At 38.4% G+C, this 56,555-nt stretch carries 60 protein-coding genes, 2 pseudogenes and 1 riboswitch (2 of these 63 cut by a window edge); of the genes and pseudogenes, 20 read left to right on the top strand and 42 right to left on the bottom strand.

The window, feature by feature from the left end; genetic code table 11:
- From hmpA to COJ96_RS19285, 3 genes are all read right to left on the bottom strand, one after another.
- Positions 1-1,264, bottom strand: partial view of an NO-inducible flavohemoprotein gene (gene hmpA, locus COJ96_RS19295; RefSeq protein ID WP_098575511.1) — the 5' portion only. 8 nt of this gene lie to the left of the window's left edge; the window shows 1,264 of its 1,272 coding nt (coding positions 1-1,264); the start codon lies at positions 1,262-1,264; its stop codon lies beyond the left edge, outside the window.
- A 200-nt stretch (positions 1,265-1,464) separates the two neighbouring features.
- Positions 1,465-3,345 (bottom strand): molecular chaperone HtpG, encoded by a 1,881-nt coding sequence (htpG, locus tag COJ96_RS19290; RefSeq protein ID WP_098575420.1) that lies wholly within the window; start codon positions 3,343-3,345, stop codon positions 1,465-1,467.
- Between the two features lie 239 nt (positions 3,346-3,584).
- Positions 3,585-4,592: a DUF3231 family protein gene (locus COJ96_RS19285; protein ID WP_098575419.1), complete on the bottom strand. Its 1,008-nt coding sequence runs from the start codon at positions 4,590-4,592 to the stop codon at positions 3,585-3,587.
- 182 nt (positions 4,593-4,774) lie between these two features.
- Here COJ96_RS19285 and COJ96_RS19280 point away from each other — a divergent pair, with 182 nt between their 5' ends.
- From COJ96_RS19280 to COJ96_RS19265, 4 genes are all read left to right on the top strand, one after another.
- Positions 4,775-4,960 carry a hypothetical protein gene (locus tag COJ96_RS19280; protein WP_098575418.1) on the top strand — a complete coding sequence of 62 codons (186 nt, stop codon included), beginning with the start codon at positions 4,775-4,777 and terminating at the stop codon, positions 4,958-4,960.
- 231 nt (positions 4,961-5,191) lie between these two features.
- Positions 5,192-6,103: an MBL fold metallo-hydrolase gene (locus tag COJ96_RS19275; protein WP_098575417.1), complete on the top strand. Its 912-nt coding sequence runs from the start codon at positions 5,192-5,194 to the stop codon at positions 6,101-6,103.
- Positions 6,104-6,201: 98 nt separating this feature from the next.
- The gene (locus tag COJ96_RS19270; RefSeq protein WP_098575416.1) at positions 6,202-6,867 is read left to right on the top strand and encodes a YhcN/YlaJ family sporulation lipoprotein; all 666 of its coding nucleotides are present in this window, start codon (positions 6,202-6,204) and stop codon (positions 6,865-6,867) included.
- Between the two features lie 151 nt (positions 6,868-7,018).
- Positions 7,019-7,837, top strand: coding sequence for an SGNH/GDSL hydrolase family protein (locus tag COJ96_RS19265; RefSeq protein ID WP_098575415.1), 819 nt, complete (start codon positions 7,019-7,021; stop codon positions 7,835-7,837).
- A gap of 46 nt (positions 7,838-7,883) precedes the next feature.
- Here COJ96_RS19265 and COJ96_RS19260 read toward each other — a convergent pair.
- From COJ96_RS19260 to COJ96_RS19245, 4 genes and pseudogenes are all read right to left on the bottom strand, one after another.
- Positions 7,884-8,864, bottom strand: a pseudogene (locus tag COJ96_RS19260) (glycerophosphodiester phosphodiesterase family protein).
- A gap of 158 nt (positions 8,865-9,022) precedes the next feature.
- Complete coding sequence (locus tag COJ96_RS19255; protein ID WP_257148564.1) at positions 9,023-9,844, bottom strand: histidinol-phosphatase; 822 nt, start codon at positions 9,842-9,844, stop codon at positions 9,023-9,025.
- 102 nt (positions 9,845-9,946) lie between these two features.
- Entirely contained in the window at positions 9,947-10,507 is a 561-nt protein-coding gene (locus COJ96_RS19250; protein ID WP_098575413.1) for a DUF2062 domain-containing protein, read from the bottom strand.
- 129 nt (positions 10,508-10,636) lie between these two features.
- A complete protein-coding gene (locus tag COJ96_RS19245) occupies positions 10,637-11,437 on the bottom strand; it encodes an HAD family hydrolase (protein ID WP_098575412.1) in 801 nt (266 codons plus the stop codon).
- Between the two features lie 236 nt (positions 11,438-11,673).
- Here COJ96_RS19245 and COJ96_RS19240 point away from each other — a divergent pair, with 236 nt between their 5' ends.
- On the top strand, positions 11,674-12,939 hold the full coding sequence (locus COJ96_RS19240) for an MFS transporter (protein WP_098575411.1): 1,266 nt from the start codon (positions 11,674-11,676) through the stop codon (positions 12,937-12,939).
- A 49-nt stretch (positions 12,940-12,988) separates the two neighbouring features.
- Here the strand turns inward: COJ96_RS19240 and COJ96_RS19235 are convergent, their stop codons facing one another.
- Entirely contained in the window at positions 12,989-13,504 is a 516-nt protein-coding gene (locus COJ96_RS19235) for a hypothetical protein (protein WP_098575410.1), read from the bottom strand.
- Positions 13,505-13,664: 160 nt separating this feature from the next.
- On the opposite strand from COJ96_RS19235, the gene COJ96_RS19230 reads away from it, so the two are divergent.
- The 3 genes from COJ96_RS19230 to COJ96_RS19220 all read left to right on the top strand — a co-directional run bounded on the left by COJ96_RS19230 (position 13,665) and on the right by COJ96_RS19220 (position 16,070).
- The gene (locus COJ96_RS19230; protein WP_098575409.1) at positions 13,665-14,759 is read left to right on the top strand and encodes an AbrB family transcriptional regulator; all 1,095 of its coding nucleotides are present in this window, start codon (positions 13,665-13,667) and stop codon (positions 14,757-14,759) included.
- Between the two features lie 72 nt (positions 14,760-14,831).
- Positions 14,832-15,569, top strand: coding sequence for a metallophosphoesterase family protein (locus tag COJ96_RS19225; RefSeq protein WP_098575408.1), 738 nt, complete (start codon positions 14,832-14,834; stop codon positions 15,567-15,569).
- Between the two features lie 183 nt (positions 15,570-15,752).
- Positions 15,753-16,070, top strand: a complete 318-nt coding sequence (locus COJ96_RS19220) for a hypothetical protein (protein WP_098575407.1) — start codon at positions 15,753-15,755, stop codon at positions 16,068-16,070.
- A gap of 331 nt (positions 16,071-16,401) precedes the next feature.
- Here COJ96_RS19220 and COJ96_RS19210 read toward each other — a convergent pair whose 3' ends face one another.
- Complete coding sequence (locus COJ96_RS19210; RefSeq protein WP_098575405.1) at positions 16,402-16,728, bottom strand: antibiotic biosynthesis monooxygenase family protein; 327 nt, start codon at positions 16,726-16,728, stop codon at positions 16,402-16,404.
- A 208-nt stretch (positions 16,729-16,936) separates the two neighbouring features.
- Here COJ96_RS19210 and COJ96_RS19205 point away from each other — a divergent pair, with 208 nt between their 5' ends.
- Positions 16,937-17,155, top strand: a complete 219-nt coding sequence (locus COJ96_RS19205) for a hypothetical protein (protein ID WP_098575404.1) — start codon at positions 16,937-16,939, stop codon at positions 17,153-17,155.
- Positions 17,156-17,399: 244 nt separating this feature from the next.
- Here the strand turns inward: COJ96_RS19205 and COJ96_RS28805 are convergent, their stop codons facing one another.
- Positions 17,400-17,588 carry a hypothetical protein gene (locus tag COJ96_RS28805; protein ID WP_180230184.1) on the bottom strand — a complete coding sequence of 63 codons (189 nt, stop codon included), beginning with the start codon at positions 17,586-17,588 and terminating at the stop codon, positions 17,400-17,402.
- Positions 17,589-17,948: 360 nt separating this feature from the next.
- Here COJ96_RS28805 and COJ96_RS19195 point away from each other — a divergent pair, with 360 nt between their 5' ends.
- Positions 17,949-18,269, top strand: coding sequence for a BC1872 family protein (locus COJ96_RS19195; protein WP_098575402.1), 321 nt, complete (start codon positions 17,949-17,951; stop codon positions 18,267-18,269).
- 114 nt (positions 18,270-18,383) lie between these two features.
- Here the strand turns inward: COJ96_RS19195 and COJ96_RS19190 are convergent, their stop codons facing one another.
- The 3 genes from COJ96_RS19190 to COJ96_RS19180 form a co-directional block, all read right to left on the bottom strand.
- On the bottom strand, positions 18,384-18,839 hold the full coding sequence (locus COJ96_RS19190) for a GNAT family N-acetyltransferase (RefSeq protein ID WP_098575401.1): 456 nt from the start codon (positions 18,837-18,839) through the stop codon (positions 18,384-18,386).
- A 105-nt stretch (positions 18,840-18,944) separates the two neighbouring features.
- Positions 18,945-19,526, bottom strand: coding sequence for an ATP-dependent Clp endopeptidase proteolytic subunit ClpP (gene clpP / locus COJ96_RS19185; protein WP_098575400.1), 582 nt, complete (start codon positions 19,524-19,526; stop codon positions 18,945-18,947).
- A gap of 27 nt (positions 19,527-19,553) precedes the next feature.
- On the bottom strand, positions 19,554-20,273 hold the full coding sequence (locus COJ96_RS19180) for a sigma-70 family RNA polymerase sigma factor (RefSeq protein WP_098575399.1): 720 nt from the start codon (positions 20,271-20,273) through the stop codon (positions 19,554-19,556).
- A gap of 727 nt (positions 20,274-21,000) precedes the next feature.
- Between COJ96_RS19180 and COJ96_RS19175 the strand changes: the two genes are divergently transcribed.
- Complete coding sequence (locus COJ96_RS19175; RefSeq protein ID WP_098575398.1) at positions 21,001-21,198, top strand: hypothetical protein; 198 nt, start codon at positions 21,001-21,003, stop codon at positions 21,196-21,198.
- A gap of 119 nt (positions 21,199-21,317) precedes the next feature.
- Here the strand turns inward: COJ96_RS19175 and COJ96_RS19170 are convergent, their stop codons facing one another.
- The gene (locus COJ96_RS19170) at positions 21,318-22,688 is read right to left on the bottom strand and encodes an MATE family efflux transporter (RefSeq protein WP_098575397.1); all 1,371 of its coding nucleotides are present in this window, start codon (positions 22,686-22,688) and stop codon (positions 21,318-21,320) included.
- A gap of 197 nt (positions 22,689-22,885) precedes the next feature.
- On the opposite strand from COJ96_RS19170, the gene COJ96_RS28800 reads away from it, so the two are divergent.
- Complete coding sequence (locus tag COJ96_RS28800) at positions 22,886-23,044, top strand: hypothetical protein (RefSeq protein WP_180230183.1); 159 nt, start codon at positions 22,886-22,888, stop codon at positions 23,042-23,044.
- 840 nt (positions 23,045-23,884) lie between these two features.
- Here the strand turns inward: COJ96_RS28800 and COJ96_RS19165 are convergent.
- Both COJ96_RS19165 and COJ96_RS19160 read right to left on the bottom strand, forming a co-directional pair.
- Complete coding sequence (locus COJ96_RS19165) at positions 23,885-24,724, bottom strand: hypothetical protein (RefSeq protein WP_098575396.1); 840 nt, start codon at positions 24,722-24,724, stop codon at positions 23,885-23,887.
- Positions 24,725-24,979: 255 nt separating this feature from the next.
- The gene (locus tag COJ96_RS19160) at positions 24,980-25,180 is read right to left on the bottom strand and encodes a cold-shock protein (protein ID WP_026567057.1); all 201 of its coding nucleotides are present in this window, start codon (positions 25,178-25,180) and stop codon (positions 24,980-24,982) included.
- 441 nt (positions 25,181-25,621) lie between these two features.
- Here COJ96_RS19160 and COJ96_RS19155 point away from each other — a divergent pair, with 441 nt between their 5' ends.
- Complete coding sequence (locus COJ96_RS19155) at positions 25,622-26,356, top strand: protein-glutamine gamma-glutamyltransferase (RefSeq protein ID WP_098575395.1); 735 nt, start codon at positions 25,622-25,624, stop codon at positions 26,354-26,356.
- A 53-nt stretch (positions 26,357-26,409) separates the two neighbouring features.
- Here the strand turns inward: COJ96_RS19155 and COJ96_RS19150 are convergent, their stop codons facing one another.
- The 11 genes from COJ96_RS19150 to COJ96_RS19100 form a co-directional block, all read right to left on the bottom strand.
- Positions 26,410-27,405, bottom strand: coding sequence for an ABC transporter substrate-binding protein (locus tag COJ96_RS19150; protein ID WP_098575394.1), 996 nt, complete (start codon positions 27,403-27,405; stop codon positions 26,410-26,412).
- Between the two features lie 17 nt (positions 27,406-27,422).
- On the bottom strand, positions 27,423-28,196 hold the full coding sequence (locus tag COJ96_RS19145) for an ABC transporter permease (protein WP_098575393.1): 774 nt from the start codon (positions 28,194-28,196) through the stop codon (positions 27,423-27,425).
- Positions 28,186-28,920, bottom strand: a complete 735-nt coding sequence (locus COJ96_RS19140) for an ABC transporter ATP-binding protein (protein WP_098575392.1) — start codon at positions 28,918-28,920, stop codon at positions 28,186-28,188. The genes COJ96_RS19145 and COJ96_RS19140 overlap by 11 nt, the downstream gene beginning before the upstream one ends.
- 7 nt (positions 28,921-28,927) lie before the next feature.
- Positions 28,928-29,599: a thiaminase II gene (gene tenA / locus COJ96_RS19135; RefSeq protein ID WP_098575391.1), complete on the bottom strand. Its 672-nt coding sequence runs from the start codon at positions 29,597-29,599 to the stop codon at positions 28,928-28,930.
- Between the two features lie 4 nt (positions 29,600-29,603).
- Entirely contained in the window at positions 29,604-30,887 is a 1,284-nt protein-coding gene (locus tag COJ96_RS19130; RefSeq protein ID WP_098575390.1) for an acetylornithine deacetylase, read from the bottom strand.
- Positions 30,888-30,905: 18 nt separating this feature from the next.
- Positions 30,906-31,418 (bottom strand): energy coupling factor transporter S component ThiW, encoded by a 513-nt coding sequence (gene thiW, locus COJ96_RS19125; protein ID WP_098575389.1) that lies wholly within the window; start codon positions 31,416-31,418, stop codon positions 30,906-30,908.
- Positions 31,419-31,421: 3 nt separating this feature from the next.
- The gene (gene thiE, locus COJ96_RS19120; RefSeq protein WP_098575388.1) at positions 31,422-32,075 is read right to left on the bottom strand and encodes a thiamine phosphate synthase; all 654 of its coding nucleotides are present in this window, start codon (positions 32,073-32,075) and stop codon (positions 31,422-31,424) included.
- On the bottom strand, positions 32,072-32,890 hold the full coding sequence (gene thiD / locus COJ96_RS19115; RefSeq protein WP_098575387.1) for a bifunctional hydroxymethylpyrimidine kinase/phosphomethylpyrimidine kinase: 819 nt from the start codon (positions 32,888-32,890) through the stop codon (positions 32,072-32,074). The genes thiE and thiD overlap by 4 nt, the downstream gene beginning before the upstream one ends.
- Positions 32,891-32,904: 14 nt before the next feature.
- Positions 32,905-33,717 carry a hydroxyethylthiazole kinase gene (thiM, locus tag COJ96_RS19110; RefSeq protein ID WP_098575386.1) on the bottom strand — a complete coding sequence of 271 codons (813 nt, stop codon included), beginning with the start codon at positions 33,715-33,717 and terminating at the stop codon, positions 32,905-32,907.
- A gap of 153 nt (positions 33,718-33,870) precedes the next feature.
- Positions 33,871-33,979: riboswitch (TPP riboswitch) on the bottom strand.
- Positions 33,980-34,108: 129 nt separating this feature from the next.
- Entirely contained in the window at positions 34,109-35,722 is a 1,614-nt protein-coding gene (gene dcuS, locus COJ96_RS19105; protein ID WP_098575385.1) for a DcuS/MalK family sensor histidine kinase, read from the bottom strand.
- Positions 35,723-35,757: 35 nt separating this feature from the next.
- Complete coding sequence (locus COJ96_RS19100) at positions 35,758-36,435, bottom strand: response regulator (protein WP_098575384.1); 678 nt, start codon at positions 36,433-36,435, stop codon at positions 35,758-35,760.
- A 235-nt stretch (positions 36,436-36,670) separates the two neighbouring features.
- On the opposite strand from COJ96_RS19100, the gene COJ96_RS19095 reads away from it, so the two are divergent.
- Positions 36,671-37,936, top strand: coding sequence for a dicarboxylate/amino acid:cation symporter (locus tag COJ96_RS19095; protein WP_098575383.1), 1,266 nt, complete (start codon positions 36,671-36,673; stop codon positions 37,934-37,936).
- Positions 37,937-38,038: 102 nt separating this feature from the next.
- Here COJ96_RS19095 and COJ96_RS19090 read toward each other — a convergent pair whose 3' ends face one another.
- The 8 genes from COJ96_RS19090 to COJ96_RS19055 form a co-directional block, all read right to left on the bottom strand.
- On the bottom strand, positions 38,039-38,278 hold the full coding sequence (locus tag COJ96_RS19090; RefSeq protein ID WP_098575382.1) for a glutaredoxin family protein: 240 nt from the start codon (positions 38,276-38,278) through the stop codon (positions 38,039-38,041).
- A complete protein-coding gene (locus tag COJ96_RS19085; protein WP_098575381.1) occupies positions 38,275-38,805 on the bottom strand; it encodes a metallophosphoesterase family protein in 531 nt (176 codons plus the stop codon). Before COJ96_RS19085 ends, COJ96_RS19090 begins: the two co-directional genes overlap by 4 nt.
- Before the next feature lie 348 nt (positions 38,806-39,153).
- The gene (locus tag COJ96_RS19080) at positions 39,154-40,149 is read right to left on the bottom strand and encodes an agmatinase family protein (protein ID WP_098575380.1); all 996 of its coding nucleotides are present in this window, start codon (positions 40,147-40,149) and stop codon (positions 39,154-39,156) included.
- Positions 40,127-41,419 (bottom strand): imidazolonepropionase, encoded by a 1,293-nt coding sequence (hutI, locus tag COJ96_RS19075; protein ID WP_098575379.1) that lies wholly within the window; start codon positions 41,417-41,419, stop codon positions 40,127-40,129. Before hutI ends, COJ96_RS19080 begins: the two co-directional genes overlap by 23 nt.
- Before the next feature lie 21 nt (positions 41,420-41,440).
- Complete coding sequence (gene hutU, locus COJ96_RS19070) at positions 41,441-43,114, bottom strand: urocanate hydratase (protein ID WP_098575378.1); 1,674 nt, start codon at positions 43,112-43,114, stop codon at positions 41,441-41,443.
- A gap of 246 nt (positions 43,115-43,360) precedes the next feature.
- Positions 43,361-44,854, bottom strand: coding sequence for a helix-turn-helix domain-containing protein (locus COJ96_RS19065; protein WP_180230182.1), 1,494 nt, complete (start codon positions 44,852-44,854; stop codon positions 43,361-43,363).
- 80 nt (positions 44,855-44,934) lie between these two features.
- Positions 44,935-45,333, bottom strand: coding sequence for a hypothetical protein (locus COJ96_RS19060; RefSeq protein WP_098575376.1), 399 nt, complete (start codon positions 45,331-45,333; stop codon positions 44,935-44,937).
- A gap of 157 nt (positions 45,334-45,490) precedes the next feature.
- Complete coding sequence (locus COJ96_RS19055) at positions 45,491-46,072, bottom strand: TerD family protein (RefSeq protein WP_098575375.1); 582 nt, start codon at positions 46,070-46,072, stop codon at positions 45,491-45,493.
- 229 nt (positions 46,073-46,301) lie between these two features.
- Between COJ96_RS19055 and COJ96_RS19050 the strand changes: the two genes are divergently transcribed.
- Positions 46,302-46,676, top strand: a complete 375-nt coding sequence (locus COJ96_RS19050; RefSeq protein ID WP_026567028.1) for a nucleotide excision repair endonuclease — start codon at positions 46,302-46,304, stop codon at positions 46,674-46,676.
- 39 nt (positions 46,677-46,715) lie between these two features.
- Here the strand turns inward: COJ96_RS19050 and COJ96_RS19045 are convergent, their stop codons facing one another.
- On the bottom strand, positions 46,716-47,747 hold the full coding sequence (locus tag COJ96_RS19045) for an ATP-grasp domain-containing protein (protein ID WP_098575374.1): 1,032 nt from the start codon (positions 47,745-47,747) through the stop codon (positions 46,716-46,718).
- 270 nt (positions 47,748-48,017) lie between these two features.
- Positions 48,018-48,584 carry a hypothetical protein gene (locus COJ96_RS19040; RefSeq protein WP_180230181.1) on the bottom strand — a complete coding sequence of 189 codons (567 nt, stop codon included), beginning with the start codon at positions 48,582-48,584 and terminating at the stop codon, positions 48,018-48,020.
- 712 nt (positions 48,585-49,296) lie between these two features.
- Here COJ96_RS19040 and COJ96_RS28795 point away from each other — a divergent pair.
- The 3 genes and pseudogenes from COJ96_RS28795 to COJ96_RS19025 all read left to right on the top strand — a co-directional run.
- On the top strand, positions 49,297-49,461 hold the full coding sequence (locus tag COJ96_RS28795; protein ID WP_179195757.1) for a hypothetical protein: 165 nt from the start codon (positions 49,297-49,299) through the stop codon (positions 49,459-49,461).
- 111 nt (positions 49,462-49,572) lie between these two features.
- Positions 49,573-50,781 carry an acetate kinase gene (locus COJ96_RS19030; RefSeq protein WP_098575372.1) on the top strand — a complete coding sequence of 403 codons (1,209 nt, stop codon included), beginning with the start codon at positions 49,573-49,575 and terminating at the stop codon, positions 50,779-50,781.
- A 79-nt stretch (positions 50,782-50,860) separates the two neighbouring features.
- Positions 50,861-51,023 (top strand): annotated as a pseudogene (locus tag COJ96_RS19025) (citrate/2-methylcitrate synthase); the annotation flags it as partial.
- Between the two features lie 172 nt (positions 51,024-51,195).
- Here COJ96_RS19025 and COJ96_RS19020 read toward each other — a convergent pair.
- The 3 genes from COJ96_RS19020 to COJ96_RS19010 form a co-directional block, all read right to left on the bottom strand.
- Complete coding sequence (locus tag COJ96_RS19020; RefSeq protein ID WP_098575371.1) at positions 51,196-52,083, bottom strand: YitT family protein; 888 nt, start codon at positions 52,081-52,083, stop codon at positions 51,196-51,198.
- Between the two features lie 594 nt (positions 52,084-52,677).
- A complete protein-coding gene (locus COJ96_RS19015) occupies positions 52,678-53,049 on the bottom strand; it encodes a hypothetical protein (RefSeq protein WP_098575370.1) in 372 nt (123 codons plus the stop codon).
- 24 nt (positions 53,050-53,073) lie between these two features.
- A complete protein-coding gene (locus tag COJ96_RS19010; protein ID WP_098575369.1) occupies positions 53,074-53,589 on the bottom strand; it encodes an acyl-CoA thioesterase in 516 nt (171 codons plus the stop codon).
- A 367-nt stretch (positions 53,590-53,956) separates the two neighbouring features.
- Here COJ96_RS19010 and COJ96_RS19005 point away from each other — a divergent pair, with 367 nt between their 5' ends.
- Both COJ96_RS19005 and COJ96_RS19000 read left to right on the top strand, forming a co-directional pair.
- On the top strand, positions 53,957-54,472 hold the full coding sequence (locus tag COJ96_RS19005; protein WP_098575368.1) for an acyl-CoA thioesterase: 516 nt from the start codon (positions 53,957-53,959) through the stop codon (positions 54,470-54,472).
- 11 nt (positions 54,473-54,483) lie between these two features.
- Positions 54,484-54,855 (top strand): hypothetical protein, encoded by a 372-nt coding sequence (locus COJ96_RS19000; RefSeq protein ID WP_098575367.1) that lies wholly within the window; start codon positions 54,484-54,486, stop codon positions 54,853-54,855.
- A 98-nt stretch (positions 54,856-54,953) separates the two neighbouring features.
- Here COJ96_RS19000 and COJ96_RS18995 read toward each other — a convergent pair whose 3' ends face one another.
- Together COJ96_RS18995 and COJ96_RS18990 are read right to left on the bottom strand one after the other, a co-directional pair.
- On the bottom strand, positions 54,954-55,847 hold the full coding sequence (locus tag COJ96_RS18995) for a LysR family transcriptional regulator (protein WP_098575366.1): 894 nt from the start codon (positions 55,845-55,847) through the stop codon (positions 54,954-54,956).
- A gap of 200 nt (positions 55,848-56,047) precedes the next feature.
- On the bottom strand, positions 56,048-56,555 hold the 3' portion of the coding sequence (locus COJ96_RS18990) for a response regulator (protein ID WP_098575365.1). The gene runs 224 nt beyond the window's last position; the window shows 508 of its 732 coding nt (coding positions 225-732); its start codon lies beyond the right edge, outside the window; the stop codon is at positions 56,048-56,050.

Raw genomic sequence — 56,555 nt, 5'->3', positions numbered from 1 at the left:
CAGCGTCTAAACTTCCGAACGAACCAAAGAATTCATAATGAATTTGTTCATCCGGTATCCCCCATTGTTTTAATGATTTATTGACCACTTTCATGAAAGGCTCTGGTCCACAAAAATAAAAATCGGCATCCTTGGAAGGCACCACTTGTTGAATCCAATCAAGAGTTATATACCCTTCCTTATCAAATCTTTTCATTTCCCGATCTTCTTCTGATGGCTTTTCATAAATAACAAATGATTTAACGTTCTTATGCTCTGCTGCCAAATCGTTTACATGTGTTTTAAATGCATGAAAATGACTATTTATCGCGGCATGGATAAAATAAATATCACGATCTGGTTTTTCTTTCACTGTTGTATTTAACATACACATCATTGGGGTAAGTCCGACCCCTCCACTAATTAATATTAATGGACGTTTTGATTCTATATCTAAATAAAAGTCACCTGCAGGCGCAGTAATCGGGATAATATCCCCCTCTTTGACATGATCATGAAGATAGGATGATACCACTCCGGCCGGTATGTCCCCTTTCGAATCCTCCCGCTTTACACTGATACGATAATAGTCTAAACCGGGACTATCAGACAAACTATACTGCCTAAGATGGGTATATTTTTCATCTGGACTCTCCATTTTCACCGTTATGTATTGCCCTGGGATAAAGGTAGAAATTTGTTTTCCATCCTTTGGCTTTAAATAAAAGGACGTAATCACATCGCTCTCCTTCACTTTTTTCTCTACCGTGAAATCCCTGAATCCTGCCCAACCTCCCGGCCTCGACTCTGTGGTTTGATACATTTTATTTTCCATTCGGATAAACACATCGGAGATGACACCATAGGCATCTGCCCATGCGTCCATGATTTCATTGGTAGCTGCATCGCCCAATACTTCCTTAATAGCTCCCAGAAGATTTTCCCCCACGATGGGGTAATGCTCAGGCTTTATTTGTAAGCTCCGGTGTTTCTCCCCAATACGCTCTAGAACTGGCATGATCTGACTAAAATCTTCAATATTTGCGGCAGCTCCATAAACGGCATCTGCCAATGCTTTCGGCTGATGCCCCGTAATCTGGTGTGTTTGATTAAAAATGTTTAGAAGTTCCGGATGCTCTTTAAACATTCGCTTGTAAAATTGCTTGGTAATAGCCTCACCATGCTCTTTAACTACAGGTAAAGTTGCCTTAATAACCTCAAGTTTTTTCGGATCAAGTGCTTTTACTACCTTTAGCACTTCTTGCCAAGAATTCTTTTCTTCCATTTTTGTTACAGACATTTTTTTGGACTCCTTTCTTCTTTCAATAATAAGGTTGTCCAAGTACCCATTCACTATGAAGGTAATTTCTGTAACGGGATGATTATTATTGTTATTGGAATAAAGTTTGTTTGAACTGTATCAGCAGTGGTACAAAAAACCGCCCTCACTTTATTGTGAGGACGGCATATAAGAGTATCAATGGTTTACACCATTATTTTACATATATCATTTGTAAATTCTACTGGGTCACTGATTGGTAGTCCTTCGATCAATAGGGCTTGATTGTATAATAACTTGGTGTACAAGTCCAATTTACCTTTATCATTTTCGAAAGCCTCTTTTAAGGATTGGAAGACTTCATGGTTTTTATTGATTTCTAATACTTTGTCGGCTTTGATATTTTGATTATCAGGCATAGCTGCAAGAATTTTTTCCATTTCAATTGAAATGTCTCCTTCTGTTGCCAGGCAGACTGGGTGGGACTTCAGTCTTTTGGAGATTCTTACATCCTTCACTTTATCCGCTAAAATGTTTTTCATATAATCAAAGAGTTCTTTGCTTTCTTGCTCTTTGGATTCGGAATCATCTTTGGTATCTTCCCCTTCGATTCCTAGGTCACCACTAGAGATTGATTTGAATTCTTTCTCTTTGTAGTTCATTAACATTTTGATGGCAAATTCATCGATATCCTCAGTAAAGTAAAGGATTTCGTAGCCCTTTTCTGACACGAATTCAGCCTGTGGTAATTTCTCAATTCGATCAATTGATTCACCGGAAGCATAATAAATGTACTTTTGATCTTCAGGCATTCTTGACACATATTCATCCAGCGTAACGAGTTTCTTCTCTTTAGATGAGTAGAACATGATCAAGTCTTGTAATAATTCTTTATTGGCACCAAAGTCGCTATAGACTCCATACTTTAATTGACGACCGAACGATTGATAAAATTCTTCGTATTTTTCTCTTTCTTTTCTTTGCAGGCTTAGTAATTCGCTCTTGATATTCTTATTAATATTTTTCGCAATCAGCTTCAACTGGCGGTCATGCTGGAGCATTTCCCTTGAAATGTTAAGCGATAAATCCTCGGAGTCCACCATCCCTTTAACAAAACTAAAATGGTCAGGCAGCAGGTCTGCGCATTTATCCATGATCAGAACGCCATTTGAATAGAGTTCTAGGCCCTTTTCAAACTCTTTCGAATAGAAGTCGAAAGGCGTTTTTTCAGGGATGTAAAGAATAGCATTGTACCGGATGGACCCTTCTACGCTGATATGGATATGTTTGATCGGTTTATCAAAACCATAGCGTTTTTCCGCATAGAAGTTCTCGTAATCCTCATCAGTTAACTCACTTTTATTCTTTTTCCAAATTGGAACCATACTATTGATGATTTGTTCTTCATGATATTCCTCGTATTCGGACTCACTGCCATCCTTAAGTTTTCTGCTGGTAACATCCATTTTAATCGGATAACGAATGAAATCAGAGTATTTCTTAATGATTGATTTTAAGCGATATTCCTGTAGATACTCATCATAGTTTTCATCTTCGGTATTTTCTTTAATCTTTAAAATAATTTCTGTACCGACGGAATCTTTTTCAACCGATTCTATTGTATAGCCATCGGCACCTGTGGATTCCCATTTATAGGCCTCATCACTGCCTAATGCCTTACTAATAACGGTAACAACATCAGCTACCATGAATGCAGCATAAAATCCCACCCCGAATTGACCAATTATGTCATAGCCATCTTTAATTTCATTTTCCTTTTTAAAGGCTAGGGAGCCACTTTTGGCAATCGTTCCAAGGTTCGTTTCCAAGTCATCCTTTGACATTCCAATCCCAGTGTCTAAAATCTTCAATGTTCGGTTCTCTTGGTCCGGAATCAATTTAATGAAATAGTTGTCTTTGTCAAATCGTAAAGAATCGTCAGTTAAAGCTTTGTAATAGATTTTATCAATCGCATCACTTGCATTGGATAGTAACTCTCTTAAAAATACCTCTTTGTGTGTATAGATGGAGTTAATCATCATTTCTAGTAATCGTTTCGATTCTGCTTGAAATTGTTTCTTCGACATAGAAAAATCCCCTTTCCACTTTAAAATGCGATTATGTAATCTCTGATTTAGGCATAAATCAGAACTATTAGCACTCTAACTTACCGAGTGCTAATTCCATATATTTAATATCATATTTTTCGTTAATCTGTCAATATGTTGGGTTTTTTCAACCTTAAGAAAATAACAACAGCCGCATAAAAAAGAAGGGTTATTTTAGCTAAAGCTAAAATAACCCTCCATTCACATTGTTTTTGTGATTATTTATTTTGGTTTCTGATAGCTTCTCTATCTATCGATTGAGGCGGTTTTTCAAACCAACCATGATCAATCATTATTTTTGCCCCATCCTCCGCATAAGCTCCAACCTTCAAAAGGTATTTCTCATACAATAGGGCTAAATCCTTACGAAGTGAGGCGGCTATGGCAAGTCCGAAGTCCCCAATTCCAATCGCACTCTGCGTATTGGTATGAAATAGCATTAGTTTATCTGAAAAAGGAGCTTCCGTGCTTGCTGTAATCGTTGAATCCCATGTGGAAGGATAAGAATTGTCATCCTCTTTTAATTTTATCATAAAATCTTCCACCATTTTCTTACCTAAATCATACCCTTCTTTAAAATAGTCGCTAATTTTTTTCGACTGAGCTACTTGGCTAAATCCTAAAAGCATCGTTTTAGCTACGTTTGATACCTCAATGTTTACCCCGCAATGGGCAATTTCCATGGCAAGCAGTGGACGCCGGTGCCCGAGTAAACCTCCAAGAAAAGATTTATCCGTAATATATTCTACCTTATCTGGATAGGAAATATATGGAGACCGAATAAATACCCCTTTTTCCTGCATCATTTTTGTATTTCTGTCATAAAGGGTTTCCGTTTGGTCATAAAATCTTTTGAATAAGTAACGCACATCTTCTCTAGAGGAAATGGATTTAGCTAAGCTATATGTATTCAATCCCGTCCTTCCCATATGGTGCAAGTAACGCATATACGTTACATCAGAAAATAGTTTTTTTGCTTGTAAATTCACATCCTGTTTTCCAAATCCATTTGGTAGAGGAATACCTTCTTTTGTAAATAACTCTGATATTAGATGGAGATGGTCATGAGCAGATTCTAGAGCGAATTCAATAATAGGGTTAATATCCTGATCTTCGGTCGTTTGTAAAAAATGACTTAAAATACAAATCGCCATTGAATCACCAACATATGTACTCCATAACATTGAAATTTCAGCCGATGTTATCTTGGGGTTATGGTGCTCCATTGATTTTCAACTCCATCAAAGAATTCTACAGATTTAAAATACTGTTTTCTTTTAATGTTAACCTTTTCGGCATAAATATAATTGTAAATACAAATTTTATATTTTATTCTTTCACATAATTGACATATTTGTAACGATATTGACATATATTTTATCAATCGCATAGGAAGGAGGGTGAACCAATGGATAATCGAATTTTATTATTTTTTGTTTCGATTTTGTCTGGTTTTGCACTTATTAGAGTTCCTTTAGCCGATTCATTTCTTGAAAGCATTTCCCCGGTTACTGATATCATTGGCATACTGACCGTTCTAGTCTTCTCACTCGTCTTAATTTACAAGGGCGTAAAAGGTTTATTTAGTAAGTAAAGATATGATGGAAAGCACTCTAATGGGTGCTTTTCTTTTTTTGCCTTTCAATCCCTACTTTCGCCCTATATTCTAATCATTTCCTTCATCACCAAGGGACATTTAAAGGTATTATTTACTTGGCGCTGTAAAATGATTCTGGTTTGGTGCTGACTGTTTTCTTAGGTTGTTTACCGTGAATCATGATATTCTGTACTAAACATAAAAGGTGGAAAATCAAGGAGACGAATCATGAAGATCTATTCGAATTTGGATAATGTGACTAGTTACAAATCGTTTAAAGAGCTGCGGAAATGGCAAAGAGAACGGAAAAAGAAAGTGAAAGATTTAACAATTAACATTGAACAATATCCTTTAAAAATGGTACGTGAAATAAAGGAAAATAAAACTAGGACATCTTATACATGGGTGGGCCACTCCACTTTTTTGATCCAACTAAATGGAATCAATATTCTTACCGATCCTGTTTGGGCAAAAAGGATGGGGTTAGAAAAAAGATTAACCGAACCTGGCATCTCGTTAGCAGATCTCCCAGAAATTGATGTGGTCGTTATTTCTCATGGCCATTATGACCATTTGGATTTCCCTACCTTGAAAAAATTAAAAGGAAATCCCCAATACTTGGTCCCCGCTGGTCTTACGTCTCTTTTCAACAGAAAAGGCTATTCGGATGTGACGGAATTGAATTGGTGGGAAAATTTAGAATATGGCGGGATAACGTTCCATTTTGTTCCTGCGCAACATTGGACAAGAAGATCTCTTACTGATATGAATACCTCTCATTGGGGAGGCTGGATAGTTCAATCCCCCCAAGAAACGCTCTACTTTGTCGGGGATACAGGATATTTTAGTGGATTTAAACAAATAGGGGAGCGTTTTACTTCTATTGATACAGTGTTTATGCCTATAGGTGCTTTTGAGCCAGAATGGTTCATGGCCCCTGCACATATCTCACCAGAAGATAGTGTGAAGGCCTTCATTGAATTAAAAGCAAAATCCTTCGTTCCCATGCATTATGGTACGTATCGGCTAGCTGATGACACTGGACCAGAAGCCTTAGAGCGTCTGCACCGTGAATGGGAAAAACAGCAGCTTCCCCAGGAACAATTAAAAGTACTGCTACTTGGGGAAACAGTCATTTGATCTGTTTCCACTCAAAATTTCCCTGCATTTCCCCTCGAATACATTCACTTCAACAGGTCACGATAAGTTTGTAAGACTTTTTTAAGGGAGTGACTTTTGTGGTGAGAAAAAGCTGGATGACTTTTGTTTTAGCAACGACCCTATTGGGTTTAACAGGCTGTGCAAATGACAATGATAATGCGGCTAATAATAATACCAACGATTTAGGTGTCAATAATGTTAGAAACAATGCTATTAATGGTGTGAATGTAAGGAATGTTGCTAACCAAAATTTACGTGTTTCGGCCCGTGCGACTCGAAACGTGGAGAGCTTAAAGGAAGTTGATCAAGCAAATGTGATCATTCGCAACAATGATGCATATGTAGCTGTTCGATTAAAGGGGACTCAAAATGGGACTCGTGCACGTGGCGGCACAACGGGGACTGGTCCAAATATGAATGCCACTTATGGAAATGGCTATAATTCAGGTACGACAGGTACCAATGGCTCTGCCAATTTGCATGCTACAACAGGTAATATCAACAACGCTAATATTACTGGAACCACAGGAACAAGAACAAATGCACGCGGAATCAATACACTAGATCAAAAAATCATAAACCAAGTTCGTGCAGCTGACCGCAGTATCGACAATGTTTACATTTCTTACGATACCGATACTTTCGGTCAAATGACGAACTATTCGAATGATATTCGGACTGGAACAAACAGAAACGACCTTTGGGACGACTTTTCAAATTTCGTAAACAGGATGTTTAGATAATTTGATGTGATTGGTCATCATCACCTGGATGATGACCTTTTTCTTTGGTTTTCAAAAGAGATTTGACATTATCCTCCTTTTTATTGGAAATCACATTCTACTTTCTTCACTTGATATTCTGATATAATAGAATATTCAAGGAGTGGATGGTATGAAACTAGTAAAATATCTTTTTGTTTGTATATTGCTCATTGGACTTAGTATTTCTGCGTGGATTTATTATCCGCAGTATCAAATACATCAGATGAAAAAACATTCGGTTGTGGTGAGCAAAAGCTCTAACCAAACCTCCTATCTTAATTATTATCGTAATGCAAAAATGGCTCAAATTCATCATTTGGCCATTGGCGATTCTATCGTTCGCGGAGTCGGTGCACCAAAGGAGAAGAATTTTGTCAGTCTATTTTCTAGCAAATTGGCAGCACAAAGTTCCAAAAGAATTGTCACACAAAACGAAGGAATCAATGGAATTACCAGTAGTGAATTAAACAGCCTGGTTCAGGAAGGTCGATTTGATGAATCGATCAAGCAGTCTGATATTGTCACGATTAATGTAGGCGGCAATGATATTCTACAACTGGCAAAGGGTCAAAATTTTCGTTCGGTGATTCAAGGCTACGACCAATTAAAGACCAATTTCTCGAAAAATCTAACAGATATTACGGCGAAAATAACCATGCTTAACCCAAACGCCACGATTATTTTTTTAGAATTATACAATCCATTATCACCTGATGACCAATTGTATCCATTGGCAGATAAAATGCTCCCGAAGTGGAATATTAATATATATGAAGCTGCAAACAAAGTCCCCGGGTCAATCGTCATCGAGACAACGAAGGTCATAAATGGGGCACATCTGCAGAATCTTTCTCCTGATGGTGTCCATCCAAACCTGGCTGGGTATACCGCCATTTCAGAGCAAATGATGGATCAATTTAAACATCAATTTAGAAAAAGTTCAGTATAAAACCGAAGGAAGACTCATTTCCTTCGGTTTATTGTGTTAACATAGACTATTGCCCTGCTTTAACTAACGGGGCAATTCTATCAATCCGATTCGTCCATATGCCTCCAGTAAAGTGATCTGGAAGTCGTTTTAGATCTTCCGCTGAATCAAATCCTTCAGACCACCCTCCATCACCTGCGACCACTATGACTCTGGTATTTACTTCATCCATCCGATTTAAGAATTTATTCGGCCAGCCCCATCAAAGTGGTGCATATTTTTCTGGAACATGTAATTGTGTGTTCTTACACGCTGATGGGATATAACCTGTCCATCCCACTCCTAAATATGGGATCAAACAGCTTTTTAGTGTAGCCATAGACATCACTCGTAGTTCTGGAAGCTCTTGTTTTAATGCAGCAATTGGTTGATCATCACCATACACAGTAAGCTGATCAAGACGTTTATCCGCTAGTTTCGATAGAAATTCAGCAAGCATCGACCCCTCTTTTGGATCCGCATTTTTAATATGTATCAGAAAGGGTTGATCAGGGAATTGAGTCATCACTTCGTCAAGTGAAGGCATTAAGCCCACGCCTTTTCCCCGAAACGGAAAAGTCTTACCATTATCAGCTGTATATCCGTAACCAATATCTAGCTTTTTTAGTTCTGCCATCGTGTAGTCTTTGGTAGACCCTTTCACATTTGTGCGGCACTCAAGGGTCCCGTCATGGAACACCGCTAATTGACCATCTTTTGTTGGTTTTATATCTAATTCGACTAGATCAGCACCGTCATCAAAGGCAGCCTTCATCGAGGAAAGCGTGTTTTCTAAGTAGGGATGCTCTGGTTTATAAATGCGCGCCGCTGTACATGTATCCCACTCGATCCCTTTCATAGTGAAAGTTTGGCCAAGCCCGCGATGTGCCAGCAAGAATGGCTCACCCCTACGATCCTTCGTTAATAAAGAGCTATTATTAAAGAACATAAATACAATTAATAAAATTAAAAATAGTCCGAGCCTTTTTAATCGTTTTTTGAATTTCATTTTTTTCCTCCATTGTAAACATTAAGGTTCCCCCCTTATTCATCATAATGAAAAGCAAAATTCTAGACAATTTTGAGCAACAAAAAAACTCCCGCCACGATTCATTTTTCTAAATGAATGTGAAGGGCGTTTTATTGAATAAATCGACGACCGGCCGTCTAAATCATGACAATCATTCTCTCTTTGTTCTTAAAATAAACCCATTCCTTGAACCCAATTTCCTTGAGACGCTGCTGAACTAGATCAAAATCGTCCCCAACTCGATGCGGATCATGGGCATCGGATCCAAAGGTTACTTTCACACCATAGTGTAGAGCCATTTCGAGAATATCGTCCGACGGATACCAGCCGCCAACGTCCTTGGTTTTTCCAGAGGTGTTGATTTCAATTGCAATATCATTTTCTCCAATCACTTTTAGGGTATGTTCAACCGCAGCTGTCTGAATGGAAGAAAAAGCAGGATAAAATCCTTTCATGGCATCAATATGGCCGAGGATTTGAAACAGACCACTTCGTGCGGATTGCTCAATCAGCGAGTAGTAATTTTCTTTCGACTTGATCCTTTCTTTTTCTGTTAAGCCGTTCCATCGCTTTTTATTAAAAATACTTACTCCGTCCACATAGTGAACAGATCCAATGATGTAGTCAAAAGGATACGGCTCAAAACAGGAGCGGTAAATCTCAACGGACTCAGGAAAGAAATCAGACTCTACCCCAAGCAGCACGTCGATTTTCTCTCTATACATTTGTTTCAATTGAAGGACTTCATTAATATATTCGGGAAATGCGCTTTTTGCCATGGCGATGTTGGGATGGAGTTGATCCTCCTCACTGCTGAAGTATGGAGAATGATCAGCGATACCGATCACATTTAATCCTCTTTCAATGGCGGCTTCGATATAATCTTGTATTTTTCCGCGTGCATGACCGCACCGCTCATGATGTGTATGTAAATCAAATTTCGAATGTAAAATTTCCACAATTTTCACCTCAACTATTAATATGTACATTCTCCAGAAAAGATTAGTCCAAATTAAAAAAGAAAACCCCTCCCATTGAAGACGTTTTCCTAGCAACACTACTTAAATATAGTTCTGATTGATTGAATTAAGAGGAACTTCCCGTTTATCTCTTCTTCTTTTTTGCCTTTTGGCTTTTTCCTTTTCATAAAAATGATACACAATAAAATAAGAACAAATACCAAGAATTAACCCAAAAATGGACATTCCTATTAACGTATGAATTCCTCCATGAAGGATACTTACAAGCGTATGAAAATCGCCATGGATTAATTTTTTAAACGAAAACGAGGAATGGTTCCCGAAATGAACCTTCATTGGAAATAGAAATTTCCCTAATGTTTTTGCAAAAGGTAATAGAATAACCGGGAGCAGTGTTAATTTTCCGATCACATTTCCAATAATCGATGCAGGTAATGAACCTTTCGCTAATCGGACAATTGGAACAAATAATATATAGATAAGTGATCCTGTTGACAGAACCAACATTTCTAAGCCAAGGCCAAGTGCAAATCCTAAGGATACTTTTTTGGCTCCACCAGGAGACCTGAGCAGTTTAATTATATTTAACTTAAAAGCACGTCCAAAACGTTGAAAAAAATTATACTTTTGTTTAATGCTCATGTAGGTATCTCCTTACTAAGATAGATAAGTTTATTATACTCTAAATCAGCCATAACTACTATTCTAACAAATTAACTTTTTAAACAAATAAAGAGTGGCTCCCGAAAGGAAACCACTCTACTTCAATGTTTAGGCTTGAACCTCTTTATTTAAATAAATTGACAGTATTTCTTTGACAGAATTCCTTCCCCTATTTAATGCAGTATTATATGCTTGTTCTCTGATAAACTCCGGCAAATGTACAAGTGATTTTAATTGAGCGTAAGTCCCGCTTGGTTCGATTTCGATATCGACAATATTATAGCTCCACTCGATCTCAGCAGGTATATGGATCGCATTGATTCCCAGTTCAAGCGCCGGTTTGATGTCCGTTTTGAGTGAATTTCCAATCATCCAAGTACACTTTTTATCTGTGTTGATATTATTTAGAATCTGCTGCAGTGAATCGGTGTTTTTATGTTCAAATATAAAGATTCTGTCCTCAAAGTAATCCGTTAACCTCAATTGAGTAATCTTTCTCCTTTGGTTTGCTTCATCCCCTCCTGTAAATAATAACAATTGATGTCCCTCAGCTTGTAAGGTATCCAGGATTTCATACATATATGGAAACGGTTTTACCTTTCGTTGAAAAACACTTTGACCAATTTTTTGAATTTGATTAATTTCAGCCCCCTTCAGTCTTCTTCCAAATCTTAGGCAAAAATACCGATAGGTTGCCACTAAGGATTGCGTATATAAGGATGAATGCAGGCCGTTTTTTTCCACGCCTTTTATGTCAATTTCAGATTGCTTTTCGAGAATTTCTTGCTTTGATACCGATGTAAACCATTTCTTCATCACATTTGCAAATCTGTTTCTCGATTCTACAAAATATTTATTGCAATGAATTAAGGTGTCATCTAAATCCAATATTAAGGTTTGTTGATTCATGAACCAATTCCCCCTTTAATAATGGTGTAAACTAAGTATATGAGTTTACATCATTTTCATGATAAAATGAGCCTTTCCTAATTAAAGTTAGTGCGTTAGTATTGTAGGACTTTTTTACTACCAAATTAATAATATCAATATAATAGTAGCACTAAACAAAGTCAGTACCTTAAAAGACAAAAATCCAAATTTATGTAGTATAATAAAAAAATTATAGCTAACAGGAGTAGAGATCATTGGAAAAACAAAATAGCAAGTATCGATGGGTCGTTTTTGTGTCAGTCTTATTAACATATTTATTAATTGTGAGTCAACGAACGGCTCCTGGATTGATTTCCGACCAATTAATGAAAGATTTTAACATAACCGCTTCTACGATTGGATTATTGGCAAGTATTCAATTCTTTGCGTATGCTGGCTTACAAATTCCGGTAGGGATCTTGTCCGATCGATTTGGTCCAAATTTCTTTCTAGTGATTGGGGCACTGCTTACAGGGATAGGTACATTAATTTATAGTACGGCCTCACATGAAGTCGTATTTCTTTTGGCTAGATTTTTGGTAGGTATGGGTGATGCGGCGATATGGGTTAATTTAGTTTTAATCCTCAGTCAATGGTTTAAAGTAAGAGAATTTGTAGGATTACTGGGTGTCGCGGGAATGGCTGGAAGTTTTGGCTTTTTGTTAGCGACCGTGCCCCTTTCGTCATGGATAACGCTATCCGGATGGCGCGTACCTTTTTTAACAGCAGGAATAATGTTGGTTCTTTGCAGCGTTCTTCTATATATCGTGCTTATTAAAAAACCTAAGAAAATGACGTGGAAAAGTACTGCTAGTAATAAGCCTAAGAAACCTCGTGAAAAAACACTGGTTTTATTACGCCGCATTTTTACCACCCGTCAGGCATGGGCCGCCTTCTTTTGTCACTTTGGTGCTGTTGGTACGTATGTAGGATTTATTGGTTCTTGGGCTGTCCCTTATGGGATGCATGTTTATGGGTTGTCTCGTTCAGATTCAAGTCAGCTGATTATGATCGGTCTCATCGGAGCAATTATTGGTGCTCCGTTAACTGGCTGGATTTCTAGCCGCTTAGACTCCATTAAACGAATCTATATTGTTGTTCACTGTATTATTGCTTTATCCTGGGTGTCATTTTTAATCATGAACGGAAAACCGCCTCTCCTGATGCTTACGATTATTTTCTTTGTTATTGGATATGGAAACGGGGCTAGTGCCTTAACCTTTGCGATTGTCAGAAAATCTTTTGATATCAAAGAGGTCGGAGTGGTTTCTGGTTTTGCCAATATGGGTGGATTTTTAAGCGCAGTTCTATTACCAAGTATTTTCGGGAAAGTATTAGACCATTTCCATTCATCTGCAATCAGTGTCGGCTACCATTATGGTTTTATCATCCCTGCACTTTTCTCCCTTCTAGGGTTATTGGGTGGATTAATTATCATTGAAAAACGAAAAGAAGTCGTTCACCAGACACAATTAAATTAACGAACGAAAAAACTAGGAAACAGTACGTGATTTTCCTAGTTTTTTTCATTCATTCGATTGAATAATCCATGACCCATTCGGTGTTTGGCAAGTAGTTTATCAGGAAATGGCGGCCTTCCACACTGTTTTTGATTGGATAACGTGGATTTGGAGCAATGCTTAGTCGTTTATTATTGATGATAACCGTAATCGTTCCTTCTATTTGACCTTTGGATGTAGGTTTCTCATAAACAATTTTGGAAGGAATCCCTTCTATTTTTGCGTAATTTTTTTTAATGTATGCTGGTGAATCCGCCCAAAAAGAAGAAGCACTATATAAGGCTACAGCACCAAGTCCAAGAATACCTAAACGATAAATCCAAACAACTGATGAACCAATAATGGGTAATTTTTGCACCCTGTTAAAACCTTTCCAGTCGTTTTTTATTTTTAAACTATATAAAATAAAGGATAAACCCGCGCCTGTTAAACCAATCGTGACAAACGGGAAGATATTCGTATAGATTCCTAGTGGGACGAATAAGAAGAAGGTAATACCGAGTCCAAATATAACTGGTGCTTTCATATATTCCTCTCCTTTTAAGAATATATTGGATAACTTCTCCATTATTATGTGTAAATTAACCCTAAATTACTTAAGTTTAGATAAAATTTCCACATCATGATAAAATTATTTTTGGGACGTAACAAGTAAACATTTTATTTAGACAGAAGGGTCTTCTTTGATGAAATTTACTATTGACGATAAAAGGCTTCGTTTTTGTGTAACATTGGTAACCGCATTAATTGGAGGGGCTTTATTTTCCATAATCCATTCACCGATTCCATGGCTCCTTGGACCAATGACCGCATTATTAATTGGCTCTCGGTTCGGAAAAGTTCAGTTTTACTGGCCAAGGATGATTCGAGATACCGGCTTAGTTATAGTTGGATATTCCATCGGCCTCTCGTTTTCAAAAGAAGCACTGCTGGAAATTGTGGCAAAACTGCCTTCTATGTTGCTGATGACGGTATTGCTCGTTTGTTGTTGTGCTGGAATCGCTTTTGTCGTATCCAAACTGTCTGGAGTCGATTATCCGACCGTCTTGATTGGCAGTATTCCTGGCGGGCTTTCTCAAATGATAATATTTGCAGAAGAATTAAAAGGAATTAACATTACAACCGTGACGTTTCTCCAAGTTGCTCGATTGATAATGATCATTTTCTTTGTTCCCTTTCTTATCATTGGACCGCTGTTTAATAATACTTCCAACACAGTTCCTAACATAGTTACTGGTGGTGCTGTCTCCACTGGGCCCTTTTTTCCAACCATTATTTGGTTTGGGTTGATTTGTGTGGTTTGTGCATTACTTGCTAGAAAACTTCACTTTCCTACACCGTATTTATTAGGGCCAATAATAGGAACAGCCATCTTTAATTTAATTGGGGCACATGGGCCATCGTTACCCCCATCCTTGCTGGATGCCTCCCAATTATTTATTGGAGCTTACATAGGGCTATTATTAAAACCCGAGAAACTCGAACATAAAACAAAAATTATTTCGCTTGCACTCATTAGTGGGTTGGTTATGATTCTTGTCTCCATTGGGTTAAGTATGCTGCTCGTTAGTTTTTATCATATTTGCCATTCCACTAGTTTTTTAGCCCTAGCTCCTGGGGGCATGGATCAGATGGGAATTCTCGCGCATGTCATCCATGCCGATTTATCCATGGTGACGGGCTATCAAATCTTTCGCCTCCTTTTTATTTACTTTGTCGTTCCTCCCATTCTTAGATGGATTTTTAAAGTCGGGATGGGAAAGACCGTAAATACTCCTTAGATACATAGTTTCAATTATTTGTATTTTTTTGGATACAAATAGTTAAACTATATGAAAAACGGAGATAAAAAAATGGAACATAAAATAGCCATCATTACAGATATTCATGGGAATTATTCAGCCTTAAAAGCCGTTTTGGATGATATTGATAAGGATCAAACGACGGAACATATTTATTGTTTAGGGGATTTGATTGGGATTGGGTATGAGACAAACGAGGTTCTTCGGCTCTTGACTTCACGTACTGATATTTCATTTGTCATGGGAAACCACGATGAAGCGATTCTGGATATCATTGCTGGTAGAGAACCCTATAGCAGAGGGAAAGAGAAAGTCCATCATAAATGGATTGCTGCTCACATTGACAAAGAGTTTATTCCGTTTTTAGATGAGATTCCTGTGACTTTAGATGCGGTATACAATGATAAGAGATTGTTTTTTGTTCATTACCATTTAAGTGACCAACAGGTGTTTATCCCCTTAGATAAAGAACCAACCGAAGCAAAGCTTGATGAACATTACCGTACATCTACTGCCGATATCGTTTGTTTTGGACACCATCACGTGATCCACCACTTTAAATCCAATGGCCGACTATATCTCAATCCAAGCTCGTTGGGCTGCAATTATCAGCCATTAGCAGCCTATGCTGTGCTTACAATTGGTAATCAAGGAGAAGTTTCCGTTGCTTTTAGAGAAGTACCTTATGACAATAAAGAGTTCTTACTGGGTTATAAAAGACTGAATGTCCCAGATGGAGATTATATTTTGAAGGGTTTTTTTGGGGATCAGCATTTGAAATATATGTAAAAAAGGTAAAATAAGCTTCTGCCTAGTGCTGAAGCTTATTACTTTTCAGTGACCTGTCTTATTCTCACTAATTACATTTCATTTGGGCTTGAATTTCGAAATAGTTCTAAAGACTCAAGGAAAATAGTAGGATTTACTTTCCCAGCTTATCTCTTAAAATACATAGAAGGAGGTTGAGATTCAATGTTTAAAAGAGTAATCATCCTTTTGGTGCTCTCATCAATATTATTAGCTTTAGTATTAGTAAGAAATCATACTTCAGCTCCTGTTAATGATTCAATATCTAATAACCAAGTTTCATCTAAATACACTACAGTAGAATATAAGATTACTAAAATTAAAGGGAATCAATATTATGGAAAAAGTGAGGACGGAACAGATATAATTTTTTCTTCTAAGAACATCCTTTCAGGTGAAAAGATACAAATTCATGAGGTCGTTATATGTTATTTCGATAAGAATAATTTAGGCAACGGGTTGGTCAAAGTCGAAAAGAAATAATATCTACATATTAATTATAGAAAGGGTAATTAGTTTGAAAGAATATACAGTATGTTATACATTTGATCACGAGATAATTATTGAAAAATTGATTAAAGAATCTAATGTCAAAAAAGAAGATGTTGAACAAGAAGTCGTTGAAAAGCTGAATCATAACAAATACCATATCGTAAAGAATGACCAAGGCACGTTTAAGATTGATTCATCTTTAGTACGTTTTGTAAGGATTATAGATGTGAAGATATTGGTCTAATAAAAAACTAAGTTTCACCTGCCTCGATGGCAGATGAAACTTATTAAATTAACTTTAACTCATTTACATAAATGAAATTTACATTTCGAAAAAGCTATGTCTCTCAACACGGCATACTCTGAGAGAAAAGTTTTTATACCATTCCCTTCTTCCTTTTCCTTGTGCGACCTTATGGGCAGCATTTTCCTTCCATTCTTTGATGGATTCTAAGGTATCCCAATAGGAAACCGTAATTCCTAACTGCTCATCCCTCGCACTCTCTACACCTAGGAATCCTTTTTGCTGTGAAGCTAACTCTACCATTTTGTCCGCCATTCTTCCATACCCCCTATCCCCTTCTGTTCGCTTAGAAGCAAAAATAACGGCGTAGTATGGTGGTTCTGGTGTATTTGCAATCCCACTCATATAAATTCCCCCAATCTTTTTAATACTTACCTAAATTCATAGTTATCGTACTGTCTATTTAAAGATGCATGTTGATTTTCCTTATTCGACCCAAACAGGTACACGTTTCAAATATTTTTTATTTTGTAATGTGCTCATTATCTAACTCATATATTTTATATGAGCATTTTTTATGAATCACATACCAAAAGAAATAGGTGAGACCAACATGTACGCTGTTCATTTTATTGATAACAATAATGTTTTATTAACTCAGCTGCTTCAACGTGTTCCAACCGAAGGTGAAGAGTTAAAAATTAAAGGGCGGAAAGCAACGGTATCCAGTGTTAAAAATGTAGATGAACTACATGTTCATGTTCAAGTTACCTTAGAGGTCGTTAAAAAAAGTAAATTTGTAGTCGATAATTCAAAAAAGAAAAAACGATAAAGATGAATATAGAACGTACATGTTAGATTTAATATCTAATATGTGCGTTCTTTTTATGAACACATATTCTTAGTATGGTCAGTCGTGTTTTATATCACACAAGTTGTAATATTCGGAAATCCTGCCTAAATTCATTAGAAATATACCCTTAAAAAAATGCTTTGCATAAGCTATATAGAATTTATTATAAAGTAGGTGAAATGAATGACTCACGGTCACGGTCATGGTCAATCACAATCTCAATTTATGCCTTGGGAGCAGTGGCAGCACCAACATCCTCATGGAACTTGGCAACAATGGCACCAACAACATCCATATATGCCTTGGCAACAGTGGCATCACCAATATCCTCATGGTACTCACCATCAATGGCACCAACAACATCCTTGGGTACCTTGGCAGCAGTGGCATCATCAACATCCACATGGTACATGGCAGCAATGGCACCAAATGTACCCGCATCGAGAAAAGTAATAAAGGACCGAATCCTTGGAGAGGTGAACTGATCACCTCTTTTTTATTTTATTGTGTAAGAATTTGTTTCTAAGAGGTAATCGCGCTAAAAAAATCGATTAGTTGATAGATTATTAAATACCCCCTCTACTATCCAAATTATAACATTAATCATCAAATATAATGCCCAAATAAGCAATCCTCAAAGTAAAATTTTTTTTAAAAATTCAAATAAATAGTAGTAAAATCAATTGTTGTGTTATACAATATAATTACAATTCAAAATCTGTTACATAACAGAAAAACCAAATTTAAACATGGGAGAGAAGGGGTAACTGATATGAACAAAACTGATTCAATTGCACGTAGAATTCTGGGATGGAAGTTAAATCGATGGGATCGTTGGTATGATTATGATAAAGCTATGTTCATTCATGAATCTGATTTTCAACCTGAGCATAACCTAGACCATGCCATGCTCATTGTTGACAGATTAAAGGATTATGGCTATTCATTTACATCTAATGGAGAATCTGAGGCTAGCTTCAATGATATTCATGCCACCGGTAAAACCCTTTCACAAGCCATTACGAATGCTGCCTACGCCATCATTGAAAATAACGTGGAAGATCGCTCGACATTTTGGGCCCAATTATGCTAGTTGATAAAAAAGGAGTTGAGAACCTGCTAATGGCAGGAAATCAACTCCTTTTTCTATTTATTTTTTAATAACTTCTTTCAATTCCTGATCCATAATCGGTTCCTGCCAACATCCTCATAATTCCATTGTCATATATACGCTATTGGGGTCCTCGGTATAATCCGAAAACGGTTGACAATGATGGAACCCGAAGCTGGCATAGAGCCTCCTGGCGGGCTCAAAAGCATCCATTGAACCCGTTTCTAAACTTAGTCTGTTGTATCCGCGCTTTTTTGCTTCTTCAACAATATGTTGGAGCATCTGTTTAGCTACTCCTTTTCTTAGGTGCAAGGATGAGGTTCGCATTGATTTGATTTCCCCATGTTGGGTATCAAGTTCTTTTAAAGCCCCACACCCAAGTAATTCCTTCCCTTCCCATGCACTCCAAAAAGTAATCTCCGGTTTTTGCAATTGATCAAGATTTAGGGCATGGATACTTTCCGGCGGTGAATTCTGTTTCATATTGTGAAGATGCTCACCTATCAATTTTGCAATATCTGTTCCGGTTAAATCATCGATTTTTATTTCCAAACAACATCCCCCTTAGGACCTTTTATTGGAAAATATTAACCTATTACCTGGGTTTTTGCTAGTAATAGATCCGAATTTAGCGGAATTTTAAAACTAACTTCAAATTCATTTCGGATAGAGAATCTCATCAATAATCCCATATTCTTTCGCTTCCTCGGCACTCATAAAATAATCTCGATCTGTATCCTTTGCTACTTTTTCAAGTGGTTGGCCGGTCCGTTCTGAAATAATTTGGTTGATGTGCTCTCTGAGCTTTAAGATTCTTCGTGCAGAAATTTCAATTTCCGTTGCCTGCCCTTTTGCCCCTCCTAATGGCTGATGGATCATAATTTCACTATTTGGCAAGGCATAACGTTTTCCTTTCTTACCTGCTAGAAGTAGCATCGCCCCGAAAGAAGCAGCCATTCCTGTACAAATCGTCCTCACATCAGGCTTAATGTATTGCATCGTGTCAAAGATGGCGAAACCCGCAGTGGTTAAACCACCTGGGCTATTGATATACAGTGAAATTTCTTTATCCGGTGCATCTGCTGCTAAAAATAATAATTGGGCCACGACACTATTGGCCGTTTGTTCATTTATTTCATCACCAATTATGATAATTCGATCCTTTAACAGTCTGGAGTATATGTCATATGAACGTTCCCCGCGATTCGATTGTTCAATTACGTATGGAATGGTACTCATTCCAATCCCTCCTTGAAAGCGATTTGGCTAAGCAGCCATACAGAGAGTGCTTGAAGGAGTGAAAGTAGGTTTGGTACATATATTACCCGAAACAAGTTTAGGGGCTTCACTGGTAATTAATCGCGAACGAATCGATTGAATGAGGATGGTGGGATCTTGATTTTTCAATGCTTCATAAAATAGATCTGATAGCCACTCCCTTTCTTCCTCATTCCAAAATATATCCACTGAATGAAACTGCCTCTCTTCGTTTGCCTTTTCAAGCCGCTTTTTGGCGCGATGAAGATTGGCCTTCACTGCCATTTCTGTAGAATCTACTATCGCTGCAATTTCCTTCAGTTGGTATTGAAACCCTTCTTTTAACAAAAAGATGATTGCTTGGTTGGGTGTGAAATTTCTGAGGAGTATTTCAACTGTTTCTGTTGTCGCATCCAATTGATGAAGTATAGCTTCATTCGCCAAAACAGGATCCGCCTCTATGGTTTCATTTTTTCTTTTTCGAAGCAGATCAATCCAATGATTATAGGCAATCTTGTTTAGTAAAGCTTTCGTCACCTTTTGCTGGCGGCCTTCATATTTTAGAGCCTTTATAAACGCCTCCTGTGCGATTTCGTCTCCATCCCATTGATTTCGGGTGAGAAAGTAACAATAGCGTAGAAGTTTTGGATAATTCTCCATCCAAAATTCCTCCGCAAACCCCATTTCTTGCTCTCCATCTATGCAGTCAATTTCTAGCTCGTGTGACATTGATTTCACTCCTTTTGCACTCTCTACCCTATAAACGTTTTAAGTTGGATGAAAAGATACGGGGGTAAAAAGTTTTTATTTAAAGTTACTTTATGTTTGTGCTTTCTAATATAAACTTGACCATTTTAGAAAGCAAAAGAAAATCATTCACCATCATTATCTAAATCCTAATGTGTTAAGTCTGGTGAGTAAGTCTCTACTTTTGCTTGAGTGCCTTATTACCGATGGCTTTATTGACCGTTGGAGCGACATTTTCGCAGTAGCGGTAAATGGAGACCTCTTTCATTTACCGTTATGGATCTTTTTTCGCTGTAGCGGTAAATGGAGACTTCTTTCATTTACCGTTATGGATCTTTTTTCGCTGTAGCGGTAAATGGAGACTCTTCCATTAACCGTTAGTCGTCTTTTTACGTTGATTCGGTAAATAGGAAGCTCATAAAAATACTGTCAGCGTTCTTTACCTAGTACGAACTGGAACATCTTCATCTTTCCGGAGGATCAATCGTTGTTCTGGTTGTCCATCACTATGCATAAAAAAGCATGGCGGATAACATTTAAACAAAAGCCTACAGAAAACGTTTAACTACCTTCTATTACTTAAGAGACACTAATTTCTATTTTTAGTGTCTTTTTAATTTGAAAAAAATGGAAAAAAATAATGATGGACTATTTTTTGAAGCCTGTTATAATCCATATATGAAACTAATCTTATTTAAAGGTGGACATTATGGCGAACACTTGTAGATATGTTGTCAACGCACTTGGAAAAGGTGGAGAAACATATTATACGCTTTGTAAAGACAAGCAAGAATTACAAAAATGGATTAATACCAATCAAGAAAAACTAATTATGGAAGAATTAAAGATTACTGATAAAAATCAAACTTTCTTCTCTAAACTATTTAATCTAAAAAAACTATATTGATATTTTAACAGACGTCATTCTTCATAGAATGGCGTCATCATTTTTAAGATTAGAAGAATATCGTAGAGCAAAAAAATGTAATGGCAAGAACACCCTTACATTTTTTTCGTTTCAATTGGTCACACTTTACTACTAACTGCTTTGTTGACAAATTTCCGTTTTTGGATGTAGATAAGTCTAATGGAAAGGGCTATTCCTGCGGCGAGGAGGCCGAAAGTTAGCCCGAGCCAGTAGCCTCTTGCTCCCAGCCCCGTGTAATGGGCAAGCAGGTATCCTGCCGGAAGACAGATTAACCAATAAGCGATTAATGTCATAATAAAGGCTAGGTTGACATCTTTATAGCCTCTTAAGGCTGCTTGTGCCGTAGCCTGAATCGCATCACAAATTTGAAAAAACAACGCAAAGATTAAGAAATTGGCCGTTAAATTAATTACTTCAGTTTCATTCGAATAAAAACCTGCTACTTGATATCGGAAAACCACGACAAATAAACCGGTGACAACCGCAATCAAGATCGCTAAATAAATCCCCAGCCAACTGTATTGTTTCGCATCTTTATAGCGACGAGCCCCTACCTCATATCCAACAAGAACCGTTTGTGCTGTCGAAATACTAATTGGTATCATATACAAAAAGGAAACGATATTTAAGGCTGATTGATAGGCAGCAATCGTGGTGACATTAAACTTACTTAATAGAATCGTAACCACTGCGAACATGCTTGTTTCAAAGAACGTTGAAAGGCCCATTGGCACGCCGATCTTTAGTATCTCCTTACATTTATCCCACGAAAATTCTTTGAAATCGGCAAATATCGGGTACGATGAGAAAGGTTCTTTGGTTCTGACGATAAACACAGTCATTACCATAATCCCCCAGTACGTTATTGAGGTTGCATAACCTGCCCCCGCCCCACCAAGGTCTGGGAAGCCTAAGTTTCCAAAAATGAGCACATAGTTTAAAAAGAAATTCAATGGCAGCGACAAAAGCATGATGATCATGATGACTCGTGTTTTGCCAAGGGCATAGATAAATGATCGTAGTACATTAAAAATAAATAATGGCAGAATTCCATAGCTAAGTCCGATTAGGTAATGAAAAGCAGTATCTCGAACACCAGCATTTAGATTCATTTTGTCTAAAATAGGGTCTAACAAAAAAAATCCAAAGAGGATAACTACTAGCGCAATCAATATTGAAAGATAAATTCCATGCTTCACAACGGATGCAACTTCATGGCTCTTTTTTTCCCCAAAGCGTTGGGCGGCAATGGGTGAAACAGCAAGAAGAATCCCGCTTATCCCAGTAAAAATGGGACTCCAAATGGAGGAGCCAATCGCGACTCCAGCTAACGCCGTAGAGTTGTACTTCCCCGACATAATTGTATTAAAAAACACCATCGAAAACATGCCAAGCTGTGTAATTAAGATTGGAATTAACAAGATACATATTTGCTTTGTTTTTTCCTTTAAGGTAAAGGTTTGCTTCATATATAGATTCTCCTTGAAAAATAAAAATCCGAACCTTCATTATACTCTATATTGGATGAATATTCCTCATTTAATTTGGAGAGCCATTAAAGAGACCATGTTATAAAAACACATTCAGAATGTTCCTATTTTTTTAAATAAAATGAGGGTGGATGTAAAAAATAAGAAGGTTACACCAAAAACTGAGGAGGTTTTGTATGCAACAGGATCAACAAACAAAAGAGAATTTAGGTTCCATTATGCAACCCGAATTTGCAGGAACGGATGTACAAAAAGTGAAACAAGAAATTCAAAAAGATGTAAGCCAAGGACAAGGTGCCATGACATCCCGTGAGGCAGGAGCAATGCGCGATTAAAAGAACATATCCTTTATCGAAAAAAAAAGGGAATGCCGCAGCAATTCCCTTTTTACACTTACCCCTAGAAATAATTAAATGAAGTCAATTTATTTAATGACCAACCACTTTTCCAAGGCCACCCGGCTTGTCAGAGGGTCCGCACCTATCGGTTGGGGGATCAGGTTAAACACCCGAACTTCCCCCGCTGGTAAATAGACGGAAAAATTCCGCTTAAATGGTAATTATCCTTAAAATAAGCTTAAATAGACGGAGAGATTCCGCCTATTGAATCGAAAAATTCAAAAATGAGGGATTTTGCTTTGCATAGTCGGAAATCCTCCCCTTATTTACCCCCATACGAGCTCCATTCTTAAGATAACCGGAAAATTTCCGCTTATCTTACCTTCGCTGGTAACTCGATTAAGGACAAGATTTCTGCTTTTTTTTAATAGACTTCTCTTTACGTGATTTCTATCATCACTTTAAACCAATTATTTTTATAAACTAGTCTTAGTTCATAATTTAAAGTGAGTAGGCGATAAGAAATGGAAATACAAACGAAGGATAGATTTTTTTAAGGGCTACTCCGATCGGCAAGTGATTCTAAACTACTATGATGAGGAAGATTATTTGTGGAAGAGAGATGGCTTTCACTTTTATTCTCACCAAATACGAAATGACTAGCTAATATTTTTAAAGAAGGATGGGATATTCTTAACCATCCCATTAAGTTATTATGAAACCATTGTTAGAAACAATCATTTTCAAAATTACTTCTTGTTATGGAAGGATATGGAGCAGTTAGAGATTTATTTCCCATAATAACTTGATAAAAATAGGACCTCTAGGAAGAGCGTCCTATTTCTTTACGATTTTCGACGGATTATTGACTTTATACAAAACAGGAACATCCACTAAAAATTCTTCTTCCACATCTTTCCCTTTTCCAAGTTTCTTGGCAGCCACCTTCCCATCAAATTCAAGCTCATCACCGATAGCCAGTTCAAACTTTTTGAGTGTCTTGCTATGGCTGCACCAGGCTAATCCGACTTCAAGAGGATTTTCTTCTGAGACGACCTGTACATTTTCAAGGACGACCACCTCATCATTTTCTTCATTAAATGGATTGTAAACGAGTGCGAACTGTTTGACGCTAGCCGTAAAATGCACCTTATCAACCGGGAGATCAAGTTTAGGAGCCTTTGCTTTCTTCGGTTTTGGTTCCTTCGCTTTTGCTGCTTTTGGTGCCGCTTCCCGTTTAACAGGTTTTTCTGCCGCTGTAGATGTATCTTCTGTCATGACCTCACCAAGTATATTCACCTCAGCTGGTGAACCATCTTTGTCAGGCGTTTCTTTTTCATCAAAAGTTAATAAGCTTTCTTTTCCAAAGCTTGATTGCTGCATTTCTTTTAAATAAGCGGGGTGGATACATGTAAGATTTCCGTCTTGGAACTCAATCACTAGGGTGTTAATGTCCATTGCATTTCCATAAGTTTCGTAACCCTTAATAGTCACCAGGCGCTGATAATTTCGATCCTTGTACCAGAATTCTTTTTTCGCTTCGCGCGCAGAGGATAATCCCCATTCCTTCAATTTCTCTTTATAATGGTCGTTGTCACGAAACGATTCATAGTCACCTTTTGGTGGAATATACTTTGTTAATTCAGATTGCTCCAATTGAGGCCGCTGGATGATCATCCTGCCACTTCCTTCCGTTATGTAGGTAGTTTCATTATATTTTAAAGTATGACAATAAAAAAGGGAAAAGGGCTTTTCCACTCCTTTTCCCAATTCTTTTATAGAAAGGCTGTGTTAAACTAGTCTNNGGAGTCTTCGTGCCTTCCACTCCCAATCAACAGGAGTCAATAATCAGCATTAACCTTTAACACAGCCGTAAGAAATTAAAAAAAGGCTCTAAAAGAGAGCCTTTTCAGTACATTTATGTGGTTTAGATTATGCTTTACGTACGTTAGTAGCTTGTGGTCCACGTTGGCCTTGTTCTACTTCAAACGTAACTGATTGACCTTCGTCTAAAGATTTGAAACCTTCGCCTTGGATAGCAGAGAAGTGTACGAATACGTCGTCTCCAGCTTCGCGCTCGATGAATCCAAAACCTTTTTCTGCATTAAACCATTTAACTTTACCTTGTTCCATTTGTTGTATCCTCCTGCTGTGTGCTGTGCACACAATAAAATTACTACCCTTGTTCAAATCTTCCAGACAAAAAGCAGTTACGCCTTTTATTCCTTACCGACCAACAAAAATAATTCTCCCTTACTATAACAGAAGGTTGTACACAATGCAAATGCATTCAAGGAAATTATTATTTCTATTGTAAAATTTTGTAGGTAATTTGCCCTAACCTTTTGTCCTTGTGGTGCCAAAGATTTGAATTAAACGTTCAATTTTCCTAGAAAAATCAGTCTAAAAATTATTTTAATATAAGTAAAAACATTAAAGACAGATGCGTACATATAATAATTTTTAAAAAATTGCATCCAAACTAAATCAATTGTTTCAATTGTTGTAAACATTAGGGTGGTAGTTTCATACTTTTAAGAAGGAGTTGTTGTAGAAGGAATGAGGTGAATAGAAATGATTAAAATTAATCAGGAAACGATTCACGTGGACGATCTCAGTAACATCCTTACAACAAAAGAACAGAAAGACATCATTACTAGAATGGACAAATCCAAAGAAATTTTTCAGTACCAGTCAATTAGTCAATTGGAATTTGTGCTGCTGTTTCGAACAAATACACTAAAGGCCGCACGAGACCTTAATAATAGTAAGGTACAGTTTACGACCTTTGAATATGCCTTTTGCAATAAAAAGTATTGGACTCGATTAAATAATGGCGGTTTCCTCATAAAGCCAAATGTAAGCCCCACGGAAGCCCTTCTTGATGTCTTAAAGAATGGAAAGCTTTATGCGTTTGATTGTTCAACAGGAATTGCGATTGTCTTATATCTTGCTGCCCTTTATACCATTGGAAGCAGAAGGTTTAACCTCCTTTTTGACGGCCTTCTCTTATTGGATTGGCAATTTGATAACGATTTAAGGCTTACCCAAAAATATGGGGATGATTTCATCCCCGGTGATATCGTGCATTTTAATAATCCAGACGTCAATCCCAATGAATCCCATTGGCGTGCCGAAAATGTGATTTTCATGGCTGAAGACCAATACTATGGCCATGGAGTCGGGATTAAAAAGGCTGATACCATCATTTCCTTCCTAAATAAAAAAAGAAAGCCCAACGCTCGGATCCCTGCCTATCTCATGAACCTTATTACTAGACCCGTTTTGTCTAACATATATCAATCATAATAAGACCGCTGCCATAAAGCAGCGGTCAGTCTTTTGCTTAATAAAATGCCAAATCAATAGTTTACAAAAGCATCCTCTGCATTGACGGTTTCTTTGATGACTTTGTTGTCTTTTAGCCACTGGGCTGTTTTCTCCCATGTTTGCGGGTCTTGGTAGCCAAATGGTTTTTCTTTGGCGTCCATTAGCGGGAGGAGGATTTCTAAACTTTTTGTTTCGACATCCTTCTCTAGTGGTGATGTTTTATCTTCATGGTTCATTAAGGTCGTTAGACCGTCTTCAGGATGATCTTGAACGTATTTTTGCCCCTTGGTGATTGCAGCCATAAACTTTTTAAACAACTCTGGCTTGTCTTTTAATCCCTTCTCACTTGCGACCAATACTAATTCATAATAATCTGGCACACCGTAATCAGCAGGATTTAAGGTACGCATTGGATGGCCTTCTTTTTCTAACAATAATTTCTCATGGTTAATATAGCCGCCGATTAGGGCATCCGTTTTTTTCGTCGCCATCGCAGGAATAAGATCCCAGCCAACATCCACCATTTTTACCTTTTTATCATCTCCACCATCGGCTTTCACCATCGTTCCTACGATCGCTTCATCCAACGGAATCGATGGATAGCCAATCGTTTTCCCCGCTAAATCTTTAGGGGATTGAACCGGCCCATCCGCAGGCACCATAAGTTGATTTAGCGGGTGACGGACAATCGCACCAAATGATTGAACAGGGATGTCCTCACTGCGTGCCACGAGGACCTGTGGTTGATAGCTCATCGCCATGTCGATTTGATTAGCTGCTACTAGTTTAAGCGGATCATTGGTATCTGCTGGCATTTGGATATCAACATCTAATCCTTGTTCTTTAAAATAGCCCTTCTCCTCAGCAACAAATAGAAACGAATGAACCGCATTTGGATACCAATCCAGCATTAAGCTTACTTTTTGAACCTTATCTTTCGAACTGCCACTTTTTTCGGCTGTTTCTTTCCCGCAAGCACTTAATATAAGTAACAATAGACTTACCAGAATCAAAAAACTCTTTTTCATTTTTACGTTCTTCCTCTCTAGTTGTAACGATTTTTATTTTTTAATACCTGTTTTTCCAATAAACCAATTAATAGAAATAACAAGATTCCCAACATCGATAAAAGGAATATTGATGCAAAAACGGAATCTGCTTGTAAGTTACCAGACATTCTCCGGCTAAAATATCCTAAACCTTCACTTGCACCCAGCCATTCACCAATCGTCGCTCCGACGACACAATATACGACAGACAACTTCAAGCCTGAAAAAATCGCGGGCAACGCCATTGGCAGTTGAATTTTTTTAAAAATGGTCCAGCGGCTCGCTCCCATCGTTAACAATAATTCACGATATTCATTTCCACCTGTTTTCAAGCCATCATACGTACTCACGACGATTGGAAAAAAAGCAGTTAAAATGGTCACGGCAATTTTGCTCCAAATCGAATAACCAAACCACATAATAAAAATCGGTGAAATAGCAATAAGCGGCACCGTCTGTGAGATCACAAGGAACGGGTAAAGGACCTTTTCAATTGAACGTGAAAAATGCATTCCAACTCCAAGTATCAATCCACCGATTACGGAGAGCCCAAAACCAATCAAAACTTCTTTGAGGGTTGCGGGCAAATGCTCTTCAAACAACAGCTGTTTGTTTTCTAGCAATGCCCCCCAAATGGCTGAAGGAGCAGGCATAATAAATGACGGAATCACGGCCTGCCTAACTGCCCATTCCCATCCACTGATAAGCAGGAGGACCACCAACAAAAACAAACCGTACTCTTCTGTCCATCTTTTCAAACTAGCTTTCATTGTGAATCAGCATCTCCAATTCTTTTCTCATCGTTAAAAACTCAGATTGATAGATTAGCTGTGAACTTCTTGGCCTCGGCAGATTGACTTTAAGTTCTTTGATTCCCGTATCTTGCAGCACATACACTCTGTCGCTTAATAAAATCGCTTCCTCAAGATCATGAGTAATAAACAAGACCGTCTTTTGTAATTCCCCCCACAGTCCTAATAACCATTTGTGCATCTTTCGTTTTGTCATCGAATCAAGAGCACCAAAGGGTTCGTCTAATAATAGAAGTTCCTTTCCCGTCATCAGCGTTCTTAAAAAAGCAACACGCTGCTTCATTCCCCCTGATAGCTCGGATGGATAGGAACTTTCATATTCTGCTAAACCAAACCGCGCTAACCACTCTTTTATTTCTGGCAATCTCGCTTGTTTACGCTCCTTTGTAATCTCAAGTGGTAATAACACGTTCTCTAAAACGGTTTTCCATGGTAACAACAAATCCTTTTGCGGCATGTACCCAACTCTTCCTAATCTCTTACCGGTCTTTTGACCATCAAACAGAATGTCCCCCTGATTTGGCTCCAGTAAACCAGTTACCAATTTGAAAAGTGTGCTTTTACCTGATCCGCTGGTACCAATAACGGAAACAAATTCTCCTCGCCTCACATCAAGGGTAAGTCCTTGAAAAATGGGCTTTTCTTTTTCAAAAGAATAAGAGAGGCCTTGAATGGATAACATCGTCGAGTTAGACAGGCCACTCGCCTCCCTGATAAACCATATCCCAGAACATGTATTCAAACCGAGATGTTGTCAGGAAATGTTCTTCTAAGATGGCTAACTCCCGCTCTGGTTTTCCCTCTGCCAACCGATCTAATACATCAATAAGCCAAGTTGCTAATGAACCAAACTCATCAGAAGAGTACATTTTCACCCAATCTCCATAGAGGTGATGATCGATAGCATCAGGATAGTTACTTGCTAGCACTTTGCTAATCTCCCAATAGCTCCACATACACGGCAAGAGAGCAGATACTAGTTCTGCTAATGATCCAGTTTGAGCAACATTGAGCATATATCTGGTATAGGCTAAGTTGATTGGCGTTGGAGTGGTTTCCTCCAGCTGTTGAGCGGTAATCCCAAACCTCTCTGCATACTGCCGGTGTAAATCCATCTCTCCATGCAAGGTCTCATCCAATAGTTTCGCAAATGCCGCCATCGTCTCCACGTCTGTTGCTTTAACAGCCCCCAAAGCAAATAGCTTCGAATAATCAATTAAATACACATAATCCTGTTTCATATAGCGAATAAATGACTCAACCGGCAACTCCCCTGTGCCCATCCCGACAACAAATGGATGTTGATGGGTTTTGCCCCAAATATCACTTACTTTTTCAAAAAGTCTTTGGGTAAATTTCATTCCCCTACTGCCCCTTTCTCGTGTTGCACCACTCAGCGATGAAAACGGCTAACACTTTTGTAAAAGCTAATAATTGGCTAACTTCAACTTTCTCATTCACGGCATGTGCCTCTTCTAATTTACCCGGTCCAAAAATGGCGGTTGGAATACCGGCACGTCCCAGCCAACCTGCATCTGTAACCGTGGTGGACATCCCAACCTCTGGCTTTGCCGATAATAATTTTTCAAAGGAGTTCGCTAATAGCTTCGTTCCTGGATGTTCAGTATCTATTTCTAATGAAGGGAAAATTTCGCCTCTGTCGACAATCATCGATTTTCCACCCCACACAAATTGCGGCGGATTGTCACGAAGCCAGGGGTCTGCAGCTGCAACTGCTCCAATATGCTCTTCGATTTCTTTAATGACCTCTTCAAAGTCTTCATCTGGGTAAAAATGAACAGTAACCCAAAGCGTACAGTGATCAGCCACAAATGCTGCATGGCGTCCACCTTCAATCACCGCGGGATTAATCGTATTGGTACCAGGAGGAAAGCCTTCATAGCTTTTGGTAATTGCCCAGTGACGTTCTAACTCTTGAAGTCCAGCAATTATCTTCATCATTTTCTCAATCGCGCTTGCCCCTTGAACGCCGCCACCAGCATGGATCATCTTCCTTCTGATTCCATCATGGTAGGTCTCGTTGCTTTGAATGGTAATCCATCCCGTAATTACGCCGCCCTGCCCTTGAATATGTAAATCACTGGTATCTACCACAACCGCATAGTCAGCGGTATAACCTCTTTCCATGCATGCCAGGGTACCTGCCTCCCCAACCTCTTCGCCAATAACAGATTGAAATTGAAGATTGCCTTGAAGTGAAATTCCCAGTTCTTTTAAAAGTTTAATCGCAATCAGTGATGCTGCAAGTCCGCCCTTCATATCAGCGACACCACGTCCATATATATGGCCATCTTTGCAGTATGCTGAAAATGGAGACTCCTTCCACGCTGTAGAATCCCCCACTTCAGCGACGTCCACGTGACCATTTACAATTAAACTATTAAATTGATCAGGGGATTCCCCTAGTAAAACACCTACGACATTAGGATCTCTCGGATAGACATCCCACTTATCAGTGTGAAATCCCAGATCTTCTAAATATCCTTTTATAAAATCCTGCACCTCATTCGTATTCCGCGCAGGAGGACTTTCCGTTGGGAAAGCAATGAGTGTCGACAACAATTCAATTAATTCCGCTTCTCTCGCTTCTACTTCTTGTGAGATTTTACCAAGCAGATCCTCTTTCATTTGTTCACGCCCTTATCGTTAATTCCTGATGGTTGTGTCATTTTCATTAACAATCAATACTTTCTTTCTTAAAAAAACAGTTAAAATAAGGAACCCTAGCAGCGCCCCTGCAAACGAGCTGAAAATAAATAAGGGAATAAATCCAAATAATGTTGCCTTTTGACCAAGGAAAAGAGTAGCTATAGGGTAAGAAAGCATGGCACCAAGGATTCCTGTCCCTATTACTTCACCAATAAGAGCTAGATATAGTTTTCTAGTTTTCCAGAATAATAGTGAGGCGAGCAAGGCTCCCACCATACTCCCCGGAAAGGCAAATAGCGATCCTGTTCCCAACAAATTTCTAAGCAATGAAACACCAAAGGCCTGAGCGACAGCATAATAAGGTCCTAACAACACCGCTGATATGACATTCATAAAATGTTGAATAGGAAAGACCTTTGTAAAACCGATTGGAATATAGAATAGGTTACTTGTAAGTGTTCCAATCGCAATCATCATGGCTGTCAACGTCAATTTGCGAGTCTTATTCACGGATTAGACCACCCCTTTAAACATCACACTATTTCTTAATGCTTTCGCAGCTTCCACAGGGGATTCTGCCTGACTTATAGCCGTAATTACAGAAACTCCATCTGCCCCCGCATCAATCACGGACCGAGCATTTTGGATTGTAATCCCGCCGATGCCAACAATCGGCATTTCACAACCCTCATTTCTTAGCTTTTCAATCAGTGTCGTCCCTCGTGATGGCTTGGCATCCGCTTTTGTCCTTGTCGGAAACACAGGGCCAATTCCAAAATAATCTGCTCCTTCTTGGATCGCTGCCATGGCTTCTTCTGTCGTATGGACGGATACCCCAAGAATTTTGTTCGCACCGATTTTCTCTCGTACCATTTTTACCGATTCATCTTCTTGCCCGATATGAACACCATCTGCATCAATCTCCACAGCCAAGTCGATATCATCATTCACAATGAAAGGAATTTGATGGTTTCTGCAAAGAGTTTGGAGTTCTTTTGCCAGTGCATATTTTTCAGAACCAGTTCGTGCACTTTCCCCTTTTTCACGAAATTGAAAAAGCGTAATCCCTCCTGAAATTGCCTCCTTTAATACTTCAACGGGTTCTTTCAAACAGTTGTTGCTGCCCATAATAAAATAAACACGTAACGCCTCTCTCAAATCAATCATGACACGGGTAGCTCCTTTACAAGGTTTCTTTTTCCATACGCCCAATGGTTCGTAGGTCCATGTCCTTGACCAATTTCCAATTGATCTTCAATCGCAGCTTGAATAAAATCTTTCGCTGTCAAAACGGCTTCATAAACAGTCGCACCCTTAGCAAGTTCTGCGGTAATTACTGCCGAAAAAGTACAACCTGTACCATGTGTGTTCTTTGTATCAATTCGAGGACTTGTAAAGGTGTAATATTCCTTCCCATCAAACAATAAATCAGTCGACTCGGATTGATTTTCATCGTGACCGCCTTTAATCACAACGTGTTTCACACCTAAATCATGGAGTCTTCTAGCGGCCTCCTGTTTATCCTCTAAGGTCAGAATAGTCACCCCCGTTAGGACTTCTGCTTCCGGGATATTCGGTGTAATTACTTTGGAAACTGGCAACAAGCATTTTTTCATGGCAGAAATAGCTTCCATTTGCAGCAGTGATGCGCCACCTTTGGCAATCATAACTGGATCAATCACTACATTCTCCCAACCAAAAATCTTGATTTGAGCGGCAACCGCCTCGATGATTTCAGCATTGAAAAGCATTCCTGTTTTCACGGCATCGGCACCAATATCCGAGCCGATAGCTTCGATTTGCTTGACCACTGCCTCTCTCGACATTGGATAAACTCCGTGAACTCCTAATGTATTTTGGGCTGTTACTGCTGTTAACGCCGACATTCCAAATACATCTAATTCCTGAAATGTCTTTATGTCGGCTTGTATTCCTGCCCCGCCGCCACTATCTGAACCTGCAATTGTTAATGCTTTTTTCATTTAAATTACCCCACTTAATTAACTTTTTTGAAAGAACTATAAAGATTGATATCCTCATTTGAAACAAGTGATAATTGGTTTAAGAATTCGATTTGGAAACTTCCTGTTCCCTTTTCAGCTGTTTTCGCAGCTGCCTTTTCAGCGGCAACCTCATAGTATGTTAAAGCTCCCACGGAAGCTTTAAGCAGGTCCTTCTCCACTCCTGCAAACGCCCCAATCACTGAGGTTAACAAGCACCCCATACCGGTCACTTTTGTCATGATTGGGTGGCCGTTGTTAACAAGATAGCTAGTCTCGCCATCTGAAACGACATCCACTTTTCCTGTGATGATGACCACACAATTCCAAGTTTCTGCTGCTTTGATCGCAAGGCTCACGATATCCTCATTCGCTGACGACCCCGCATCAACACCTTTAATTTCCCACTTTTCACCCAGGACATTTGCAATTTCAGCCGCGTTTCCCCGAATCGCTGAAACATTGACTTCCCTCATGATTCGTTGCGCAGTTTCCGTTCGGTACGTGGTAGCCCCAGCACCAACCGGATCAAAGATGACCGGTACATTGGATTCATTGGCTTCTTTTCCGGCAATAATCATCGAATCCACCGTTTGTGGGTTTAAGGTACCAATATTCAAAACCAGTGCACTAGCAATCTTAGCCATTTCCGCCACTTCTTCAGCAGCATACGCCATCACAGGCGAAGCGCCTAAAGCGAGCAGCCCATTCGCGGTAAAATTCGTTACCACGACATTAGTGATATTATGTACAAGCGGGTTTACCTCTCTTACTTTTTCCAACGTTTCATATAAATTAATTTTTTCCATTGTAATCTCTCCATTTCTTTTTATAAAATAGGCTGTGTTTGGCACTCTGTTGATTGGAGTGCCTGGAACGGAAATCAACTGACAAGTTAAACACAACCAAAAAATAAAAAAACCAGGTCCATTAATGGACCTGGTTAGTAAGTCAGAGAAAAAACATTCACTTGGCTACTTTCCTACGCTGGTATTACCCAGATCAGGTCCAAAGGGTTAAAAACATAGCGTTTTCTCTCAGCCTGATAACAGGGCACCCCTAGTAGATCGATTAGTTTATTAAATTAAGTACATAATAACGCTATGAAACTAGAATGTAAAGAAAATAGTTACATACGATTGGTAGTTTACATAATATAATTATTTTTTGCATTTTTATAATCAGGTTAACATAATATTGTTACTGTTTACTGTTATATGGGAACGTAACAATAAAAGCAGTCCCTTTCCCTTTTTGAGAATGAATTTCTAACTGTCCTGCTAATTTTTCCAAGCTTCGCTGTACTAAAAATAAACCAATTCCTCGATTTTCTCCCTTAGTTGAAAATCCTTTCACACATAAGCTATTTATAATTTCCTCATCGATACCTTGTCCTGTATCATGAACCTCCAACACAAGGATATTTTCATAATAATCAAACCTTACCGTTACTTTTTTAAGCGGCTGGTCCGCGACCGCATCCAGTGCATTATCAATTAAATTTCCAAGAATCGTGACCACTTCATGTGTTGTTTCCTGCCTGTGCGGTTCTGGTAACAATCCTTCTCCATCAATGATCATTTCACAGCCTTTTTCCCTTGCAAAGCTAAGTTTTCCTAAAATAAACCCTGCTAATACAGGATCTTTAAAACGACTGACGACAAATTCTACCTCAGACTGCTGGTGATTCACAATTTTGGTAATGTACGTCGAAACCATTTGATAGTCCTTCATATGGACCAAACCTGAAATTACATGCAGTTTGTTCATGAATTCATGTGATTGGGTTCTAAGTGCCTCTGCATATAACTTGACTCCGGTCAATTGTTCTGCTAACTCCTTGATTTCAGTTTTTTCTCGAAAGGTGGCAATTGCTCCAACAATCTTTCCCTTCACGATTACTGGGACACGGTTGGTTAGAATGGTAATATGATTGATTTCCTGCTCTTGATCTAATTGTGCTTCCCCAGTCCCTAGGACGGTGGAAAGTTTGGTATTTGGCATGTATTCGTCCACTCTTTTCCCTAAAAATGGACCTTCAATACCGGCCATATGGAGGAGCCTAACCCCTTCATTATTAACGAGGGTGGTTATCCCATCTTGATCAACCGCCAGCGTCCCTTCCTTGGTTGATTCCAGCATCGCACTTCGTTCTTCCAACAGTTTGGCTATTTCACTAGGCTCCATGCCAAACAGAATCGATTTAATTTTTCTTGCCAAAAACAGAGCTCCTAGGATGCCAACTAAAACACCCACACCGACCCCAATCAAAATGATTCTTCTACTCTGTTCGATGGCCAGATTTACTTTTTCTAACGAGATCCCAACGGCAACGGCCCCTATTTGTTTATTTTTCTCATCAAATACAGGGACGAACGAGCGTAATGATAATCCTAATGTTCCTTCGGCAGTCGAAATATGCTCTCTCCCTTTTAATACCGGACCTTCATCTCCACCGACAAAATGCTGGCCTAATAGATTCCGATTAGGATGTGATTTTCTTATTCCATTCATGTCCATGACGACGATGAATTCAACATGGGTGGACCGTTTGATATCATTCGCATATGTTTGGATGTCCTTCTCAGCTTTTTTATTCTGTAACCCATTTATCACAAGGGACGATTGGGCAACAATCCGCGCAATATCCGTGGCTTTCTCAGCTTGCCCTTTCTTTGTTTCTTGTGAAATTCTGTTAGTGATTAATATCTCGGTAACAAACAATGCCATCACAACTACAATGCAAACTAGCAGGGTAATCGTCGTCTGTAAACGGAGTTTTGGTTTTCCAATCCTGATGTTCCAGTCCAACATGCTCCCTCCCATTTCACAAACATCGTATTTTATATTTACACTCCATATCGGTTGACTGGTCTTCCCACACCCCCGTAATGGATATGTATCTTTACTTTTCCTTCTTTTTCTAAATAATCAAGATATCTTCGTGCTGTTACCCGAGCCATACCAATGCCTTCAGCTACCTCCTCAGCAGAGACGGGTTCCTTCTCTTGCGAAAGAAAGTCGGTAATTTTTGTTAAAGTGTTCATATTTAATCCCTTTGGCAGGTTGTCTCTTTCACATTCTTCTTTTTGATCAATGAATAAGATGTGATCCAGTTCCTCTTGGGAAAGGGCCTTCTTTTCCGCTAATTTCATACGATAAGTTTTATAGTTATCTAGTGATTTTTTTATGCGCTCAAAGGTAAATGGTTTCATGATATAATCGAACGCACCTTGTTGAAGAACTCCATGGATGGTTTCCATATCGCTGGCAGCTGTTATGGCAATTACATCAATGGAGTAGAGCTCTGAACGAAGTTCTCTTAGCATCTCCAATCCACCCATATATGGCATATAAATATCGATAATGGCAAGGTTGGGCCGGAGCTCTTTGATTAATCTCAGACCCTCAATACCGTTTGCAGCAACGCCGATTATCGAAAATCCCTCCACCCGATCAATAAATTGGCGGTGTACTTCCCGAACCATCGGGTCATCTTCTATTAATATTACCTTTAACGGAAACATCCCCTGCTCCCCCTTAAAGAACTCTCATTTATATTCTTATCATGGCCTATTTTATCAAAATAGTAAATTAATCGATGATATTTTTTCGTTGTTTTATTATGTAATTTTTATAACAAAAGGAACAATAAGACCAATATGACCAAAATCTTACGATTATCTGAATTTTCATTTATTCTGTCAATAGGTAGACTGAAAGCGTTAACAGTTCTAATTAAACAAAGGGGTGTACGGGAAAATGAGAATTAATTTTAAGAATTTGACCGTCCAAGTATTATTGGGGATTGTACTTGGAATTGTGATCGGATTTCTGTTTCCAAAATTCGGTACAGAATTAAAAGTTTTGGCAGATATCTTTATCAAATTAATTAAGATGGTAATTGCTCCGATTGTATTTTTAACGATTGTCATCGGTATTGGTAACATGGGGGATTTAAAAAAGGTTGGACGGATTGGAGGAAAAGCACTCCTTTACTTTGAGATTGTTACTACCTTTGCGCTTGCAATCGGATTATTACTCGTCAATATCATTAAACCTGGATCTGGATTTAACACAGACTCCGTAAAAGGCGGAGACATTTCACAATTTACTGAGCAGGCAAAGGAGTCCAGTCATGGATTTATGGAGTTTATTTTAGGAATTATTCCTGATAATTTTGTTGGGGCGATGGCAAAAGGTGATCTGCTCCCCATTTTATTCTTTGCGGTCCTGTTCGGAATTGCCCTTGCTTCATTAGGACAAAAAGGGAAACCAGTCGTTGCTCTGTTTGAACAATTTACTGAAATATTTTTTAAGATTGTTAATATGGTAATGAAATTTTCACCCATCGCCGCCTCTGGTGCAATGGCCTATACAATCGGTAATTTTGGGCTAGGCTCTTTAGTCTCACTAGGTAAATTAATGGGAAGCGTTTATGCAACGATGTTTATTTTCATCGTATTTATCCTCGGGGCAATTGCAAAGCTTTATGGATTTAATATTTTGAAATTTATCGCTTATATTAAAGAAGAAATTCTCTTGGTGTTAGGTACATCCTCTTCTGAATCTGCGCTGCCAAGAATGATGGAAAGACTGGAGAAATACGGCTGTTCGAAATCGGTGGTTGGTCTGGTTGTACCTACTGGCTATTCGTTTAACTTGGACGGGACTGCGATTTATCTTTCGATGGCCGCGCTCTTTATTGCTCAAGCTTACAATGTAGATATTACACTTTGGCATCAAATCACCTTGTTAGGAATTTTAATGCTGACTTCAAAAGGTGCAGCGGGTGTTACCGGTTCAGGTTTTATTACTCTTGCTGCGACACTATCTGCTTTCCCTGTCATTCCCGTCGAAGGGATTGCCTTATTACTAGGTGTTGATCGGTTTATGTCTGAAGCACGTGCGATTACTAACTTAATCGGAAATGGTGTGGCAACAGTGGTTGTTTCCAAGATGGAGAATGAGTTCCATCCTTCAAGTGAGATCCAAACGGCAAAAGAAGATAAATCAATAAGTGCATAATCCGGTGTAACAAAATGGCTTGGAGGATTTCCCTCCAAGCCATTTCATTTTTTATAATCAATGCCCTGTTTTTTGGTACAGTACCGAATACTCTGGACTTTCTTAACTTTTTGCCAGTTCCATCAACTCTTTCAGTTCATTGGTAAATCCTTTGACCGCCCGATTTTCAACGACTGTCACTGGAACACCCAAAAAGCCATATTTTTCTACTTCCTTTTGGTATTCTGGATTGACTGATAAATCTCTTGTTTCGAAAGGAATTCCTTCCTCACTAAGGACTTTTTTGACCATCGTGCACTCAATACAGTCTTTAGTAGTATAGACAATTACCTGCTTGTTCATCGTTTCTGTTCCCCTTTTGTATTATATTCAGAAGACTCTTTTGTAAAAAAGATATGCTCCGCCTCTAATGATTCCCCGATATTAATGATACCAAATGAATAATTTTCCTGCCTTCTTTTGTCTGTTGGCGAACCAGGGTTGAAAATAAGGATACCTTGTTCATACTTTTTAATCGGAATATGTGAATGACCGAAAATGATGCAATCTACTTTTTCTTCTGCGAATTTCTGAACGGCTCTTTTTTCAGTTGTTCTTCCGGTGCCATGACCATGGGTAATACCAAGTTTATATCCGCATGCCTCTACGATTCGTTTCTCTGGAAACATGTCCTTGATGTCTTCATTGTCAACATTACCAAAAACCCCTACTACCTTTGCAAAGGTTTTAAGATGGTTATAAACATCGATTGTTTGCCAATCCCCTGCATGGATAATCAAATCTGCAACCTTAAGTTCTTCCACTAATCGTGGCGGGAAGGATTTAGCCCTTTTTGGCATATGAGTATCTGAGAGTACGATAATTTTCATAGCAGCGACTCCTATTAATTACTAATTATTAGATTATATCCCAAAAGGATGTCCTTTTCATTTAATACGTTTTCCAATAATCATAAAAGGCAAGTTGGGAAATAGATGCGAAGCTTTATTAAAAAATGTATCGATAATTGTCTAATTGCGCGCTTTCCCAAGGAATAATAGTGTTTAAGTCACCTATATTTTATTTCCCACGAAAATCCTTACATACAAAAATCTGATTATTCAGTCAATAAAAGCCGAACTACAACTCCTTTTTTTATACCCAAAATAAAAAAGTGTCCGCCAATGACGGACACAATGATCAAAGTGTTTATTAGTGGTGCCTGACACCAAGGTTTTTTATCTCATCATTACCCCTGTTAAGAAGGTGAGAAATACGTGTGTTCCGAGTTTGACTGTTGGCTGGACATGGGTGTCTTTTTGGGGATCAAGGCAGACGATGTCCATGGCTTTGACTTTTGGATGCTTAGCTGCGGTTAAAACCCCTTCTAAGAGTTCCGCCGTTGTCATCCCCCCCGGCGTTGAAGCCGGTACTCCTGGAGCATAAGCAATATCAAGAACATCCATATCGACTGTTAAATAAATCGTATCCACCTTTTCAGCCAACTCGTCTAAACATGCAGTAACCGTCTCTTCTATCCCTTTCTTCCTAGTTTCCCGGAGCGTGAAATAATTGACCCCTTGTGCATCAGCATATTGCTTTAAATCTTTTGTGTTAAAGAATCCATGCAGACCGATGTTATACATATTCCTGCCTTCGACCACACCGCTTTCAATAAGATTCCGCATCGGTGTTCCGTTAGATGGGCCGTTATCGGACATGTCACGTAAATCGAAGTGGGTATCGAACTGGAGAATCCCAATTTTCTCCTCGGGTTTTGCTTGCTGCATACCTTTGACCATCATCGCAGTTATCGAATGATCGCCGCCAATTGCACAAACTTTGGATTTCCTAAAATGCTCATGAAGGGCAGCAGACGCTTCAATGATATTGTCATGGCAGCGACGGATATCGGTAACATGCATAGGGACATCTCCGGCATCCAGTGCTATCATTTCCGACAAATCGATATCCTCGTCAAGGTTATAGGTAGTGAAACTCTTCCACGCGCGTCGGAACGCCTCAGGAAATTCCGAGGCACCCGAAGCGCTGATAGATGATCGGGACAGCGGAACTCCAACCACAACAAAGTCTGCCTCCTTGCTTTTTTCAGGACCAGACTCAGACGTTAGAGGTTGGATCCATTCATGCACCTTCGCCATCCCAACTCCTTCATCTGGTCTTACCCATGTAAAACTAGGGGGATTTAACTTAGGATAGAGAAAGCTCTTCAACTAACTGACCTCCCCTGACAACCACCTGACCATTTTTCACCACCGTATCGGTATGATTCACGCCATAAGAGTATTGCAGTTTCATATAATTCTCGACGTTAAAAATCGTAATATCTGCTTTTTTACCCACTTCCAAACTGCCAATTTCTTTGCCGCGATTAATGGCATGGGCCGCATTAATGGTCGTTGCTGTAATGACTTCTGCCGGTGTCATCCCCATTTTTAAACAGCCTAGATTCATAATGAATGGCAGGGATACCGTAGGTGATGACCCAGGATTGCAATCTGTGGACAGTGCCACCGGTACACCCAAATCGACCATTTTACGGCCATTTGCCGACTCCGCCATTAAAAAGTAAGCTGTCCCCGGGAGCAACACACCGACTACCCCTTTTTCAGCCATCGCTTTCATACCTTTTTCCGATGCCTTTAATAAGTGGTCAGCCGAAATGGCCCCAACCTCAGCCGCTAATTCTGCTCCTTCATAGGGCTCAATTTCATCCGCATGAATCTTCGGAATCAAGCCATAGCGACGACCGGCCTCAAGAATTTTCCTGGATTGCTCTGGAGTAAACACACCGTGTTCACAGAAGACATCATTGAACTCAGCCAATCCGAGCTCTGCCACTTTTGGAATCATTTCCTCAATCAACAAGTGAACGAACTCATCCGGATTTGGTTTGTACTCATTCGGAACAGCATGAGCGCCCATGAAGGTTGAAACCACATCAATCACATGCTTCTCATTGAGCTGTTTTGCTACTTCGAGCTGCTTTAATTCGGTTTCCCATTCCATCCCGTAGCCGCTTTTTGCTTCAACCGTTGTGACGCCGTGACGCAGGAATTGATTCAAGCGCTCATAGCTTTCCTGAAAAAGTTCTTCATGTGTCGCAGACTGTGTCCTTCTAGTGGTCGCATAAATCCCGCCGCCGCTATTCATAATTTCCATATAGGTGGCACCTTGAAGTCGCATGTTAAACTCATTTTCCCTGCTGCCTGCAAAAACAACATGCGTATGTGGGTCCACAAGTCCAGGAGTTACGAGTTTACCACTCGCATCCACCACTTCAACTTCCCCTAAACGATCCGCATATTTTCGGGCAAGTTCCTCATCCGGACCAACTGCCTGAATCACTCCGTCTTCCAACCAAACACTGCCATTCTCAATAATGCCAAGCTCAGACATGGCCCCCTTTACACGGGGAGCCTCGGAACTCCCCTGTAATGTAACGAGTTGAGAGGCATTTCTAATAAAAATTGGTGTACTCATTAATCTTCCATCCCCTCTGTCTTAGTCTTGTTGTAGCATAGGCATTTTAATGCCCTTTTCTTTTGCCGTCTTAATCGCAATTTCATAACCCGCATCGGCATGGCGGACCACACCCATGCCAGGGTCCGTTGTTAATACACGTTCTAATCGTACTTCCGCATCCTTCGTGCCATCAGCTACAATAACCATTCCGGAATGCTGAGAATATCCCATGCCAACCCCGCCGCCATGGTGTAATGAAACCCAGCTCGCGCCGCCCACTGCATTGATCATCGCATTTAAAATCGGCCAGTCAGAAACTGCATCGCTTCCGTCTCTCATCGCTTCTGTTTCACGATTTGGTGAAGCAACAGAACCTGCATCTAAGTGGTCACGGCCAATAACGATGGGTGCCGATACTTCTCCCGAAGCAACCATATCATTGATAACTTTACCAAAACGGGCACGATCACCATATCCAAGCCAGCAAATCCGAGCAGGAAGACCTTGGAAGCTAATTTTTTCTTGGGCCATTTTTACCCATTTGCATAAATGTTCATCATCTTTGAACTCACGAAGCAATGCTTCATCAATTTTGCGAATATCCTCCGGATCACCTGAAAGTGCTGCCCAGCGGAAAGGACCTTTTCCTTCGCAGAATAATGGACGGATATATGCTGGTACGAAACCAGGGAAATCAAATGCATTTTCCACTCCCTCATCCTTCGCAACTTGACGAATGTTGTTACCATAATCAAAGGTAACCGCACCTTTTTGCTGCATCGTCAGCATGGCCTTCACATGCAGTGCCATGCTTTGCTTGGAAAGTTCTACATACTTAGTTGGATCTTCTTTTCGTAATCCAGCCGCTTCTTCTAATGTGAAACCAACTGGAACATAACCATTTAATGGGTCGTGTGCAGAAGTTTGATCGGTTAATACATCTGGATTAAAGCCTTTTTCAATCATCAATGGCAAAATTTCTGCGGCATTTCCTAATAATCCAATCGATAGTGCCTTTCCAGCCACTTTTGCCTCGTGTGCTAATTTCAAAGCTTCATCTAAATCCTTAGTTTTCACATCAAGATAAGCAGTTTCAATTCGGCGGTCAATTCTAGTCTCATCGACATCAATCGCTAAACACACTCCATCATTCATTGTTACTGCCAACGGCTGAGCACCACCCATGCCGCCAAGTCCAGCAGTTAATGTGATTGTGTGTTTTAATGTACCGCCAAAGGCTTGACGCGCAAGCTCGGCAAACGTTTCATACGTCCCTTGGACAATTCCCTGGCTGCCGATATAGATCCAGCTCCCCGCTGTCATTTGACCGTACATCATTAGACCTTTTTTATCTAGCTCGTGGAAATGCTCCCAATTTGCCCAAGCAGGAACTAAGTTGGAGTTAGCAAGAAGTACACGCGGGGCATCCTTATGCGACTTCCATACAGCCACCGGCTTACCCGATTGAATCAATAAGGTTTCGTCATTTTCCAATTCTAACAATGTTTTCACAATGGCATCATAGGACTCCCAATTCCGAGCGGCCTTACCAATCCCGCCATAAACAACTAGATCCTCTGGTCTTTCTGCCACTTCTTGGTCCAGGTTGTTCATCAACATCCTAAGTGCAGCCTCCTGAATCCAGCCTTTCGCATGTAATTCCGTACCTTTATAATTTTTTATCACTCTTGATTTCGCTGTGTTTGTTTCCATCCATTCCACTCCTTTTTTCATTATCCATCTATTTTTATTATAAAAATAAAATCTTCTGAAAAATACGAAAGGAACATTAGATATAGGGCAATATTTATAGGTTTAAATAGAATTTATTTAGGTGGTTTGTTCAAATAACCAATAAAACTTTCATAAATGTATATTATTTTTAGGTTTGATTTATGTAAAAAGACCGCTCACTTTGATGATCGGTCTACAGTTTGATATTTCAAATTAATTATTAAATCAACCATACTCGTCCGTTTTATATAATCGAAATTCTTTAGGCGAAGCACCTATTAATTCCTTAAACATCCGGCTAAAATAATTGGCATTTTGATAGCCCACCAGGATTGAAATTTCTTTAATCGGTTTATTTGTTTCAATCAGCAACCTTTTCGCTTCCTTTATTCGAATCGCTGTTAGTGATTCCGTAAAGCTAGAGCCTGTTTTCGTGATCAACAAATGGCTGAAATAAGAAGGGTTACGGTCCACATAGGCTGCCACATCCTCAAGCCTGAGCATGCTGTTTGAAAAATTTTCCTCCATAAAGGTTATGCCGCGTTCAATTGGATCTTGTATCTGATTTCTATTACTGCTCTCAGTACCCAAAAATAATTTTTGAATAAATAAGATGAGATTTTGAACCGTACGATAAAGGACACGATCATATAAAATCGAATTGAAAATATAACGGTATTCCTGTTCATAGCTTTGATTCTCGTCTAAATGATACGTCTTCATATATCTTCTAACCTGGGCCAGGATACTCGTTAGTCTAATTCGGACCAAACCTGGGTCAGGGTAAGGATCGTGCAATTGCAAAAATTCATCATACAGCCAATTTTTTATTTTCTCTAAATCAACGTTAGTTAACATGTCGACCCACGTTCGTTGTTCAGGCGGAGCTAAAAAAGGATCGATATGGACCCATGCGGGTGAGTGTCCAAATTCGACCACTTGGCGGTACCCTTTATAATAGGTCAACTCCAGCATTTTCCTCGTTTGCAGATATTTTTGATTCAAAGTAACGGCTGATGAATTTCCCTTATGAACTACGACCGCTAGAGGCTCAGAAAATTCCTCCTCCCACTTTCTCATCGCTTTTTGACATTGCTCCGTGATATCATTACCCGTCTCAGAAAACAAAACAACGACCATGTCGTCTAATGCAAAAATTCCGTGAACATCCTTGAATGGATATTCTGCTAAGAACGAATGCAAAGTCCGGTTGGCAGTGATACTTTCCGTTTGAAAAGCAGCTACATGGTATATTTCTGCTCCTGGGTCTTGCGATAGTAATAAGGCTTCATATGATATATCTTTATAGGAATTTGCATGGTGAATTCCATCCGCCTGACTTTTGGACCTAAGCTTACGTGCGGCTTTTTGAAAGGCGCTTTTCACCTTGGTTGCCGAAAAAGGTTTAATCATTAAATCTAACGCTTGCATATCGATGGCCAGTCGCGCCTTTTCAAAGGTTCCTTCTGCCGATGTTAATAGTAAAATGGGGTCATAAATCTGCATCAGGTCACGAAAGGTGGACCAATCATCCTTCGTGATCATATCAAGTTCTATTAAGACAACATCAGGCTTCTCCTGTTCAAACCATACGACGAATTCCTGATAATGAGAAGCTGACAATATAGTGGTAACGGGGATGGAAGAGGTTTTCAATAACCATTTTAATCCTTCACGTTCGTTCAAATCGCGATCGGCAATCAGCCACTTTCCTTCCATCTTTTGTCCCTCTTTCATTCATAGACTTTTGATTGCTTAAGCCATTTTCTAAGCATTTTGGTAAATAATGTTTATTAGTGTTACTGCTCCCTATTATATCGATTAGAAATGATAACACCGAACATTAATCCAATTAAGATCGCCATTAAATGCGTGGAGCCAGTTGATAAAGACAAAAAATTGATTGTTATACCATAGCTTTTATTTACTAGGCTTAATAGGATCTGTTCCAGTATCAGTTTGTATATCATCAGATACGGTAGAATCACCAAAGGAATCGCCAGCCATTTGTGACCAGTTATGTATTTCGTCAATAGTAAATAAATGATGGCAAACAGTATAGCAAATCCATAAACGAACCAATTCAAATATTGGAGGATCGGACTAGGCCGATCAAAAATAGCCACTACATTAAGATACAAGATCCAAAAAATCGCAATAATAATAGCAAGAATCTGTGTTTTCAGCAAAAATTTCATTGGTAACAGCACCAGCCTCAAATCAAATATGTTATTTTATTTCTACCATAACGCAAATACCTCGTCTCTACAAATAAATAATTGAGACACTTCTAATAAACAAAAAAAGGACAAAAACAGTTACTCTACAGTTTTTGTCCTTTATATATACTATTTTTTAGCCTACGTTTAGGCCGAAGTCTGTTGCGATACGGGCTAGGCCGCCTTGGTAGCCTGAACCTACGGCCGAGAATTTCCACTCACCATTGTGACGGTACAGTTCGCCAACGATGATAGCAGTCTCAATCGAAAAATCTTCTCCTAAATCATAGCGAATGAGTTCTTGGTTCGTTTCTTCGTTAACGATGCGGCAGAATGCATTAGATACCTGACCAAAATTCTGACCACGAACTTCTGCATCATGAATGGTAATAACAAAGGAAATTTTTTCAATCTGAGCAGGGACCGCGCTAAGATTCACTTTTACTTGCTCATCATCCCCATCCCCTTCTCCTGTGCGGTTATCACCGGTATGTACTACAGATCCATTTCCACCTTCAAGTTGATTGTAGAAAACGAAATCCTTTTCAGACGTAACTTTTCCGTTAGATGCTAACAAGAAGATACTTGCATCTAAATCAAAATCATTTCCGCCATCATAACGATTGGTATCCCAGCCAAGACCAACAATGACCTTCGATAAACCAGGATTTGTTTTTGTTAAATCAATTTTTTGACCTTTAGATAAGGAAATAGCCATACAAACACCCTTTCAATCTTAATATTATCAATGTTTCACTTTAAGTTTACAAAAACAAGGAATATTTTTCTACTTTTTAATGACCTTCTTCTTAATAAATACAAGATTCACTGGTTTTGAGCATCAAAAAATGGTTAAGATAACTATTATTAATTGTTTATGCTATAATGAACTGCTAGCAAAACGGGAAACCCGTTTATTTTAAGTAAGGCAAGGAGAGATTTTCTAAATGATTAAAATTGAAATCCCTAATCCTGATATAGTGATTACGAAAAAAAATCAAGTTGGTGAAAAAGTAGAGGCGCCGCTTAGCAGCGTTTATGGTTTTACAGATTATAATAAAATTCCAAGAGACAAAGGCGGGATTATCCTTTTTTCAAACGCAAATGATGAATTACTGTTTGTCGGCAAAGCTAGGAAATTACGCCCCCGCGTAAAAAGACATTTCGAAGATTCTGTCTCACCGATCAAATTGCACCGTGATGAAGTTTATAAAATTGCAGTATGCGTTGTGGAAGATCCAATGGAAAGAGAAATTTACGAAACTTACCTCATCAATACGTTACATGCTAAATACAACATTGATAAAGTGTTCTATAAATAGTTGAAAGAGCGGGTTCACTTACGAAACCTGCTCTTTTTTTTAACTAATTTCTCCGTATTTCAAAATCATTTCTTTTTCAATATGACTTGCCCGAATGCCAAACCTCGGTTTAATCAAATTTACCTCTTCACCTAGCAAGATTTTAACAGCCAAATACGGGATGTTGATCCCCGATAAGCAGCTAAAGTGCATGCCGCCGCTCATACGCGGATTGACTTCCAACAGCTTGGGTTCACCATTGTTGTTGTATTTGACTTGAATATTAAATACATATGGCACCTTAAATTCTTGGTGAAAATCGTGAGCCAATTTTATAAGTTCAGTCTGCTCCACAATCTCCCTTATCCTTCCATCCCCCTTCATTCGAGGTATGGCGGCATACAATTTATCTTGGGAGGATAGGCAATCGATACTATATTCTCTGCCTTCTAAAAATTCCAACACCATTAAGTCAGGGAATGTTTCTTGCTGACCTAAAATTTCGCAGGCATAGTGGTAAGGAATACGGTAGCTCGTTCCATGATTGAAAAGCTGGGTAATTGAATCAATCTGGTCTTTAATGACACGAAATCCGTTCGCACCTTCACCAATCACTGGTTTAAAACACACAGTATGACCTTTTTCCTTTAATTGTTCATACGCTATTTTAAACGCTTCAAGATTATTAACGACGTGATAATCAGGGATCAACGAGTTTGCCGGTCCACGCGTAAACATTTGATATGTCTCAGCTTTATTATCCATGCTCTCCATGAGACTAGCATCTGGGCAAACTAACACCTTCACTCCCAACTTCTCAAATTGACTCAGTCGTTTGGAGATGAGGACATTTTCCTTCCGCGGGATAAAAATATCAATCTCGTGCCGTTGACAAAAATCAAGACAAAAATCAATATATTCTTCCCCAGATATATCCGGCTCGACGAAGGCATAATCACAATTTTGTAAATACAGGGCATCCTTGTTCGGACTGGTTCCATAAATAATAAATTTTCGCTTTTCTTCGTTATCCCGAATCATGTCGATGAAATGGGAAACCGTTGTAAACCATCTGTTAAACCAAATCTTCATTTCAATCCTCTTTCTTGTTGTAATAAGACCTCACTCATTATTGTCCTTCTCGACATTTTTTATAAGCAAAATTTTACAAAAAATTCATTTCCTACTGCAATTCTTCGAAAAACAACACCTATATTCTGTATAAACGCAAAAAAAATGTTCTGCAATGCGACGTAAATAAATACTTTTACAAAATAGATTTTGAATTTAAAAAAGAGACAATCGCCCGAACGATTGTCTCTTTACTATTTTTAAGGTATGAATCTTAATGATTTATCATTATTAATTATTTACATGCACTTTTACAATTTTCTCGATCATGGAATAGATGTTTTTATGGTTGTTTTTTGCAATTTCTACATAATTACTTGTAACTTTTAGCAAGTCGTTACGACGCTCTCTTACAAAGAGTACATAATTCTCACTATTTTCCACAAGGTTATTATCAAATCGATCCATTAGATCGAAAGATAATTTAATTGGGGTTAATGCTAGATTTTCTACACGATCAGATACATCTCGAAATTGGTCTGTAAGCTCTGGAAAATCAATCTGTAAGGCATCATTTTTTTCATAAAGGGCGCTTACACTATCAACGATTTCACTGTTGGTCCTTTTTGATTCTTGATATAGATTTAAAAAAGAATTTCTAAAGTCTTTATTAAACTTAATCGTTTCTTTTACAGTCTTTAGATAAACTTCTTCTCCACTTTCTTGTAGTTTCTTTGTCCAATCTAACGATAGCGCGAATTGATTCCATATTGTGTCTACAAATGGCATGACTTGATAACCCTCTTCCTTAACTACAGCTTTCTTTACTTGCTCACTTTTTTTTGACGTTGTACTCATTTTCATTCCTCCTCTTGTCAATGGTGCCTTTCTCTATTGGATCCTTCCTTTTAAATGAAGGGATAAAGAGCTTTAGTAAATTAGAATACGTTTTGAGGAATTGATCTAACATTGATTGGTAGGTTTCTAATTGATTTGCATATCCCTTTAAGTATGTAACTCCTACCTCTGTGATTTTGTAACACCTCTTTGCCGGACCATTTCCCCTAGTATCCTATTCAGATGAAAAAAGGTTTTCCTTGAAGTGACATTCTACTAAGAATTAATAATATAAAGGCAGAACAAAATTCTTTGATGGTTGAATGGTTTTATTGGCGCTATCTTTTGCATTTGGATTTTCTCCTTAATTCTTCTATATATGTAATTTACACCTATAGGGATATTATGTCAATCATTTAAATTATTTGATTTTTAAATTAATTATTCATAAAAATTCTGTTTTATCCATCTATTATTCTCTTTCATCCTCAAATAGAATGTTATATCCAAAAATTCAGACAAGTGCAACAAATATACTGTAAAATAATCTCAAATAATCAGTCTGTTATAAGACAATAGTTCAGAAAGGCGGATATTGATTAGGATCAAGTCATATCAAAAGATTTCTAGTTCGATTTAAGTTGAACCCTTAGTGATTTTGGATAGTTTACTGCAAATAGAAAAGTATCTTTTGAAGTAACCGTAACAATAAAAAAGATGAGGAAGACTTATTATGAGCGAACAAGAAATGAAGGAACTGAAAGCTTCTAATCATAAAAACTATCAAAAACTATTTCCGCCAAGTGTTTGCTTCTATTGTGGTTCCATTATAGAAGATGAACATGAATCGTCCATGACGAAGTGCCAAAATTGTTTAAGTAAGGAGAAGAGTAGATAAAGGAAAAACACTTACTTGTTTTGAAAGCGCTTGATTTAACAAAACTATAGAGATTTTTCCTTAGAGAAAGGTTAGTACATTTAATAAATTCAACTAAAGGAGATGAATTGAATGTCCAAAATTCTTGTAGTTAATGCTGGAAGTTCCTCATTGAAATATCAACTATTGCACATGCCAGAAGAATTTATAATAACAAAAGGTATGGTGGATCGGATCGGTTTAAAAGATTCAATGTTTACTATTGAAGTCCACAACAAGAAAATGAAATTAGTTCAAACGATCAATGACCATCTGGAGGCAGTTAAAATCCTATTGCATAAGCTGATCAATTTAGAAATTATTTCATCGCTTGATGAGATCGATGGGATTGGTCATCGAGTTGTTCATGGGGGCGAAAAATTTAGTGAATCGGTACTGATCAACGATGATATATTAAGAGAAATTGAGGATGTATCGGAGCTCGCGCCGCTTCACAATCCTGCCAACCTTATCGTGATAAATGCGTTTCGTGAAATATTGCCTGATGTACCTTCAGTAGCAGTATTTGATACTGCTTTTCATCAAACGATGCCAGAACAATCTTTTCTTTACAGTTTGCCATACGAGTATTATCAACAATATGGCATTCGTAAATATGGATTCCACGGGACAAGCCATCAATATGTATCACAACGTTCCGCAGAGTTGTTAAAACGTCCAATAAGAGAGCTTCGTCTAATTTCCTGCCATCTCGGAAATGGAGCAAGCCTTACAGCGATAGATGGAGGTAAATCAATTGACACGTCGATGGGATTTACGCCGTTGGCAGGGGTGACCATGGGAACACGTTCAGGTAATATTGATCCAGCACTGATCACCTATATCATGGAGAAAACAGGTCAGAGCGCTGAGAAAGTGGTGAGCATTTTAAATAAGGAAAGTGGCTTGCTGGGGATATCTGGTTATTCAAGTGATCTCCGAGATATTCAGGTGGCAGCAGAGAAGGGACACAAACGGGCAGAGCTTGCGCTGCAAGTGTTTGCAAAAAGAATTCAGGAATATATCGGGATGTACGCGGTAAGGATGAAAGGTCTTGATGCGATTATCTTTACTGCTGGTATTGGAGAAAACAGTGACCTTATCCGCGCTCGTGTATTGGAAGGTCTAGAATTTATGGGCGTGTATTGGGATCCTAGCCTTAATAAAGTAAGCGGCAGAGAAACGTTCATTAGTTATCAGCATTCACCGGTCAAAGTGATGGTCATTCCGACTAATGAAGAAATCATGATTGCAAGGGATACGTCTCGTTTAGGTATTCGTGAAAGTTTACTGGTTGTATAGAATTTTATAATATAAAAATATTTTTTATCTTGTTTTCGGTAAACTTGTAATCTACCAGATGAAAAAGCTAGCGTAAAGGCCAAACGTTGATTTCTATTCTGAGGTCGGTTTATCACTGCTTAGGGATAAAACAAAACCTTTTCACACCTATTTTTGCGATGAGCCACACGTCAGGCTGGATCGCTCATATTTTGGAACAGTATGAAAACAATCGCTTAATTCGCCCTCGTAACGACGATTAAGAATAATAAATAAGATTATAAAAAAGCTAGATAAGACATTTTTTAATAATGTGTTTTGTCTAGCTTTCTTTTGTCTAGTTTGATTATCTTAAATTTTATAATATACCCGTTAAAAATTGAGCTTTAGCAGCAGCTATTTAATTTTTATATCCACTACCTATTCGATTACGGATTAATGAATGTCCTTTTTCTTAAACCGACCACCATAAACTGCAGAAACATCTGAAGTAATGGTAAATGCTTCAGGATCTATCTCCTTAATAATATCTTTTAGCTTTGTATCCTCTAGCCTTGTAAAAGCACATAGAATAACACGTTTATCTTCACCGCTGTAAGAACCTTCTCCATGGAGAAAAGTGACGCCACGCCCTAATCGTTCTGTAATGGCATCTGCTATCTCATCGGTGTTATCACTAATGATATATTTGCATTTCATATCACCTAATCCTTTTACCACGATATCAATGGTTTTAAACGCAATAAAATAGGTAAGCATTGAAAACAAAGCATTTTCTATAGAAAATACAAAGGCAGCCAATGAGAAGATAATCACATTCACAGCCATGATGATCTCCCCGACTGAAAATGGCACCCTTTTTTCAATTAAAATAGATAATGTTTCAGTACCATCTAAAACTCCTCCATTTCTGATTGCTAAACCTACCCCAATTCCACATATGACACCGCCAAAAACAACTGACAGAAGCTGATCATGTACCATTGGGTCTATATGATGCATGAATGAAGTAATCACAGAAAGAGCTATGATTCCATAGAGCATACTAAAAGCAAATGTTTTACCGATTTGCTTATAACCTAAGAAGAAGAAAGGTAAGTTTAAAATGACTAAAAATATACTAAGGCTGATTGAAGTAACGTGACTTAAAATCATGGATAAGCCCGTCACTCCACCGTCAATTATATTATTCGGAATTAAAACAGCTTCTAACCCGTAAGCCATAATACTGGCACCAATTGTAATAAAAAAAGACCTTTTGACAACATTTCTTACAGATAATTTTTTATGATTTATTTTCTTTTTTTCTTCACTTGTATTCATAAAGCTTTACCCCTTATATTTATATATTTTAAAAATCACAGAGAATATGTGTTTTTTTCAAGACATAGCTTGTTAGATCGTATATAAAAATTCAATTAAACATGAGTAAAAAATTATTCATTTGTCATGAAAACACAAAAGGAGCTTGTTACCAAATAGGCATAATAATCCCATGGTGACAGGCTCCTTCATATTAGCACGTAATTTTATTCTTTGAAATTGTATCACATAAGGGAGAAATATTCACTTTTGTATAATTAAAATATGTGTACTGGTAGTTCGACTAACGCACCCGTTGGAATTATAAGGTCAGCCAGATAAGAAAATATTACTGGTTGACCTTATTTTATATTCGGTCCGGTACTTTTTATTTTAAAAAAACTCATCTTACTCTATAATAACCACAAAATTATTGAAGAATCTCCACATTTGCAGTTTTCCGTAAATATCCCACTGGCAATGGAGTCTTAAAAGCAAATTGGGTGAATCGAACTAAATTTTCGATTCACCCAACTAATATGTTTTAGGTTATTAATATAAGATATCAATGAAAGACTGAAAAATATAAGTGACCCATTTGTTTCCTTCGAACTATTAATGAATCAAAATTGGACCAACTAATTCTTTTGGATTTTCGCCTAATGCCAACTTGCTAATGTTGACATAGGTTACTTGTTTATACTTTTTTAGAACCTGTTTTAATTCAGAGAATTTTTCGTCTGTTTTTAATTTTTCAATTTCACGATGGTAGATGGACATTACGTAGTCATCCAGGGACTTAGGGTAGAAATCACTTGTGTTTTCATCCATAATGACTGTTCCCATATACTGATATCCACAATGCAATTGACGTGTTAGTTTTACGATATTGATAAATTTTTTATAAATAGAAGGTTTTGTTGCATGTAAGTTTTCGATAGCAAGTTGTGCATTTCTCAATTCAGTGTAATTTGATTGTCTGATCATAAGATCTTCCCCTTTGTTTCACTATTAATCCCATGGTTTATCTAGTGTAAGTCTGGCCACAAGTTCTTTATTTTGTGTTCTTTTTAACTTACGAATTTCTTCGCGCTCTTTTCCCGTTTCATAAAGAAATTTCTCTTCCTCTGTTTCTGGAATGACTTCAGGCACTTCCAACGGTCTTTTATTTTCATCTAGAGGGACAAAAGTAAAAAATGCAGTAGCAGCAATTCTTCGTTCCCCGGTTTCAAGATTCTCTGCAATCACTTTACAGAAAATTTCCATTGATTTTGTACCTGTATAGCTGACAAATGACTCGATACAAACTGAATCACTTCGTCGGATTGGTTTAATGAAATTAACGGAGTCTGTCGATGCAGTAACACATTCCTTTACCCGTGAATGCCTACGGGCGGAAAGAGTCGCGCAAGCATCCATCTTCTTCATTAGAACTCCACCAAATAATGTAGAATAATTGTTCAAATCGTTAATGAGCACTTGATCGGTTTGAACAACACGTGTGTTTTTAATTTTTTTTGCTTCCATTTATTTTCTCCCTATATATATATAATGTTTTTGAAGCGTTCGCTTCTCATACATCACATAGGTGATTATAATATAACCACAGTGGAAAGGTACAATGCCAATAATATATGGAATTCATAACAAAACTGTATGGAAGCGTTTTTGGCAGGAACATTAAAAGACAAGTAAACCATTCCCATCATATTCCAATTTAATTCTAGGTCCAGTACTAGAATTTATAAGAAAAACATGAAAATAGAAAATTAACTGATCCTCATTTGTTCATTATTTCAGGAAATATCTAACTGGTTTAATTAAGATAACATCTCCCAACACTAAGAAAAGCGGAAGAGAAGTATGAAGAAATTGCTCAATATAGGGTGATAAAATGGAAGCGAAAAAAATTAGTGAAACGCGTGTAATTCATACCGATCAGGTGTTGCTTAATGATTTGAATAATTATGATACATTATTTGGCGGGGTTCTTATGAAGAAGATGGATGCATGTGCGACACTTTCGGCTCGCCGGCATTCACGAGTAAAGCAATGTGTTACGGCATCGACAGACTCCGTTAATTTTCTACACCCCATTCAGCAAAGCGATTCGGTTGGTATCGAATCATTTGTTTGCTATACAGGTAAAAGGTCGATGGAGATTTTCTGTAAAATAATTGCTGAAGATCTCGAAACAGGGGAACGGAAAATTGCCGCTACAGCTTTCTTTACTTTCGTCCCTCTAGATGAAAATAAAAGACCATTGGAAGTGCCAAAAGTTATTCCAGAGACAGACGAAGAAAAATTTCTTTACGAAACCGGAAAAGAACGCGAAAAAATCCGCAAACTCAAAAGGGAGCAAAATAAAGAACTGGTATCCAGACTCTCACCGAAAAAAGCATGTACTTAGGGGGTTGAAACATGTTAGTCTCAGCAAATTATGAAGATTTGATTGACGCAAAAATGGCCATTGAACACTTAGGTGAAACAAAACCATCAATTTATCATATGTTCTTAAATATCATTGAACTAACTCGTAAACTTAATTTTGGATACCAATATATGGGAGCATTACTCATGGATGAAGACCCAAGCGAATTTAAGCCGGTAGGACAAGATGATTATGTTTTGTCCGTTTATCAAAAGGAAATCGAAAAGTTAAAAAGGGACCAAAAATTTTCTGAACTAAAACAGTTGCTAAAAGAGTATGAACAAGTGAGTTATGCTAATATAAGCAAGTTAGCATTAGGAAACCCGCCAAGGGAACTAGCCGGTCCAACTGTGATTCATTAATAAAACGAGGCTGTGAGGAAATTCCCCTCCAAGCCTCGTTTTGTTTGTAGACACGGCATAAAAATCCATTGCTGAAATCTTCAATAATAGATTATGAATCACGGTAAGGATGCTTCCGACAGCTTCACTTTTGCAAACCGGATAAATTCTTTCTCAACCTGTGACATGTATGCATTCGTTTTCCAGATCAAGGCTAAACTCCATCGGATTGTCGGGTTGGTTATTGAGATTGTTTGAATATCATGTGTTAAATCCATACATATACTCTCAGGCAGCAAGGTAATACCCAAATTAGAAGCAACCATTTCTTGGATAAAATCTAATTGTGATGTTTCCGAAATAATGGTCGGTTGAAAACCAATTTCTCTGCATGCAGCAATAACCAGACTCCTTAATTCAAAATCTCGGTTAAACATAATAAAATTTTCTTCTTTCAGCTCTTGCAATGACACTTCCTGTTTGCCGATAAAACGGTGGGAGGCGGGTATAACCAGTTTTAGTTTCTCATTAATAAACGTATAATAGTCAATACTTTCATTTTTGTCAGGGAGAAAGACAATACCAAAATCAAGTAAACCATTGACAATCTTCTGTTCAATTGTCTTTGATCCGTCCTCTTCCAATTGGAACGTAACTTCTGGATATTCTTGATGAAAAGAAGCAAGAAGTTTTGAGAAAAAAGTAGAATTGGTTACTGTAGGGAGCCCGATACGGATGTGTCCTTTTTTTGGCATTAACATCTTATCCATTTCCTCATCCAATTGCTGCAGCTGTTCTTCAATTTTTAATGCATGTTTTTTTAGGACACGTCCTGCATCAGTTAAGATCAACTTTTTCCTAGTTCGAACAAAAAGCTTTGTACCAAGTTGGTCTTCCAATGATTTGATAGTTCGGCTAAGGGCAGGCTGGGTAATGAAAAGATTTTCTGCTGCACTGGTAAAACTACCAGTACGCGTAATTTCAATAAAAAATTGCAACTGTTTAATTTCCAATTATAATCAAACACCTTATATTTCTTTTTCAATGCTAGACTAGTTTACCACAAATTTTTCTTTAAAGACACGCACTTGTGTCATACCCAAAAGGGAAACTTATTTAAGTAAAAACAATTTAGGGCTACTCTCGATTTTACCCTAGAAAATTTCCAATACTCTGCTGCAAAAAGAAGAAGACTCCATTTGAGCCTTCTTCTTTAGATGTGGCTATGCTGTTTGATTGCCTCCTTAACCAAATAAACACGTTCTGGGCGCCCGACCGTTCCGTAGGCTAAATCTGCCTCAATTTTTTCCTCTGACATGAGATGCTCAAGATACCTTCTAGCGGTCGTTCTACTTACACCTATTTCTTTAGCAACTATCTCGGCCGTTAAGCCATCAGCAACCTTAGATAGAACCTCGAGTACCTTTTCCAGCGTCAGTGGATCAATTCCCTTAGGCAGATAAGGTTTATCTTTTTTGGATCCCTCTATTTCTTTTCGCAGCAGCTTGTCCACCTGTTGCTGTGTTACATGGAGATTTTCATTCTTCAATTCTGCTAGCTTTGTAGAATATTCTTGATACCTCAGCAACGATTGTTTAAACCTCTCAAACACTACAGGTTTAATAATATAATCAAAAACACCAATACTAATTGCCTCTTGCACTTTATGAATTTCTTTTGTGGCAGTGATCATGATCACGTCCATTTGCTTCCTTTGCTGC

The sequence above is a fragment of the Bacillus sp. AFS073361 genome, from assembly GCF_002567005.1.
Lineage (GTDB): Bacteria > Bacillota > Bacilli > Bacillales > Cytobacillaceae > Neobacillus.
The sequence above is the reverse complement of the archived record's forward strand: the minus strand, read 5'-3'. Positions and strand labels throughout refer to the sequence as shown.

Excerpts from the sequence above, each read along its gene's own strand:
- thiM (WP_098575386.1), bottom strand. The coding sequence starts at position 33,717 with ATGGAAAAAATTAATTTATATGAAACGTTGGAAAAAGTAAGAGAGGTA.
- COJ96_RS19000 (WP_098575367.1), top strand. The coding sequence starts at position 54,484 with ATGTTAGTCTCAGCAAATTATGAAGATTTGATTGACGCAAAAATGGCC.
- COJ96_RS28805 (WP_180230184.1), bottom strand. The coding sequence starts at position 17,588 with ATGTACCATGTGGATGTTGATGATGCCACTGCTGCCAAGGTACCCAAG.
- COJ96_RS19010 (WP_098575369.1), bottom strand. The coding sequence starts at position 53,589 with ATGGAAGCAAAAAAAATTAAAAACACACGTGTTGTTCAAACCGATCAA.
- COJ96_RS19150 (WP_098575394.1), bottom strand. The coding sequence starts at position 27,405 with ATGAAAAAGAGTTTTTTGATTCTGGTAAGTCTATTGTTACTTATATTA.
- COJ96_RS19280 (WP_098575418.1), top strand. The coding sequence starts at position 4,775 with ATGGATAATCGAATTTTATTATTTTTTGTTTCGATTTTGTCTGGTTTT.
- COJ96_RS19130 (WP_098575390.1), bottom strand. The coding sequence starts at position 30,887 with ATGAAAGAGGATCTGCTTGGTAAAATCTCACAAGAAGTAGAAGCGAGA.
- htpG (WP_098575420.1), bottom strand. The coding sequence starts at position 3,345 with ATGTCGAAGAAACAATTTCAAGCAGAATCGAAACGATTACTAGAAATG.
- COJ96_RS19060 (WP_098575376.1), bottom strand. The coding sequence starts at position 45,333 with ATGAAATTTTTGCTGAAAACACAGATTCTTGCTATTATTATTGCGATT.
- COJ96_RS19245 (WP_098575412.1), bottom strand. The coding sequence starts at position 11,437 with ATGAATCAACAAACCTTAATATTGGATTTAGATGACACCTTAATTCAT.
- COJ96_RS19275 (WP_098575417.1), top strand. The coding sequence starts at position 5,192 with ATGAAGATCTATTCGAATTTGGATAATGTGACTAGTTACAAATCGTTT.
- COJ96_RS19250 (WP_098575413.1), bottom strand. The coding sequence starts at position 10,507 with ATGAGCATTAAACAAAAGTATAATTTTTTTCAACGTTTTGGACGTGCT.
- COJ96_RS19175 (WP_098575398.1), top strand. The coding sequence starts at position 21,001 with ATGGCGAACACTTGTAGATATGTTGTCAACGCACTTGGAAAAGGTGGA.
- COJ96_RS28800 (WP_180230183.1), top strand. The coding sequence starts at position 22,886 with ATGCAACAGGATCAACAAACAAAAGAGAATTTAGGTTCCATTATGCAA.
- COJ96_RS19095 (WP_098575383.1), top strand. The coding sequence starts at position 36,671 with ATGAGAATTAATTTTAAGAATTTGACCGTCCAAGTATTATTGGGGATT.
- COJ96_RS19235 (WP_098575410.1), bottom strand. The coding sequence starts at position 13,504 with ATGAAAGCACCAGTTATATTTGGACTCGGTATTACCTTCTTCTTATTC.
- COJ96_RS19065 (WP_180230182.1), bottom strand. The coding sequence starts at position 44,854 with ATGGAAGGAAAGTGGCTGATTGCCGATCGCGATTTGAACGAACGTGAA.
- COJ96_RS19140 (WP_098575392.1), bottom strand. The coding sequence starts at position 28,920 with ATGTTATCCATTCAAGGCCTCTCTTATTCTTTTGAAAAAGAAAAGCCC.
- COJ96_RS19005 (WP_098575368.1), top strand. The coding sequence starts at position 53,957 with ATGGAAGCGAAAAAAATTAGTGAAACGCGTGTAATTCATACCGATCAG.
- COJ96_RS19050 (WP_026567028.1), top strand. The coding sequence starts at position 46,302 with ATGATTAAAATTGAAATCCCTAATCCTGATATAGTGATTACGAAAAAA.
- COJ96_RS19020 (WP_098575371.1), bottom strand. The coding sequence starts at position 52,083 with ATGAATACAAGTGAAGAAAAAAAGAAAATAAATCATAAAAAATTATCT.
- COJ96_RS19100 (WP_098575384.1), bottom strand. The coding sequence starts at position 36,435 with ATGTTTCCGTTAAAGGTAATATTAATAGAAGATGACCCGATGGTTCGG.
- COJ96_RS19165 (WP_098575396.1), bottom strand. The coding sequence starts at position 24,724 with ATGATCATCCAGCGGCCTCAATTGGAGCAATCTGAATTAACAAAGTAT.
- tenA (WP_098575391.1), bottom strand. The coding sequence starts at position 29,599 with ATGAAATTTACCCAAAGACTTTTTGAAAAAGTAAGTGATATTTGGGGC.
- COJ96_RS19040 (WP_180230181.1), bottom strand. The coding sequence starts at position 48,584 with ATGAGTACAACGTCAAAAAAAAGTGAGCAAGTAAAGAAAGCTGTAGTT.
- COJ96_RS19045 (WP_098575374.1), bottom strand. The coding sequence starts at position 47,747 with ATGAAGATTTGGTTTAACAGATGGTTTACAACGGTTTCCCATTTCATC.
- hutU (WP_098575378.1), bottom strand. The coding sequence starts at position 43,114 with ATGGAAACAAACACAGCGAAATCAAGAGTGATAAAAAATTATAAAGGT.
- COJ96_RS19210 (WP_098575405.1), bottom strand. The coding sequence starts at position 16,728 with ATGAGTGGGATTGCAAATACACCAGAACCACCATACTACGCCGTTATT.
- COJ96_RS19265 (WP_098575415.1), top strand. The coding sequence starts at position 7,019 with ATGAAACTAGTAAAATATCTTTTTGTTTGTATATTGCTCATTGGACTT.
- COJ96_RS19030 (WP_098575372.1), top strand. The coding sequence starts at position 49,573 with ATGTCCAAAATTCTTGTAGTTAATGCTGGAAGTTCCTCATTGAAATAT.
- COJ96_RS28795 (WP_179195757.1), top strand. The coding sequence starts at position 49,297 with ATGAGCGAACAAGAAATGAAGGAACTGAAAGCTTCTAATCATAAAAAC.
- COJ96_RS19170 (WP_098575397.1), bottom strand. The coding sequence starts at position 22,688 with ATGAAGCAAACCTTTACCTTAAAGGAAAAAACAAAGCAAATATGTATC.
- thiD (WP_098575387.1), bottom strand. The coding sequence starts at position 32,890 with ATGAAAAAAGCATTAACAATTGCAGGTTCAGATAGTGGCGGCGGGGCA.
- COJ96_RS19220 (WP_098575407.1), top strand. The coding sequence starts at position 15,753 with ATGTTTAAAAGAGTAATCATCCTTTTGGTGCTCTCATCAATATTATTA.
- COJ96_RS19205 (WP_098575404.1), top strand. The coding sequence starts at position 16,937 with ATGTACGCTGTTCATTTTATTGATAACAATAATGTTTTATTAACTCAG.
- COJ96_RS19230 (WP_098575409.1), top strand. The coding sequence starts at position 13,665 with ATGAAATTTACTATTGACGATAAAAGGCTTCGTTTTTGTGTAACATTG.
- clpP (WP_098575400.1), bottom strand. The coding sequence starts at position 19,526 with ATGAGTACCATTCCATACGTAATTGAACAATCGAATCGCGGGGAACGT.
- COJ96_RS19155 (WP_098575395.1), top strand. The coding sequence starts at position 25,622 with ATGATTAAAATTAATCAGGAAACGATTCACGTGGACGATCTCAGTAAC.
- COJ96_RS19145 (WP_098575393.1), bottom strand. The coding sequence starts at position 28,196 with ATGAAAGCTAGTTTGAAAAGATGGACAGAAGAGTACGGTTTGTTTTTG.
- COJ96_RS19225 (WP_098575408.1), top strand. The coding sequence starts at position 14,832 with ATGGAACATAAAATAGCCATCATTACAGATATTCATGGGAATTATTCA.
- hutI (WP_098575379.1), bottom strand. The coding sequence starts at position 41,419 with ATGAGTACACCAATTTTTATTAGAAATGCCTCTCAACTCGTTACATTA.
- COJ96_RS19090 (WP_098575382.1), bottom strand. The coding sequence starts at position 38,278 with ATGAACAAGCAGGTAATTGTCTATACTACTAAAGACTGTATTGAGTGC.
- COJ96_RS19195 (WP_098575402.1), top strand. The coding sequence starts at position 17,949 with ATGAACAAAACTGATTCAATTGCACGTAGAATTCTGGGATGGAAGTTA.
- COJ96_RS19055 (WP_098575375.1), bottom strand. The coding sequence starts at position 46,072 with ATGGCTATTTCCTTATCTAAAGGTCAAAAAATTGATTTAACAAAAACA.
- COJ96_RS19015 (WP_098575370.1), bottom strand. The coding sequence starts at position 53,049 with ATGATCAGACAATCAAATTACACTGAATTGAGAAATGCACAACTTGCT.
- thiE (WP_098575388.1), bottom strand. The coding sequence starts at position 32,075 with ATGATTGATTTGAGAGAGGCGTTACGTGTTTATTTTATTATGGGCAGC.
- dcuS (WP_098575385.1), bottom strand. The coding sequence starts at position 35,722 with ATGTTGGACTGGAACATCAGGATTGGAAAACCAAAACTCCGTTTACAG.
- COJ96_RS19160 (WP_026567057.1), bottom strand. The coding sequence starts at position 25,180 with ATGGAACAAGGTAAAGTTAAATGGTTTAATGCAGAAAAAGGTTTTGGA.
- COJ96_RS19285 (WP_098575419.1), bottom strand. The coding sequence starts at position 4,592 with ATGGAGCACCATAACCCCAAGATAACATCGGCTGAAATTTCAATGTTA.
- COJ96_RS19085 (WP_098575381.1), bottom strand. The coding sequence starts at position 38,805 with ATGAAAATTATCGTACTCTCAGATACTCATATGCCAAAAAGGGCTAAA.
- COJ96_RS19180 (WP_098575399.1), bottom strand. The coding sequence starts at position 20,273 with ATGTCACACGAGCTAGAAATTGACTGCATAGATGGAGAGCAAGAAATG.